The sequence below is a fragment of the Microbacterium oxydans genome, assembly GCF_000956525.1.
Taxonomy (GTDB): Bacteria; Actinomycetota; Actinomycetes; order Actinomycetales; family Microbacteriaceae; genus Microbacterium; species Microbacterium oxydans_A.
Window position 1 is genome coordinate 734,467 of the sequence record NZ_JYIW01000026.1, and the last position, 57,671, is coordinate 792,137.

51 protein-coding genes and 1 pseudogene (2 of these 52 only partly in view) are annotated in these 57,671 nt (G+C 68.3%); 14 read left to right on the forward strand and 38 right to left on the reverse strand.

The window, feature by feature from the left end; genetic code table 11:
* Positions 1-707, reverse strand: the 5' portion of a protein-coding gene (locus RS83_RS16215) for an aldo/keto reductase (RefSeq protein ID WP_045280495.1). Its footprint begins 322 nt before the window's first position; only the first 707 of its 1,029 coding nucleotides appear in the window; it begins with the start codon at positions 705-707; the stop codon falls past the left edge of the window.
* Positions 708-924: 217 nt separating this feature from the next.
* Entirely contained in the window at positions 925-3,201 is a 2,277-nt protein-coding gene (locus tag RS83_RS16220) for a polyribonucleotide nucleotidyltransferase (RefSeq protein WP_045280496.1), read from the reverse strand.
* Positions 3,202-3,566: 365 nt separating this feature from the next.
* Between RS83_RS16220 and RS83_RS16225 the strand changes: the two are divergent.
* A pseudogene (locus RS83_RS16225) lies at positions 3,567-4,809 on the forward strand (UDP-glucose dehydrogenase family protein).
* A 32-nt stretch (positions 4,810-4,841) separates the two neighbouring features.
* Here the strand turns inward: RS83_RS16225 and RS83_RS16230 are convergent.
* Positions 4,842-5,561 (reverse strand): nucleotidyltransferase domain-containing protein, encoded by a 720-nt coding sequence (locus tag RS83_RS16230; protein WP_045280497.1) that lies wholly within the window; start codon positions 5,559-5,561, stop codon positions 4,842-4,844.
* A 28-nt stretch (positions 5,562-5,589) separates the two neighbouring features.
* Positions 5,590-7,530: a GDSL-type esterase/lipase family protein gene (locus RS83_RS16235; RefSeq protein WP_231587797.1), complete on the reverse strand. Its 1,941-nt coding sequence runs from the start codon at positions 7,528-7,530 to the stop codon at positions 5,590-5,592.
* 154 nt (positions 7,531-7,684) lie between these two features.
* Here RS83_RS16235 and RS83_RS16240 point away from each other — a divergent pair, with 154 nt between their 5' ends.
* Positions 7,685-8,269, forward strand: a complete 585-nt coding sequence (locus RS83_RS16240) for a DedA family protein (protein ID WP_156153232.1) — start codon at positions 7,685-7,687, stop codon at positions 8,267-8,269.
* A gap of 38 nt (positions 8,270-8,307) precedes the next feature.
* Complete coding sequence (locus RS83_RS19020) at positions 8,308-8,484, forward strand: DUF5302 domain-containing protein (RefSeq protein ID WP_197072143.1); 177 nt, start codon at positions 8,308-8,310, stop codon at positions 8,482-8,484.
* Positions 8,485-8,553: 69 nt separating this feature from the next.
* Here the strand turns inward: RS83_RS19020 and RS83_RS16245 are convergent, their stop codons facing one another.
* Positions 8,554-9,996, reverse strand: coding sequence for a cation:dicarboxylate symporter family transporter (locus RS83_RS16245; RefSeq protein WP_045280499.1), 1,443 nt, complete (start codon positions 9,994-9,996; stop codon positions 8,554-8,556).
* Between the two features lie 144 nt (positions 9,997-10,140).
* On the opposite strand from RS83_RS16245, the gene RS83_RS16250 reads away from it, so the two are divergent.
* Together RS83_RS16250 and RS83_RS16255 are read left to right on the forward strand one after the other, a co-directional pair.
* Positions 10,141-11,424 carry a sensor histidine kinase gene (locus RS83_RS16250; RefSeq protein ID WP_045280500.1) on the forward strand — a complete coding sequence of 428 codons (1,284 nt, stop codon included), beginning with the start codon at positions 10,141-10,143 and terminating at the stop codon, positions 11,422-11,424.
* Entirely contained in the window at positions 11,421-12,119 is a 699-nt protein-coding gene (locus tag RS83_RS16255; protein ID WP_045280501.1) for a response regulator, read from the forward strand. The genes RS83_RS16250 and RS83_RS16255 overlap by 4 nt, the downstream gene beginning before the upstream one ends.
* A 17-nt stretch (positions 12,120-12,136) precedes the next feature.
* On the opposite strand, the gene RS83_RS16260 is transcribed toward RS83_RS16255, so the two are convergent.
* The 3 genes from RS83_RS16260 to RS83_RS16270 all read right to left on the reverse strand — a co-directional run bounded on the left by RS83_RS16260 (position 12,137) and on the right by RS83_RS16270 (position 15,438).
* Entirely contained in the window at positions 12,137-13,489 is a 1,353-nt protein-coding gene (locus RS83_RS16260; RefSeq protein ID WP_052679149.1) for an FAD-binding oxidoreductase, read from the reverse strand.
* Between the two features lie 76 nt (positions 13,490-13,565).
* The gene (locus RS83_RS16265) at positions 13,566-14,210 is read right to left on the reverse strand and encodes an FMN reductase (RefSeq protein ID WP_045280502.1); all 645 of its coding nucleotides are present in this window, start codon (positions 14,208-14,210) and stop codon (positions 13,566-13,568) included.
* 1 nt (position 14,211) lies between these two features.
* Positions 14,212-15,438 carry an LLM class flavin-dependent oxidoreductase gene (locus RS83_RS16270; protein ID WP_045280503.1) on the reverse strand — a complete coding sequence of 409 codons (1,227 nt, stop codon included), beginning with the start codon at positions 15,436-15,438 and terminating at the stop codon, positions 14,212-14,214.
* Between the two features lie 110 nt (positions 15,439-15,548).
* On the opposite strand from RS83_RS16270, the gene RS83_RS16275 reads away from it, so the two are divergent.
* Positions 15,549-16,718: an acyltransferase family protein gene (locus RS83_RS16275; protein ID WP_045280504.1), complete on the forward strand. Its 1,170-nt coding sequence runs from the start codon at positions 15,549-15,551 to the stop codon at positions 16,716-16,718.
* Positions 16,719-16,727: 9 nt separating this feature from the next.
* Positions 16,728-17,600, forward strand: coding sequence for a serine hydrolase domain-containing protein (locus RS83_RS16280; protein ID WP_045280505.1), 873 nt, complete (start codon positions 16,728-16,730; stop codon positions 17,598-17,600).
* 13 nt (positions 17,601-17,613) lie between these two features.
* Here the strand turns inward: RS83_RS16280 and efeB are convergent, their stop codons facing one another.
* Genes efeB through efeU form a run of 3 tightly spaced genes read right to left on the reverse strand, consistent with a single transcriptional unit; the run spans position 17,614 to position 21,130 of the window.
* Positions 17,614-18,927 carry an iron uptake transporter deferrochelatase/peroxidase subunit gene (gene efeB / locus RS83_RS16285; RefSeq protein ID WP_082071699.1) on the reverse strand — a complete coding sequence of 438 codons (1,314 nt, stop codon included), beginning with the start codon at positions 18,925-18,927 and terminating at the stop codon, positions 17,614-17,616.
* 26 nt (positions 18,928-18,953) lie between these two features.
* The gene (gene efeO, locus RS83_RS16290) at positions 18,954-20,186 is read right to left on the reverse strand and encodes an iron uptake system protein EfeO (protein WP_156153233.1); all 1,233 of its coding nucleotides are present in this window, start codon (positions 20,184-20,186) and stop codon (positions 18,954-18,956) included.
* Positions 20,183-21,130 (reverse strand): iron uptake transporter permease EfeU, encoded by a 948-nt coding sequence (gene efeU / locus RS83_RS16295; protein WP_045280506.1) that lies wholly within the window; start codon positions 21,128-21,130, stop codon positions 20,183-20,185. The genes efeO and efeU overlap by 4 nt, the downstream gene beginning before the upstream one ends.
* Before the next feature lie 178 nt (positions 21,131-21,308).
* On the opposite strand from efeU, the gene RS83_RS16300 reads away from it, so the two are divergent.
* Positions 21,309-22,316 carry an isopenicillin N synthase family dioxygenase gene (locus RS83_RS16300; RefSeq protein ID WP_045280507.1) on the forward strand — a complete coding sequence of 336 codons (1,008 nt, stop codon included), beginning with the start codon at positions 21,309-21,311 and terminating at the stop codon, positions 22,314-22,316.
* A 24-nt stretch (positions 22,317-22,340) separates the two neighbouring features.
* Here RS83_RS16300 and RS83_RS16305 read toward each other — a convergent pair whose 3' ends face one another.
* The 3 genes from RS83_RS16305 to rpsO form a co-directional block, all read right to left on the reverse strand.
* Entirely contained in the window at positions 22,341-22,670 is a 330-nt protein-coding gene (locus tag RS83_RS16305) for a transcriptional regulator (protein ID WP_231587798.1), read from the reverse strand.
* Positions 22,663-23,535, reverse strand: coding sequence for a hypothetical protein (locus tag RS83_RS16310; RefSeq protein ID WP_045280508.1), 873 nt, complete (start codon positions 23,533-23,535; stop codon positions 22,663-22,665). The genes RS83_RS16305 and RS83_RS16310 overlap by 8 nt, the downstream gene beginning before the upstream one ends.
* Before the next feature lie 150 nt (positions 23,536-23,685).
* Complete coding sequence (gene rpsO / locus RS83_RS16315) at positions 23,686-23,955, reverse strand: 30S ribosomal protein S15 (RefSeq protein WP_045280509.1); 270 nt, start codon at positions 23,953-23,955, stop codon at positions 23,686-23,688.
* Positions 23,956-24,153: 198 nt separating this feature from the next.
* Between rpsO and RS83_RS16320 the strand changes: the two genes are divergently transcribed.
* Positions 24,154-25,446 carry an MFS transporter gene (locus RS83_RS16320; protein ID WP_045280510.1) on the forward strand — a complete coding sequence of 431 codons (1,293 nt, stop codon included), beginning with the start codon at positions 24,154-24,156 and terminating at the stop codon, positions 25,444-25,446.
* A gap of 52 nt (positions 25,447-25,498) precedes the next feature.
* Here RS83_RS16320 and RS83_RS16325 read toward each other — a convergent pair whose 3' ends face one another.
* The 3 genes from RS83_RS16325 to RS83_RS16335 form a co-directional block, all read right to left on the reverse strand.
* Entirely contained in the window at positions 25,499-26,053 is a 555-nt protein-coding gene (locus RS83_RS16325; protein WP_045280511.1) for a YceI family protein, read from the reverse strand.
* 177 nt (positions 26,054-26,230) lie between these two features.
* Positions 26,231-26,599, reverse strand: coding sequence for an FKBP-type peptidyl-prolyl cis-trans isomerase (locus RS83_RS16330; RefSeq protein ID WP_045280512.1), 369 nt, complete (start codon positions 26,597-26,599; stop codon positions 26,231-26,233).
* A 231-nt stretch (positions 26,600-26,830) separates the two neighbouring features.
* Positions 26,831-28,159: a PrsW family intramembrane metalloprotease gene (locus tag RS83_RS16335; RefSeq protein WP_082071700.1), complete on the reverse strand. Its 1,329-nt coding sequence runs from the start codon at positions 28,157-28,159 to the stop codon at positions 26,831-26,833.
* Positions 28,160-28,251: 92 nt separating this feature from the next.
* Between RS83_RS16335 and RS83_RS16340 the strand changes: the two genes are divergently transcribed.
* Entirely contained in the window at positions 28,252-29,121 is an 870-nt protein-coding gene (locus tag RS83_RS16340) for a fumarylacetoacetate hydrolase family protein (protein WP_045280513.1), read from the forward strand.
* Positions 29,122-29,202: 81 nt separating this feature from the next.
* On the opposite strand, the gene RS83_RS16345 is transcribed toward RS83_RS16340, so the two are convergent.
* Together RS83_RS16345 and RS83_RS16350 are read right to left on the reverse strand one after the other, a co-directional pair.
* Positions 29,203-30,663, reverse strand: a complete 1,461-nt coding sequence (locus RS83_RS16345) for an aspartate ammonia-lyase (protein ID WP_045280514.1) — start codon at positions 30,661-30,663, stop codon at positions 29,203-29,205.
* Between the two features lie 126 nt (positions 30,664-30,789).
* Positions 30,790-31,362, reverse strand: a complete 573-nt coding sequence (locus tag RS83_RS16350) for a dihydrofolate reductase family protein (RefSeq protein ID WP_045280515.1) — start codon at positions 31,360-31,362, stop codon at positions 30,790-30,792.
* Positions 31,363-31,434: 72 nt separating this feature from the next.
* On the opposite strand from RS83_RS16350, the gene RS83_RS16355 reads away from it, so the two are divergent.
* Positions 31,435-32,001 carry a TetR/AcrR family transcriptional regulator gene (locus tag RS83_RS16355; protein WP_045280516.1) on the forward strand — a complete coding sequence of 189 codons (567 nt, stop codon included), beginning with the start codon at positions 31,435-31,437 and terminating at the stop codon, positions 31,999-32,001.
* A gap of 20 nt (positions 32,002-32,021) precedes the next feature.
* On the opposite strand, the gene RS83_RS16360 is transcribed toward RS83_RS16355, so the two are convergent.
* From RS83_RS16360 to RS83_RS16370, 3 genes are all read right to left on the reverse strand, one after another.
* Positions 32,022-32,942 (reverse strand): phosphodiesterase, encoded by a 921-nt coding sequence (locus RS83_RS16360; protein ID WP_045280517.1) that lies wholly within the window; start codon positions 32,940-32,942, stop codon positions 32,022-32,024.
* A gap of 70 nt (positions 32,943-33,012) precedes the next feature.
* Positions 33,013-33,348 (reverse strand): hypothetical protein, encoded by a 336-nt coding sequence (locus RS83_RS16365; protein ID WP_045280518.1) that lies wholly within the window; start codon positions 33,346-33,348, stop codon positions 33,013-33,015.
* Positions 33,345-34,607 carry an inorganic phosphate transporter gene (locus RS83_RS16370; protein ID WP_045280519.1) on the reverse strand — a complete coding sequence of 421 codons (1,263 nt, stop codon included), beginning with the start codon at positions 34,605-34,607 and terminating at the stop codon, positions 33,345-33,347. Before RS83_RS16370 ends, RS83_RS16365 begins: the two co-directional genes overlap by 4 nt.
* 155 nt (positions 34,608-34,762) lie before the next feature.
* Here RS83_RS16370 and RS83_RS16375 point away from each other — a divergent pair, with 155 nt between their 5' ends.
* Positions 34,763-36,862 (forward strand): S9 family peptidase, encoded by a 2,100-nt coding sequence (locus RS83_RS16375; RefSeq protein ID WP_045280520.1) that lies wholly within the window; start codon positions 34,763-34,765, stop codon positions 36,860-36,862.
* A 56-nt stretch (positions 36,863-36,918) separates the two neighbouring features.
* On the opposite strand, the gene RS83_RS16380 is transcribed toward RS83_RS16375, so the two are convergent.
* The 6 genes from RS83_RS16380 to truB form a co-directional block, all read right to left on the reverse strand.
* Positions 36,919-37,947, reverse strand: a complete 1,029-nt coding sequence (locus RS83_RS16380) for an ATP-dependent 6-phosphofructokinase (protein WP_045280521.1) — start codon at positions 37,945-37,947, stop codon at positions 36,919-36,921.
* A gap of 208 nt (positions 37,948-38,155) precedes the next feature.
* Entirely contained in the window at positions 38,156-40,300 is a 2,145-nt protein-coding gene (locus RS83_RS16385) for a DEAD/DEAH box helicase (protein ID WP_045280522.1), read from the reverse strand.
* A 201-nt stretch (positions 40,301-40,501) separates the two neighbouring features.
* The gene (locus RS83_RS16390; protein ID WP_045280523.1) at positions 40,502-41,467 is read right to left on the reverse strand and encodes a bifunctional riboflavin kinase/FAD synthetase; all 966 of its coding nucleotides are present in this window, start codon (positions 41,465-41,467) and stop codon (positions 40,502-40,504) included.
* On the reverse strand, positions 41,464-41,877 hold the full coding sequence (locus tag RS83_RS16395) for a hypothetical protein (protein WP_197072160.1): 414 nt from the start codon (positions 41,875-41,877) through the stop codon (positions 41,464-41,466). Before RS83_RS16395 ends, RS83_RS16390 begins: the two co-directional genes overlap by 4 nt.
* Before the next feature lie 102 nt (positions 41,878-41,979).
* Positions 41,980-42,348: a hypothetical protein gene (locus tag RS83_RS16400; RefSeq protein WP_045280525.1), complete on the reverse strand. Its 369-nt coding sequence runs from the start codon at positions 42,346-42,348 to the stop codon at positions 41,980-41,982.
* On the reverse strand, positions 42,345-43,238 hold the full coding sequence (gene truB, locus RS83_RS16405; protein ID WP_045280526.1) for a tRNA pseudouridine(55) synthase TruB: 894 nt from the start codon (positions 43,236-43,238) through the stop codon (positions 42,345-42,347). The genes RS83_RS16400 and truB overlap by 4 nt, the downstream gene beginning before the upstream one ends.
* Positions 43,239-43,328: 90 nt before the next feature.
* Between truB and RS83_RS16410 the strand changes: the two genes are divergently transcribed.
* A complete protein-coding gene (locus RS83_RS16410; RefSeq protein ID WP_045280527.1) occupies positions 43,329-44,231 on the forward strand; it encodes an A/G-specific adenine glycosylase in 903 nt (300 codons plus the stop codon).
* A gap of 22 nt (positions 44,232-44,253) precedes the next feature.
* Here the strand turns inward: RS83_RS16410 and RS83_RS18405 are convergent, their stop codons facing one another.
* From RS83_RS18405 to RS83_RS16445, 8 genes are all read right to left on the reverse strand, one after another.
* Positions 44,254-46,401, reverse strand: a complete 2,148-nt coding sequence (locus RS83_RS18405; RefSeq protein WP_197072144.1) for a response regulator transcription factor — start codon at positions 46,399-46,401, stop codon at positions 44,254-44,256.
* Between the two features lie 97 nt (positions 46,402-46,498).
* On the reverse strand, positions 46,499-46,930 hold the full coding sequence (gene rbfA, locus RS83_RS16420; protein ID WP_045280528.1) for a 30S ribosome-binding factor RbfA: 432 nt from the start codon (positions 46,928-46,930) through the stop codon (positions 46,499-46,501).
* Between the two features lie 96 nt (positions 46,931-47,026).
* Positions 47,027-49,801, reverse strand: a complete 2,775-nt coding sequence (gene infB / locus RS83_RS16425) for a translation initiation factor IF-2 (RefSeq protein WP_045280529.1) — start codon at positions 49,799-49,801, stop codon at positions 47,027-47,029.
* Between the two features lie 94 nt (positions 49,802-49,895).
* The gene (locus RS83_RS18625; RefSeq protein ID WP_082071702.1) at positions 49,896-50,150 is read right to left on the reverse strand and encodes a YlxR family protein; all 255 of its coding nucleotides are present in this window, start codon (positions 50,148-50,150) and stop codon (positions 49,896-49,898) included.
* A gap of 64 nt (positions 50,151-50,214) precedes the next feature.
* A complete protein-coding gene (gene nusA, locus RS83_RS16430; protein ID WP_045280530.1) occupies positions 50,215-51,198 on the reverse strand; it encodes a transcription termination factor NusA in 984 nt (327 codons plus the stop codon).
* A 114-nt stretch (positions 51,199-51,312) separates the two neighbouring features.
* Positions 51,313-52,353, reverse strand: coding sequence for a TIGR00730 family Rossman fold protein (locus tag RS83_RS16435; RefSeq protein WP_045280531.1), 1,041 nt, complete (start codon positions 52,351-52,353; stop codon positions 51,313-51,315).
* 4 nt (positions 52,354-52,357) lie between these two features.
* Positions 52,358-54,115 carry a proline--tRNA ligase gene (locus tag RS83_RS16440; protein ID WP_045280532.1) on the reverse strand — a complete coding sequence of 586 codons (1,758 nt, stop codon included), beginning with the start codon at positions 54,113-54,115 and terminating at the stop codon, positions 52,358-52,360.
* A 46-nt stretch (positions 54,116-54,161) separates the two neighbouring features.
* Positions 54,162-54,935 carry an isocitrate lyase/PEP mutase family protein gene (locus RS83_RS16445; protein WP_045280533.1) on the reverse strand — a complete coding sequence of 258 codons (774 nt, stop codon included), beginning with the start codon at positions 54,933-54,935 and terminating at the stop codon, positions 54,162-54,164.
* Between the two features lie 190 nt (positions 54,936-55,125).
* Between RS83_RS16445 and RS83_RS16450 the strand changes: the two genes are divergently transcribed.
* On the forward strand, positions 55,126-56,541 hold the full coding sequence (locus tag RS83_RS16450; RefSeq protein WP_045280534.1) for an RNB domain-containing ribonuclease: 1,416 nt from the start codon (positions 55,126-55,128) through the stop codon (positions 56,539-56,541).
* Positions 56,542-56,581: 40 nt separating this feature from the next.
* On the opposite strand, the gene RS83_RS16455 is transcribed toward RS83_RS16450, so the two are convergent.
* Together RS83_RS16455 and ispG are read right to left on the reverse strand one after the other, a co-directional pair.
* Positions 56,582-57,445 (reverse strand): hypothetical protein, encoded by an 864-nt coding sequence (locus RS83_RS16455; protein ID WP_045280535.1) that lies wholly within the window; start codon positions 57,443-57,445, stop codon positions 56,582-56,584.
* Positions 57,446-57,518: 73 nt separating this feature from the next.
* Positions 57,519-57,671: the end of a flavodoxin-dependent (E)-4-hydroxy-3-methylbut-2-enyl-diphosphate synthase gene (gene ispG, locus RS83_RS16460; RefSeq protein WP_197072145.1), read on the reverse strand. It continues 999 nt past the right edge of the window; only the last 153 of its 1,152 coding nucleotides appear in the window; the start codon falls outside the window, past its right edge; the stop codon is at positions 57,519-57,521.

The following is a 57,671-nucleotide window of genomic DNA, read 5'->3' on the forward strand; positions in this document are numbered from 1 at the left end:
GTGACCGCGAGGTTCTGCGCGCCGGCGACGAGCCGAAGATCACCCTCGAAGGGCTGACGACGGAGCAGGTTGTACGGGGCGTCGATCACCTGGATGCGCGGGTAGCCCGCCGAGGCGAGGATCCGTGCCTCGACGAGGCGTTCCGGTGCGAAGCCGAATGCGCCGAGCGCACCGATCTTGCCGGCATCCGTCAGCCACTCCACGGTCGCAAGCGTGTCCTCGAGGTTCGTGGTGCGGTCGAGCGTCGCGTCGAGGTGGAGCACGTCGATGCGCTCCACGCCGAGCCTGGTGAGAGAGCCCTCCACCGCACGGACGAGGTTCACGGAGCCGAGTCCCGGGTTGTCGGCGTGCGAGCCGATGCGCACGCTCAGCAGCGACCGGTCGCGGAGCCCGCGGGATCGCAGCCACTGGCCGATGATGTGCTCGCTGCGACCGCCGGAGAAGCCGTCAGCCGTGTGCACGGCATTGCCGCCGAACTCGACGTAACGGTCGAGGATGCCGTGGCTGGTCTCGAGGTCGACGTTCCAGCCGAACTCCGCAGCACCCAGCATGAGCGGGAAGGTCTCGAGTCCGGTCTCGCCCAGCGGGACGCGGATCGATTCTCCTATCCCCGGACCGACGATCGGGATGGGCGCGGAAGGGTGCTCGGCCGCCTCCGTCTGGGCGCCGTCCTGCGGCGCTCCTGCGCCTACGCCGAACAACCGCATACTCTCACCCCCGCGTCGATCGGTGTGATCCGATCTGCGTACCTGCTCTTGATGCACCCCCCGGTGCGTACTTCGAGGGTAAGCGAGATCAGCGAACGCGCTGACCAATCCGGGGAACGGCGCGAAAACTTCCGATAACGGTTTGATCACACAGGGCACGACAGAGCCCGGGCGCCTCCAGACGGAGACACCCGGGCTCTGATCGAGCGCTGTCCGATTACTCGGCTGCGGACTCCTCAGCCGGCGCAGCGTCTGCTGCAGGAGCCTCGTCGATGACGGGCTCGAGCGACAGCTTGCCGCGGTCGTCGATCTTCGTGATCTTCACGAGGATCTTCTGGCCGACCGAGAGGACGTCATCGACGTTCTCGACGCGCTTGCCACCGGCGAGCTTGCGCACCTCGGTGACGTGCAGCAGGCCGTCCTTGCCGGGCAGCAGCGAGACGAACGCACCGAAGGTGGCGATCTTCACGACGGTGCCGAGGAACTGCTCGCCGACCTCGGGGTTGGTCGGGTTGGCGATCGCGTTGACCTGGGCACGGGCGGCCTCGGCCGAAGGACCGTCGGTCGCGCCGATGTAGACGGTGCCGTCCTCCTCGATGGAGATCTGCGCGCCGGTCTCGTCCTGGATCGCGTTGATCGTCTTGCCCTTCGGGCCGATCAGCTCGCCGATCTTGTCGACCGGGATCTGCACGCTGATGACGCGAGGCGCGGTCGGCGCCATCTCGTCAGGAGCGTCGATCGCGGAGTTCAGGACGTTGAGGATCGTCAGACGAGCGTCGCGGGCCTGCGTCAGCGCACCGGCGAGCACCGACGACGGGATGCCGTCGAGCTTCGTGTCGAGCTGGATCGCCGTGACGAACTCGCTGGTACCGGCGACCTTGAAGTCCATGTCGCCGAGTGCGTCCTCTGCACCCAGGATGTCGGTGAGCGCGGCGTACCGGGTCTCACCGTCGACCTGGTCGGAGACCAGACCCATGGCGATACCGGCGACGGCTGCGCGCAGCGGCACACCCGCGTTCAGCAGCGACAGGGTCGAGGCGCAGACGGAACCCATCGAGGTCGAGCCGTTGGAGCTCAGCGCCTCGGAGACCTGACGGATCGCGTAGGGGAACTCCTCGCGGCTCGGCAGCACCGGCACGAGTGCGCGCTCGGCGAGGAAGCCGTGCCCGATCTCGCGACGCTTCGGCGAACCGACACGGCCGGTCTCACCGGTCGAGTAGGGCGGGAAGTTGTAGTGGTGCATGTAGCGCTTGCTGGTCGTGGGCGACAGCGAGTCGATCTGCTGCTCCATCTTCAGCATGTTCAGCGTGGTGATACCCATGATCTGGGTCTCGCCGCGCTGGAAGATCGCGGAGCCGTGCACGCGCGGGATGACCTGCACCTCTGCGTCGAGCGGACGGATGTCAGCCAGCCCACGGCCGTCCATGCGCACGCTCTCCGTGAGGATGCGACCGCGGACGATCGTCTTCGTGACGGACTTGTACGCCGCGGAGAACTCGAGCGGGGCGCCAGCGGGCAGGTTGCCTGCCTCGACCGCTTCGATGAGCTGCGCCTTGACGCGGTCCTTGACCTCGTCGTCCTTACCCTGACGCTCCTGCTTGTCGGCGATCTGGTAGACGTTCACCAGGTCGTCGTAGGAGCGCTCGGCCACGAAGTCGTAGACCTCGCTGGAGTACGGCGGGAAGACCGGGTAGACACCCGGCTCCTTCGATGCCGTCGCTGCGAGCTCGGCCTGAGCCTTCACGAGCTGCGCGATGAACGGCTTCGAGGCCTCGAGGCCCTGTGCGACGACGGCCTCATCGGGCTTGGTCGCGCCGGCCTTGATCAGGTTCCAGCTGTGCTCGGTGGCCTCAGCCTCGACCATCATGATCGCGACGTCTTCGGTGCCATCGGACTTCGTGACGACACGACCGGCGACGATCAGGTCGAACACGGCCTCGGAGACCTGCTCCGCGGTCGGGAACGCGACCCACTGGTCGGCGTGCTCGCCCTGGCCTGCGATGAACGCGAGGCGCACACCGGCGACGGGACCCGAGAACGGCAGACCCGAGATCTGGGTCGACGCGGATGCCGCGTTGATCGCGAGCGCGTCGTAGAACTCGCCAGGAGCGATCGAGAGGACCGTGATGACGATCTGGACCTCGTTGCGCAGACCGTCGACGAACGACGGACGCAGCGGGCGGTCGATCAGACGGCAGACGAGGATCGCCTCGGTCGAGGGACGACCCTCACGACGGAAGAACGAGCCCGGGATCTTGCCTGCAGCGTAGGAGCGCTCCTCGACGTCGACCGTCAGCGGGAAGAAGTCGAAGCCCTCGCGCGGGTGCTTGCCTGCGCTGGTGGCCGAGAGGAGCATGGTCTCGCCGTCGAGGTACGCGGCGACTGCGCCCTGAGCCTGCTGCGCGAGGCGGCCGGTCTCGAAGCGGATGGTGCGGGTGCCGAAGCGGCCGTTGTCGAGAACGGCCTCGGTGGCGGTGATTTCAGGACCTTCCAAGAGGTCTCTCCTTCTTTGTTTAGACTCGCGAATCCGTGTGACGCGCGAGCGCATTCATGAAGGAACGGATACGGCCGGATACGGGCGCGCGGGCATTCCCGCGAATCTCACCTGCGCTGGCCACCAGTAGAAAGCCACCCGACGTCGCTCGCCGAGGAACCCACCACAGGGGACCAGCTCTCCGCCGATCGCTCCATGAGTCGATATGAAATTGGTTCGGTTGACAGAACGCAACCTCGTCCACACTACCAGCGTGGGCCGGAATTCCGGTGTTCCCGATGCCCGCGCGATTCCGTCACCACCCGGTCATCCGCTGTTCACGCGGACGTCGACGGCACGTGGGGAGCATCCGGTGTGCTGTGGCGATGCGCATGTCAGTGATCGGATGCGGGTACCTCGGTGCCGTGCACGCCGCAGCCATGGCCTCGATCGGACACGACGTGATCGGGATCGACGTCGATGAGCGGAAGGTCGCCGCGCTCTCGAACGGCACAGCGCCGTTCTTCGAGCCGCAGCTCGCGGAGCTCCTGCAACAGGGGCTCGCCTCAGGTCGCCTGAGGTTCAGCAGCAGCATGGCGGATGCCCGTGGCGCTCGTGTGCACTTCGTGGCGGTCGGAACGCCGCAGGTCGCCGACGGCCACGCCGCCGACCTCCGCTTCGTCGATGCGGCGATCCAGGAGCTGCTCCCCCACCTCGGTGACGGCGACGTCGTCGCCGGGAAGTCGACCGTGCCCGTGGGAACGGCTAGGCTGGGCGGTGCACGACACGCTCACACCCGATCGCCTCGTCGTCGGTGTTCCCGCGGGGCCGGACGGGGACAGCGCCGCCGACGTGCTGGCAGAGGTGTACGCACCCGCGATCGCCGGCGGGACCCCGTATCTGGTGACCGACCTCGCGACGGCTGAGCTGGTGAAGGGCGCCGCGAACGCGTTCCTCGCCACGAAGATCTCGTTCATCAACGCGATGGCGGAGATCGCCGAGGCGTCTGGCGCCGACGTCGCACTCCTCGCCGACGCGCTCGGCCACGACACCCGGATCGGCCGCCGATACCTCGGCTCCGGCATCGGCTTCGGCGGCGGATGCCTGCCGAAGGACATCAGGGCGTTCGCGGCTCGGGCCGAGGAACTCGGCAGAGGCGAGGCGGTCGGGTTCCTCCGCGAGGTCGACAAGATCAACCTCCGCCGCAGGGATCGTGCGGTGCAGCTGGTCATCGACGCACTCGGCGGGATGGTGTTCGGACGCCGGATCGCGGTGCTCGGCGCCGCGTTCAAGCCGTTCAGCGACGACATCCGCGACTCCCCCGCACTCGAGGTCGCTGTTCGGCTGCGCGGACTCGGCGCCGATGTCGTCGTGACGGACCCCGCCGCGATCGACAACGCCCGTGCGATGCATCCGCAGCTCGGCTACGCGCAGGACCGTGACGAGGCGCTGCAGGATGCGGATGCCGTGGTCGTGGTGACCGAGTGGGACGAGTACCGACGAGAGATGTCGCCGGTGCACGCCGCGGGTCTGGTGCGGCGGCAGATCATCATCGACGGGCGCAACTGCCTCGACGCGGTGGCATGGCGCGCTGCCGGGTGGGACTACCGCGGCATGGGGCGCCGCTGAGCGTCGCCTGACGCGGGCACGTGCTCCGAGGCTCAGCGCACGAAGCCTGACTGCACCCGTCCGCCCGCGCGGTCGAGCTCCTGTTCGACCCGCGTCGCGAACGCCTCGAAGTCGCGGTCGAGCAAGGGCTGCGCCAGCGCCTCAGCGCGGTCCACGCTCAGCTCGCGCAGTCTGCGCGGAAGGTACTTGCCGGCGCCGATCCACCGACGCTCGGTGAGCAGCATCAGTTCGGCGATCCGCTCGAAGAGCAGTCCTGCCACGACCTGCCGCTCCAGCGGGTCCCGTGAGTCGCGCAGGTCGTCGAGCTGGTCCGTGATGACGTAGCGGCGCAGATCCAGCTCGTGCGGATCGACGGCCGGTCCAGCGGAGAGCGCGCGAGCCCACTGCATCCGAAGCGCTGCGAGGGCGTCTCCTCCCCTGACCTCGACACCTTCCACGAGCATGTGCACGATCACCGGCCGGAACTGCGCGAGGCCCCGACCGGCCCACTCCTCGTATCCCTGCGGCGTGTACGCGAACACCTCGAAGAACTCGTCCTCGAACTCGAACCCGCCGGCGAGTGCCTGGCGATCCTCACCGAGTGGGCCCTCGCCGAACCGGCTGCCCGTGAACACGTCGGCGCCGATGAGGAGCAGGTCGATGTCGCTCGTGCGCGTGCGATTGCCTCGAGCCGTGCTTCCGGCCACGACCGCGATGGCCGCAGCCGGGAAGTGCGCTTCGATGAACCGTTCGACGACCTGCCTGTACTGCATGCCTCACAGCATAGGAAGCCAGCCCGGCTCAGCTCACCGCCACACCCTTCGCTGCCGACGAGCGGCCGAGGTACACGTAGTCGCGGTGCTTCGCCGATCTGCCGTCACCCGCCGCACGACCGTGCATCCGTCGCCAGACCCACGGCAACGCGTGTCGGCGCCACCACACGCCTGTGCTGATCGCCTCGTGCTCATGCATCGCCGCATCCAACGCACCGAGCGCGTCGGCGTGGGGTACACCGAGCACCTCACCCACCCGGTACGCCAGGAACCGGTGTCCGCGGCTGCTGAGATGCACCAGGTCCTCACCCCAGTTCGGCCGATCGCGCAGCGTGGGGTGCAGGTCGGTATCGATCAGGATCGCGCCCGTCCGCGCAGCCACTCCGGCGAGCGCGGTCGCGAATGCCGCGAATCGTGCGGTGTAGATGCCGGCTGCGCGCCGTCCGGGGAGGAACGGGGTCAGCAGCACGACGTCGGCGCCGATGGCACGCAGTCGCGCAACTGCATGCTCCACCTGCAGCGCGAGCGCGGGGATGTCTGCGCGGTGCTTCACCAGATCGTTCGCGCCGATCAGGATCGAGACGAGGTCGGGCCGGAGCTCGATCGCTCGCTCGAGCTGCGTGCCGCACACGTCCGATACCCGCTTCGAACGGATCGCGAGGTTCGCGTAGTGCAGTCCGCCCCGCGCCGCGAGGAGCATCGCCAGGCGGTCGGCCCACCCGCGGAGCGCGCCGTCCGGTGCCGGGTCGCACAGTCCCTCGGTAAGCGAATCGCCCAGGGCGACGTATCGGTGCCACCGATTCACCACCGGCGGCTGAGGAGGCTCCGGTCGCACACTGCGGCGAGCGCGGAGAGCCCCGTCGACCTCGTGCAGACTGCGCGCCTCCTCGTAGTGGCCGAGGAGCTGATCGCACACGCTCGCCCACGATCGGTGCTGCACAGCGGCATGCCCGGCCTCACCGAATGCGCGGCGCTTGCGTGCGTCTCCGGCGAGATCTGCCACTCGCATGCGCAGGTCGTCCAGGTCTCCCGGTCGGTACAGCCAGCCGTCGATGCCCATGCGCACCAGGTCCAGCGGGCCTCCACGTCCAGTGGCGACGACAGGGACACCGCTGGCGTGCGCCTCCTGCAGCGTCTGCCCGAAGGTCTCGCTCTCACCGGGGTGCACGAACACGTCGAAGGAAGCCATGGCCGCGGCGAGCGCGTCTCCGCCCAGCTGGCCGAGGAACACCGCCTGCGGCAGCAGCGACTCAAGGCGCCCCCTGCTCGGCCCGTCCCCGACGATGACCAGTCGGACCCCGGGGATCGACTGCAACGCCGCGAGGTCTTCGACCTGCTTCTCGGGTGCGAGACGGCCGACATAGCCGATCACGACGTCGCCACCCGGCTGACCTGCTCGCCATTCGGTGCGGAGCGCATCATCACGACGCATCGGCTGGAAGCGTTCGGCATCCACACCTCTCCCCCAGCGGCGCAGGCGGTCGACGCCGAGGCGTTCGAGCTGCTGCGCGGACTCCGTCGACGGTGCGAGGGTCAGCGTCGCCCGTCGGTGCAGGCGGGCGATATGCGTCTGGGCGATGCCGGTGGTCACGGCGACGCGGTAGCGTTCGGCGTACGCCGCGACATCGGTCTGGTACGCCGCCACCGACGGCACCGCGAGCCGCTCGGCGGCCAGCACCCCGCGCCAGCCGAGCGCGAAGGGCGATGCGAGGTGCACGACATCCGGTCGGAAGCGGTGCAGCGATGCCGCGACCCGGTACGCGGGCGAGGTCCCGACCCGCACGTTGCGGTATCCGGGGAGCGCGAGGCTCGGGATCGGCTCGATCCTTGCACCCGTCACCTCACTCGGCATGCCGACGGCGGCAGGCGCGATGACGTGCGCCTGATGCCCGGTGCGTTCGAGGTGACGCAGGATCTGCAGCACTGATCCGGTGACACCGTTCATGTGGGGAAGGAAGGACTCCGTCACGATGGCGACTCTCACATCCCCAGGATGGCGGCGGTCGCCGTGCGGGACGGGCGATTCCAGGCGCCTGCACCAGATGTTCACCGGATGCTGGATCGCCCGTCACCGGTTATCCGCCGGTTGGTTCCCGTTCACCCGGCGGAGGCACTGTGTGCGTGTGCCTGTCGAACTCCTCGCCGCGACCCCGACCGGCCCTTGGAGTCTCGCGCTGATGGCGCTCCTCGTGCTGGGTGACGCGTTCTTCGTCGTGATCCCAGGGGAGATCGCCGTCACCGCTCTCGGCGCACTCGCTGTGAGCAGCGGCACCCCTCCGCTGTGGGCCGTCATCCTCTGCGCCGCCGCAGCTGCCATGCTCGGCGACACGGCCTGCTACCTGATCGGACGCTTCGTCGGCATCGAACGCTGGCGCTGGATGCGCGCACCGCGGGTCCGGCAGGCACTGTCCTGGGCACAGCGGCGTCTCGACACCGGCACGGCGACCGTGCTGTTCACGGCACGGTTCGTGCCCTTCGCGCGGCTGGCGATCAACCTGGTCGCCGGGGCATCCCGCATCCATCCACCGCGCTATTTCGCAGTGGTGGCCCTCGCCGCGACCGGCTGGGCCGCGTACCAGGCGGCGGTCGGGGCGGCGATCGCCGCGATCCTTCCCGGTGGCCCGCTCGTGGCGATCCCGGTGTCGATCGTGGTCGCGATCGGCATCGGGCTGTTGATCGATCTGGGCACCCGCCGTCCCCGCAGGTGAAGCCCCTCTCACAACCGCCGTGCTCTAGGCTGGCGGACATGAGCACCGAAGAAGGCGCCACCTCCTCAGAGGAGATGAAGCGCAAGTTCAAGGAAGCGCTCGAGAAGAAGAACGCGCACCACCGGCAGGGCGAGTCCCACCTCGACGGCGACTCCGCCGTGCACGGTGCCGCAGCTCCGCAGACGCGGCGCGAGTTCCGACGCAAGAGCGGTTGACCACACGGATGCGGGAGCCGAATCGCTTCGGCTCCCGCATCCCTCATCAGCCCCTTCTCGGAGGAGCGGTCACTGCTGTGCGGCGCGAGCGCGAGCCCTCGCCTCCTTGGCCTCCATCTCGGTCAGCGCGGAGTCCTTGAGTTCCTGCACATCCGCAGCGTCCTGTCCCGTGCTCATGCCGTGATCGTCGACGCCGTCGAGCTGCGACTCGTCGAACGGCAGCGCACCGCTGAGCACCTGACGCACCCGATCACGATCGATCTGCTTCGTCCAGGTGCCGATCAGCAGGGTCGCGACCGCGTTGCCGGTGAAGTTGGTGAGCGCTCGGCCCTCGGACATGAAGCGGTCGATGCCGACGATCACGCCGACGCCGTCGACCAGGTCGGGACGGTACGCCTGCAGACCACCGGCGAGGGTGGCGAGTCCGGCACCGGTGACCCCGGCAGCACCCTTGCTCGCGATGATCATGAACACGAGCAGACCGATCTGCTCGCCGATCGACATCGGCTGGCCCATCCCCGTGGCGATGAACAGCGACGCCATGGTGAGGTAGATCGCCGTGCCATCGAGGTTGAACGAGTAGCCGGTCGGGACCGTGATGCCGACGACGGGCTTGGAGACGCCGACGTGCTCCATCTTCGCGATCAGCCTCGGCAGTGCCGACTCCGACGACGAGGTGCCGACGATCAGCAGGTATTCGCGACCGAGGTACTTGATCAGGCTGAAGATGTTCACCCTGGTCACAGCCCACAGCAGCGTGCCGAGGACGGCGACGATGAAGAGGATGCAGGTGATGTAGAACGCGATCATCAGGGTGCCGAGGCTCCAGATCGCGGCGATGCCCGTCTTGCCGACGACCGCGGCGATGGCACCGAATGCGCCGATCGGGGCAAGCCAGAGGATCATGCCCAGGATGCGGAACACGAGCTTCTGCAGGTGCTTGACCGCGTCCATGATCGGGGCTCCTCGGCCGCCGAGTCCCTGCAGCGCGAAGCCGACGAGCAGTGCGATGAACAGCACCTGCAGCACGCTCTCACCCGTGAAGGCGCCGAAGAACGTGGCGGGGATGATCCCGAGGATGAACTCCGTCGTGGTCTTCGCCTCGGTCGTGCCGGTGGGGTCGTACTCCGACGACGCCATGTCGAGCCCAGCACCCGGGTGGATGATGTTGCCGACCACCAGACCGATCGCGAGCGCGAAGGTCGACATCAGCATGAAGTACAGCAGCGCGAGGCCGCCGATCTTGCCGACGGTCGCGGCCTTGGCGATGGATCCGACCCCCACCACGATCGTGCAGAAGATGATCGGGGCGATCATCATCTTGATCAGGGCCACGAAGCCCTTGCCGAGCGGTTCCATCGCCTGCCCCACCTGGGGCCAGATGAGCCCGACCAGGGCACCGAGCACGACGGCGATGATCACCGACACGTACAGCCAGGTGTGGCGATCCCAGGACTGCTTGTTCCGCCGCCAGTGGAACCCGGGAAGTGTGAACCCCGTCGTGATGGCCATGTCTCCTCCTTGAATCATGAACGTCTTCGTCTCATGCCCGTCAGCGTCAGCGCTGCCCGGTGCACCCACCGTCGCCGACTTCACATGACGGCACCATTTGTGGTCGTATTGGTCACGACCGCGACCAATACGATCGGAGCTGCGATGGGGTCTGCCACGACGACCCGCAGTGCCGCGTCCCGGGTGTTCCTGGTGCTGCTGCTCGTGTCGCTCCTCATCGGTGCGCTCGTCGCGGTGTTCCTCGTCGTCGAGGCGCAGCGGGCGACGCATGCGGAGGCCGAGCGGGTGACCGCCACCACCGCCGTCACCATCGCGGCATCACCGGCGGTCGCCGCTGCGCTCGGGGATGCGGACACGGATGCCGCGACCCGGGTGCTGGAACCGTACGCGCTCGACGTGATCGACGCAGCTGACCTCGATTTCGTCACGATCATGACCGCGGACGGCATCCGCGTCACGCATCCCGACGTCGACCAGATCGGCGAGCGGTACCTCGGTACGATCCCGAACAGCCCGAGGATGCTCACCGAGGTCTTCACCGGGACGCTCGGCCCATCCGTCCGCACCATCGTTCCCGTGACAGACGACCGCGGCGAACTGCTCGGTTGGGTCGCGGCCGGGGTGACCACGGAGACCATCTCGGAGACGCTGGCGCGCCGACTGCCGCTCTCGCTCGGCATCACGGTCGGACTCGTCACGGTCGGCGCGCTCGGTGCCTGGGTGGCGAGACGGGTGACCCGACGCATCGCGGGCGATCTGCCGCCGGGACAGGTGCGCGACGCGGTCTCGTCGTACGAGTCGATCCGCACGCTCGGCGAGGCGCTACGTGCTCAGACGCACGAGCACGGCAACAGGATGCACACCGCAGTCGCGCTGCTGGAGCTTGGTCGAACCGGCGAGGCGATCGAGATCCTCACCGAGACGTCACGGCAGAGCCAGTCGTTGGTCGATCAGGTGACCGCACGGCGGCACGGCGACCCGGTCGTCGGGGCACTCCTGCTCGGCAAGGCATCGCAGGCGAAGGAGCGCGGCATCGATTGGCGGGTGCACATCGAACCGGAGACCCCGCGATCCCCGCTCTCGACGGTCGACAGCGTGTCGGTGCTCGGGAACCTGATCGACAACGCGATGGATGCTGCGGCGGAGTCGTCCGAACGATGGGTCTCGGTGGCTTTGCGTCCTGCCGATGACGGAGGCGTCGTGCTCGAGGTCGCCGACAGCGGCGCCGGCGTGCCGGAGCACCTGCGCGAGCAGATCTTCGCGTCGGGGTTCTCGACGAAGCCCGCCGGCGGGGATGGACGCGGCGTCGGGCTCGCTCTCGTGCGTTCAGTCGTCACCGGCGCCGGCGGGTCGGTCACGCTCATGTCAGAGCCCACCATGTTCCGGGTCGTCCTCCCGGCGGCGACCGACCAACGGAGGAAGCCGTGATCAGAGTGCTGCTGGTCGATGACGACGCGCTCACGCTCGAGCTGCACCGCGACTACATCGCACGCCTCGACGGCTTCGAGGTGGCCGGCGAGTGCACCGGTGCACGGGCCGCCTTGACCGCAGTGCTCGAGAGGCCCGGCGCCGGCGCCTTCGATCTCATGCTGCTCGACATGACGATGCCGGACGGTTCGGGACTCGACGTGCTCCGTGCCGTGCGCGGACACGCGGCGGCCGTGGATGTGATCGCCATCACCGGGGTGCGCGATGCCGAGACCGTGCGGCAGATGGCGGCCCTCGGCGTGTTCCAGTATCTCGTCAAGCCGTTCGCGTACGCGGTGTTCCGAGAGCGCATGGAGCAATACCGTGCGTACCGGAGCCAGGCGAGCTCGACCGACGGTGACGCGACCCAGGCCGAGATCGATGCCCTGCTCGGACGGAGCACTGGTTCGATCCTGCTGCCCAAAGGGCTCTCCGCCGCATCGCTGGAGCGAGTGACGGCCGAGATCCGCGCGGCGGGTCCGCTCTCCGCGAGCGAGGCCGCCGTGCGACTCGGCATGTCGCGCGTCTCGGTGCGCCGCTACCTCGAGCACCTCACAGCGGAAGGGCTCCTCATCCGGACCGCCCGCTACGGGGCGCGTGGCCGCCCCGAGACCGAGTACGACTGGAAACGCGGCGCGGCACCGGGTGTCGGCTGAGACACGAGCTGATCCCGTCAGCGCGGCAGACGCCCCTCATGCAGCAGCCGCTCCGGATCGACCAGCGCACGCAGCGCGCGGAGTCGTTCGACATCGCCGGGCGATGCGCAGAGCTCGAGCGTCTGGTGCGGCGCGAGGAACGTGGGCAGCGTCGTGCTCGCAGCGAACGGCGAGAGCAGGTCACGGAACGCGGCGAGGCTCGTGTCGCCCGATTTGACCGGCGCTCCGGGGAAGAGCGGTGCCAGTGCGTGCAGCATCCACGCGGCTGACCGCAACGAGGCGAATCCCGGTCTGCGCGGCGCGTCGAGCGCACCGCCGAGCATGCGGATGTCGATGCCGATGATCGGCCACTGCTCCGGCCCGGCGTGGAACCGGGTGAGCGAGTCGATGGTCGCGTCGTCGAAGGACGCGAGCGCGACTGCGGCACCGCGGCTCGGCGATGGATCGGTCGGTTCGTTCGACTGCTCGCCCACGGCCAGCGGCGAAGTCGACCCGGCCTGCGCACGGCGCAGCGCGGCGGCCCGCCGCACCGGCTCGAGCAGCGCCTCCGCAGCCCCGTCGACCGAGGGCGCCTGTACGGAGAGGAAGCTCTGTCCGCGGATCTCCGTCGGCAGCTGCGGGGCGTCTGGCAGCCGCATGGAGTTCACGAACACGTTGAGCGTCGCAGGGGCATCGACCGCGAGGTCGCGCACCGCGCGGAGCACCGCGGCGGAGTCGGCGGCATCGAACACGAGCGACGCTCCCCACAGGTCAGGCGTGCGCACGAGCTCGATCTCGAGAGCGGTCACGATGCCGACCAGTCCGCCAGCGCCGCGCAGCGCCCACAGCAGATCGGGATCGGAGTCGTCGTCGACGCGGTCGTGCGTGCCATCGGCTCTCAGCACCCACGCTGCCCGGAGATTGTCGGAGCCGAGTCCGGCGGTGCGGCTGAACCAGGAGTGCCCGCCGCCGAGCGTGTATCCGGTCGCGGACACCACCGGGCTCGTGCCGGCCGGCGCTGCCCACCCGGTGCCTTCGAGCGCCTCGACGACTCGACCCCACGCGACACCGGCGCCGACCACTGCGACGCCGTCAGTCAGGTCGATGTCGAGCTGGTCGAAGGCCGCCATGCGCACGATGATCGCGCCGGCGAGGTCACCCGATGCGCCATGTCCGCTCGGCTGCACCGCGATCGGGGCACCGCTGTCACGCGCGGCCTGCAGCAGCAGACGGAGATCAGCGATGTCGGCTGGCGTCGCCACCGCCGCCGGTCGCTGGTCGATCGCCCGGTTCCAGGGCAGCCGGGCCTGGTCGAACGCGTCATCGGAGGAGCGCAGCAGGGATCCGGTCAGAGAGCTCCGGAGTGCATCGAGAACGGTGTGCTCAGACATGACGACACCCTACGACTCGCCTCGGACATCGCGCAGGATGCCCAGGGAATTGCAGGGTGTCGTCAGGGTCTCGCGCTCACTCCCCCGCGAGGCCGCCGAGCATGTGGCCGAACGATCGGCCTTCGCCGAGATACGTCGAGGGATCGTAGGGGTCGGCGACCTCGACCGTGTCGCGCCGTGCGACCGCTTCAGCGAGCTCCTTGGCGCCCTTCTCGACGCGCTTCGCGAGCGGTGCCACGTCGTCGCCGTTGCCACCCCAGTCGCTGGAGGCCGCGAAGACCCCCGTCGAGACGGCCTCGGCATGCAGGTAGGCGAACAGCGGTCGGATCGCGTAGTCGATCGCGAGCGAGTGCCGAGCCGTGCCGGCGTTCGCTCCGATCAGCACGGGCTTCCCGGTGAGCGCATCGGGGTCGAGCACGTCGATGAACGACTTGAACAGTCCCGAGTAGCTCGTGGAGAAGATCGGCGTCACGGCGATCAGCGCATCGGCGGAGACCACGGTGTTGATCGCGGTCTCGAGCGCCGGGGGCGCGAATCCGGTGAGCAGATTGTTCGTGATGTCATGCGCGTAGTCGCGCAGCTCGATCACGTCGACGCTCGCCTGGATGTCTCGGGCGGCGAGCGCCTTCACGGTCTCCGCTGCCAACCGGTCGGCGAGCATGCGCGTGGACGAGGGGTTCGACAGACCTGCGGAGACGACCGCGATGCGACGAGTGGTCATCTCACGCCTCCTTCCGGCTGAGTCCGAACGCGGCACCGGCGGGAGCCGGCGTGTCCTGGTAGGGCGAGTCGCCGGTCAGGTTGTCACCGCGGTTCGCACCGGGCCGAGCCTGACGGGTGGGTCCGTCGCCGAACTCGGCCTGCACGCGGGCGGCGTGGGTCGGAGCATCCGGCACGTTCGACGGGCGGTTCTGCGCGAGTTCCTTGCGGAGCACCGGCACGACCTCGGAGCCCAGGATGTCGAGCTGTTCGAGCACGGTCTTCAGCGGGAGTCCCGCGTGATCGATCAGGAACAGCTGACGCTGGTAGTCGCCGTAGTAGTCGCGCATCGCGGCGTAGCGATCGATGACCTGCTGCGGCGAGCCGACGGTCAGCGGCGTCATCTCCGTGAAGTCCTCCATGCTCGGACCGTGGCCGTACACCGGCGCATTGTCGAAGTACGGACGGAACCGGTTCACGGCGTCCTGCGACTTCGCGGCCATGAACACCTGCCCGCCGAGCCCGACGATCGCCTGCTCCGGCGTGCCGTGCCCGTAGTGCGCGTAGCGCTGACGGTACAGCTCGATCAGACGCTGGTAGTGCTCCTTCGGCCAGAAGATGTTGTTCGCGAAGAAGCCGTCGCCGTAGTAGGCGGCCTGCTCCGCGATCTCGGGAGTGCGGATGGAGCCGTGCCAGACGAAGGGCGCGATGCCGTCGAGCGGACGAGGTGTGGAGGTGAAGCCCTGCAGCGGCGTGCGGAACTTGCCCTCCCAGTCGACCACGTCCTCACGCCACAGCTTGTGCAGCAGCGCGTAGTTCTCGATCGCGAGGGGCAGACCCTGACGGATGTCCTGGCCGAACCAGGGGTACACCGGTCCGGTGTTGCCGCGGCCGAGCATCAGGTCCATGCGTCCGTCCGAGACGTGCTGCAGCATCGCGTACTCCTCCGCGATGCGCACCGGGTCGTTGGTGGTGATGAGCGTGGTCGAGGTCGAGACGATCAGTCGCTCGGTCTGCGCCGCGAGGGCGGCGAGGAAGGTCGTGGGGCTCGAGGACCAGAACGGCGGGTTGTGGTGCTCGCCGATCGCGAAGACGTCGAGGCCGACCTCCTCCGCGTGCGTGGCGATCGCGAGGGTCGCCTTGATCCGCTCCTGCTCGCTCGGCGTCACGCCGGTGGTCGGATCGCGCGTGATGTCGCTGACCGACATGATGCCGAACTGCATCGCCGGGGTGCCGGACTGCTCGCTCATGATTCCTCCGTCTATTCGAATCGGATGACTCCGCATCCGTTTCTATTCATTTGAATGTATATGAGTCAACGCGATCGCAGCAACTTTATTCCCCGCGGTAGCCTCACAGTATGAGCAGCGCCGGCGCGGACACCGCAGACCCCCCGACCGGCGCCGCCACGAAGCCTCGGCGCAGAGTTCCGTTCTGGGACAACGCCCGCTACGCGTGCATCGTGCTCGTCGTCCTGGGGCACGCCATCCAGCGCCTCATCTACGACTCCGACATCGCGTTCGCCTTCTACCTCACGCTGTACGCGTTCCACATGCCGGCGTTCGCGATCATCTCCGGCTACTTCTCGAAGTCCGGCTCACCGACGAAGACCCAGATGGCGCGGATCATCACCGACATCCTGGTTCCCTACGTGATCTTCGAGCTGCTCTGGACCCTGACGAAGTGGCTGGTCGAAGGTCAGGCGAACCCGAACATCACCCAGCCGTCCTGGACGCTCTGGTTCCTGCTCGCACTCGGCATCTTCCGGCTCGTGCTGCCGTACCTGGCACTGCTGCGCTGGCCGCTGCTGTGGACCGTCGTGATCTCGATCGGCGCCGGCTACCTCCCGAACGTCGACAGCACGTTCTCCCTCTCCCGGACCCTCGGCCTGCTCCCCTTCTTCGCGCTCGGCTGGTGGCTCCGCGAGCACGACATCGTCGCGCGCCTCCGGCTGCTCGACTTCCGTCCGTGGTGGATCCGCGTCACTGCCGTCGCCATCATCGCCGCGACCGGTTGGGCGGCCTGGAACTGGTTGCCGATCTGGCAGGCGACCGACCTGCGCAGCTGGCTGTTCTACGAGGATTCCTACGCCGACCTCGGTGGCGAGCAGTGGTGGGCCGGCGGCGTGCGCCTCGCCCTGATGGCCCTCGCCGTGGTCCTCAGCGCGAGCTTCTTCGTGCTCATCCCCCGCGGCACGTACTGGTGGACCACGTTCGGCCAGTACACGATGTACGTGTATCTGCTGCACTCCTTCGTGCTGTACCCGTTCCGCGAGACCGGCGTGCTCCGCGACCTGGAGCCGACCTGGATCTGGCTCCCGCTCGTCACGATCCTCTCGGTCGTCGTCGCGCTGCTGCTCGCGACCAGGCCGATCCGCCGCGTGTTCCGGCCACTGGTCGAGCCGCGACCCACCTGGCTCTTCGACGATCCGACCCTCGCTTCCCGCGAGCGCCGTCGGAACGACCCGACCGGCTCCCGCCGCCCACGGGATGCCGAGCACCCGCGCTCACGCCCCGACAGTGCCCGATAGCCTGGACGGGTGAATCGCGCGCAGCTCATCCGTGACCGCATCGTGCGACAGGTGGACGACACCGGCTTCACCGCCCATGGACTCCACGTGCTCATCGGGGACGATGTGGCCGAGCACCGGTGGACTCCCGACATCAGGGAAGACGTGCACTCCGCAGCGAAGGGTGTCTGCGTGCTCGCCGCGGCGCTCGCGTCCGACGACGGAGTGATCTCTCTCGACGAGCCGATCGCCACCCTGGTGCCGCAGATGCATCTCGGCGCCGGCGTCGAGCAGGTCACACTCCGCCACCTGCTGACCATGTCCAGCGGCATCGACCTGCCCTGGTCCGAGACCATGATGACCGACTGGCCCGATCTCGCGAGCGAGTTCCTCGGGCGCCCCTCTCGCGGGCGCGTGTTCCAGTACTCGAACGCGAGCACCTACACGGCGATGCGTGTGCTGGCGGAGCGGGTCGGCGACGTGCAGGACTACCTCGCGACACGCCTCTTCGCCCCGCTCGGCATCGACGAGGTCGTCTGGGAACGGAGTCCGAACGGCCGCATCATCGCCGGCGGAGGCCTGTTCCTGCGCACCGAGGAGCTGTCGCGCCTCGGCCGACTCATCCGCGACCGCGGCGCCTGGAAGGATCAGCAGCTCATCTCCCCCGGGTGGATCGACGCGATGCACTCGGAATGGGTCGTCGCCGGTGAGAACCCCGGCTACGACCGGTACGCGCTGGCAGGCTGGCGCGGTCCCGGGAGCGGCTGGCGCCTGCACGGCGCCCACGGCCAGCTGCTGATCTTCGTGGACGATGCCGTCGTGACGATCACGGCATCAGACCATTTCGGGGCGGATGCCGTCGCTGCCTTCGTCGTCGAGAGCCTGGAGAACGGTCGGTCCTGAGCGGCGGGAATCGTCAGGCGAACAGCTCGGCGCCGATGTAGGACCCAGCGGTCACCCCGGCCGGGACCGCCCAGATACCGGACCCGACGTGCCGGATGTACTCGTTCATGCGATCGGTCGCGAGCCGTCGCTGCAGCGTGATGAACTGCGCTGGATCGCGCTGGTACGACAGGAAGAACAGGCCAGCGTCGAGGCGCCCGAGATCGTTGTTGCCGTCGACGTAGTTGTAGCCGCGGCGCAGGATGCGGATGCCCTCGTTCTGCTCAGGGTGGGCGAGCCGCACGTGGCTGTTCGCGTCGATCGCGGCGCCGTGGAAGTTCGGCTCCGTGAACTCGGTCCCACCTGAGAGCGGCGCGCCCTCGCCCTTGTCGCGGCCGATGATCGTGTCCTGCTCACCCAGCCGTACGCGATCCCAGGTCTCGATCAGCATCGCGATCTTGCGGGCGACGAGATAGGACCCGCCGGAGAGCCAGGCCGGTTCGTCGTCGGACGCCACCCAGACGTGCTCGTCGAGCGCCCGATGATCATCGGCGAGGATGTTCGCGGTGCCGTCTTTGAACCCGAACAGGTTGCGCGGCGTCGCCTGCGCAGCGGTCGTGCGCGAGGTCTTCCCGAATCCCAGCTGCGACCAGCGCAGTCGGGCGCGCCCGAAGGCGATCCGGCTGAGGTTGCGGATCGCGTGCACCGCGACCTGCGGGTCATCCGCACAGGCCTGGATGCAGAGATCGCCGTGCGAGTTCTGCGGGTCGAGATCATCGCCGAGGAATGCCGGGAGGCGCTCGAGTCCTTTCGGGCGGAGCGCCGCGATGCCGTAGCGATCGCCGTCCTCGTTCTCGAACAGTCCCGGTCCGAAGCCGAAGGTGATCGTGAGGCCGGCGGCAGGAAGGCCCAGCGCCTCTCCGGTGTCGTCCGGCGGAGCCTCGGTCGCGCCGCCGACCGCGCCGGTCGCGCTGACCTCGAGGCCCTGACTCATCCGCGATGCCGCGTACGACCAGTCCTGCAGCAGAGAGATCAGATCCTCTCGGTCGGTGCGCGGCATCATGTCGAACGACGCGAAATGCAGGTGATCCTGCACGGCGGTCGTGATGCCCGCCTGGTGCTCGCCGAAGTAAGCGTAGGGATTCTGCGCATCCTCGGCGGCTCGCGCTCGTCCGATCGCCACGCCGCCGGTGAGTCCTGCGCCTGCTCCGACGGCGAGACCGGCGACGCTGCCGCCGATCGCCAGCCCGAGGAGTCCTCGCCGGCTCAGGCCGGTCGGAGCGGATGCCGCGGCGTGTTCTGCGGTCGACGCGTCGTCGGCCGCGGCATCCGTTCCTTGTTCATTCACGTCGTGAATCGTACTCGTTCAGGTGATCAGTCCAGCACCGTGCCGGTCAGCTGCGAGAGCGGCTCGGCGAGGGCGTTGATCAGATCGGTGAACTCGCGCTTGTCGTCCTCCGTGAGCTCGGAGTAGCCGACGAAGCCGTCGGTCAGCGAACCGTGGGCCGCGAGCGACTCCTCGAGCGCCGTGTAGCCGGCCTCGATCTCGGAGACGAGTGCAGCCCCGTCGTCGCCCTGGGCCGTGGCGAAGTCCTGCACGAGCGAGAAGGCCATCTTCGACCCCTCGACGTTCGCTGCGAAGTCGGAGAGGTCGGTACCGGACCACCAGTCCTCCTCGCCGGAGATCTTGCCGGTCGCGACCTCGTCGAGCAGCGCGATCGCGCCGTTCGAGATGCCGCCGATGCCCTGGTCTTCGAGCGCCGTGGTGAAGTCGTCGGAGTGCACGTAGTCGTACAGCTCCTGCACGTCGGCGAGCAGCAGATCACCGTAGTCGGCACGCTGCTCCGGCGTCGACGGGGCCCAGTCCTGCCAGGCCGGTGTCTCGCCGTCGGCGTTCAGCGCGTCCTGCGCCGGCACCCAGAGGTCCTTCTCGATGCGGTGGAACCCGGTCCAGTCGAGCCCCTCGGCGACGGCGTCGACCTCGCGGTAGTCGATGCGCGGGTCGAGGTCTCCCAGCGCCTCGGCGACCGGCTCGATGCGCTCGTAGTAGGCGCGGGTCTGCGGGAAGAGCGAACGTGCGGTCTCGTCGTCGCCCGACTCGTAGGCCGTGACGAAGTCCTCGACGGCGGGGACGAGCTGACCGACCTGATCCTTGACGAATGCAGCGTAGAGATCGACGGCCTGCTTCTTCTGGTCGGAATCGGGGCCGTCGACCGTGACGCGGTCGCCCGTGACGGTGAACGCGGTCTTGCCGACGCCCTCGCCGATCATGCCGGGCTTGCAGAGCGTGAAGTACTCGCCGGGCTGCGCGACCACTGTGAGGGTCCGCGACGCGGCCGGGGCGATGTTCTCGACCTCGCCGACGATCCGCAGACCGTCCTCGGCGAGCAGATAGAACTCGGACACCTGGTCGGTGTCGTTCTTGACCGCGAACGTGAGGGTGCCGCTGGTGGCGGTGGATTTCGAGACGGCGCAGTCGCTGTCGGTCGACGAGACGTCGAACGCGGCCGCTGCGTCGACGTCGCTCTTCGCGACGCATCCGCTGAGGATCAGGACTGCAGTTCCGGTGGCAGCGAGTGCCCCGAGGATGCGACGAGAGGTGGTCATGCTGCTCCTTGTGATGAGAGGGAGGCCGTCGTGTCGCCCTCGACCGCCGCGGATGTCCGCGACATGGAGGGACGGCGCGAGCGGAGTCCACGGATGTACAACGATCCGACGATGAGGATGTAGAGGGTCCACGCGACCACCTGCAGCCAGGTCATCGCGGGCATGAAGCCGACGGTCGCCTGCAGGATCGAGGCGAGCGCCTCGCCAGGTGCGATGGTGGCGGAGACGTCGAACGCCCAGCCGAACGGGAAGGCGGCCCAGCCGACGGCGACACCGCCGGTCACCGCGTCGATGGGCGCTGCGGCGGTGAACGGCCCTGGCAGGGCGCCGGCCTCCTGCAGATCCATGAGGGCGTATGCCAGCACGCCGGCTGCCACGATCACCAGGAACCCACCGGTCCAGGCGAAGAAGCGGCGCAGATCGAGCTTCACCGCTCCCCGCGCGATCAGCCAGCCGATGAGGGCGGCCACGACGAGGCCGAGCAGCGCGCCGAGCAATGCGGACGGCGCATCGCCGAAGGACTGCACCATCGACCAGAGCAGCAGCGTGGTCTCGATGCCCTCGCGTGCCACGGAGACGAACCCGATCGCGACCAGCGCCCAGACGCCGCCGCTGGTGAGTGCTCGATCGATCCCGCCTTCCAGCGTGGCCTTCATGGTGCGACCGGCGCGCTGCATCCAGAAGATCATCCAGGTGACCATCGCGACCGCGAGCAGCGAGAGTCCGCCGCCGATGAGCTCCTGGGCGGCGAACGTGAGCTCGTAGGCGCCGAAGGTCAGGATCGCGCCGATGCCGAGGGCGAGCAGGATCGCGAGACCGACGCCGGCCCACATCCGCGGAAGCACATCGCTGCGGCCGAGCCTGCGGAGGTAGGCGACCAGGATGCCGACGACGAGAGCGGCTTCGAGGCCTTCACGAAGGCCGATCAGGAAGGTGGCGAGCACGGAGAGACTCTCTGAGAAAGAGGAAGAGGAAGGTAAGGCAGCCCTTACCAAGGAGAGACTCTAACACCGTGCAGGCGCTCCCGTGAAAACGATCCGCCGAGTCGTGTGCGACCGAGGCGCTGCGGTAACGCGACGCAACACTCAGCCGCACCGGATCGAGCGGATCTACGCTCGGGACATGGCCGCTGAACTCTCGCTCCCCATCCTCGACCTCTCGAAGCTCGACGACGGCCCCGAGGCCGCCGCGCAGTTCCGCGACGACCTCCGGGCCGCGACGCACGACGTCGGGTTCTTCTACCTGACGGGCACCGGGATCTCCCCCGAGCTCGAGGCCCGCCTGCATCAGGCGGCGCTCGACTTCTTCGCGCTGCCGGAGGAGGACAAGCTCGCGATCGAGAATGTGAACAGCCCCCACTTCCGCGGCTACACGCGCATCGGCGGCGAGCGGACGCAGGGCCAGGTCGACTGGCGCGAGCAGATCGACATCGGCCCGGAGCGGGAGGCCGTCGAAGGCGGACCCGCGTTCAACCGGCTCATCGGCCCGAACCTCTGGCCGGAGGCGCAGCCCGAGCTGCGCGACGTGGTCGCCGAGTGGCACGCCACGCTGTCCGAGGTCGCGCGCAAGCTGCTCCGCGCATGGGCACAGACGCTCGGCGCGCAGGAGACCTACTTCGACGAGCACTTCGGCGACCCGTCGACGTTGATCAAGATCGTCCGCTACCCCGGCACGCACGAACCGGAGCCGCAGCAGGGCGTCGGCGCGCACAAGGACTCCGGCGTGCTGACGCTGCTCTGGGTCGAACCGGGCAAGGGCGGGCTGCAGGTCGAACGCGACGGCGCCTGGGTCGACGCTCCCCCGGTCTCCGGCGCCTTCGTCGTGAACATCGGCGAGCTCCTGGAGTACGCGACCGGCGGCTACCTCAAGGCGACCAACCACCGCGTCGTGTCACCGCAGGCTCCGAACGAGCGCATCTCGATCCCGTTCTTCTTCAACCCCGCACTCGACAAGCGCCTGCCGCTGATCGATCTGCCGGCGGAGCTCGCGGCCGAGGCCAAGGGAGTCACGGATGACCCTGGCAACCCGATCCACGCACTGTACGGCGAGAACGCGCTGAAGTCCCGCTTGCGCGCGCACCCCGACGTCGCCGCGATCCATCACGCCGACCTCGTCGGCGCCTCCGCCTGACGTCGCCCGCGGTGGGGCCGCGCCTCAGAGCGCCTGCGTGCCGCTGAGCGAGACGATCTCGCGCAGCGCCTGGAGGTGTCCGGCGAACGCATCGAGCCCTGCCCGTGTCGAACGCACCCAGGTGCGCTGACGGCTCCCGAACCGCTCCTTGCGCGCGATCGCGTATCCCGCCGCCTCCAGGTGGCTGATCGCCTTGCTCAAGGGCGAGTCCCCGCACTGCAGGATCTCGCGGAGCGTTGTGAAGTCGAGTTCGATCCCGTCAGTGAGCGACGCCATCAGCGAGAACCGGATCGGTGATGCGAAATGATCGTCGAGCCGCGTGCGCGGGTGCGGGTTCGGGCTCGCTTCAGTCACGAGGATCACGCCCGTGCACGAAGGAGACCGCGGAGAACATGCCGACCACCGCAGCACCGATCGACGCGGTCACCGGCATGCCCGCATCCGTCCCGGTCGTGCGCACGACCAGCAGCGCGAGCAGCGCGGTCGCCGCGAGCGCGAACGTCAGGACGTGCGGCCAACGCCACGCAGCACCGATCACAGGAAGCCCGATCTGCGATCGAGCGGCCAGGATCCAGACGAGCAGGAGCAGCATCATCAGCAGCAGTAAGGTGCTCGTGACCACGCCCTCCGGTGCGCCGGCGAGCAGGATCAACGCTCCGAGTGCGATGCCGACCACGATCGTCCCCCAGCGGATGCCGCGTGAGAGCGGCGACCGGCCGGGGCGAGACGGGCGCGGGTCGTGGGAGGCCCGGACGAGCTGGAACACGCCGTAACCGCCCAGACCGACCAGCATGAGGGTGCCGGGGATCAGCATCGTGATCGGCGGAAGCCGCTCATCCCAGATCGCAAGCCAGAAGAACACCAGAGCGACGCCGAGGAGCACGGCACCCGACACGATGATCGGCCACCGGGCGCTCGACATCCGCCACTGCATCCCGTTCCGCTGCGCCATGCCGCTCGCGAGCTGGCTCCAGACCAGGAAGGCGAAGAGGACCACCTGCGGCATGAAGGGTGCAGCGTCCCGGAGGATCCAGGCGAAGGCTGTGATGAACACCGCTCCGATCACGGCGTTGGCGATCTGCAACCAGGCCAGCGCCCGCCGATCGACGGCTCGGTCTCGACGTTCGGTGACGGCCTGCGCCTCGTCGAGGTATCGACGTGCGATATCGGCGTCCGGCGGCACAAGTGCCTCGTGTCCTGGGACCGGGTGCTGCTCCATGACTCGACCTCCCCTGCTTTCCAGATGGAAAGCTCACTACTTTCCTACTGGAAAGCGATGCGGAGATCAACCCCCAACGCAAAACGAAGGCCGCCCCACACCAGGGACGGCCTTCCAAGAATGTTTTGCGCGATAGTACGCAGGTTCGCTTTATCGGCGAAGACCCAGGCGTTCGATCAGCGAGCGGTAGCGCGCGATATCGATGTCCTGGAGGTAGCCGAGCAGACGACGGCGCTGACCCACCATGAGGAACAGACCACGACGCGAGTGGTGGTCGTGCTTGTGCTCCTTGAGGTGTTCGGTGAGGTCCTTGATGCGCTGCGTCAGCATTGCGACCTGCACCTCGGGGGATCCGGTGTCACCGGGGTGCGTCGCGTACTCTTCCATGATCGCCTTCTTGGCGTCAGACTCGAGTGGCATAGATGGGATCCCCTTTCAGTTCGTTGCGCGGCGCCCGACGCCTGATGCGAGGGCTCTCTTTATCCGCGGCCGATCAAACGGCAACCTGAAGAGTCTATCAGTCATCCCTCCCCTTCGACGACCGCCGCTGTCGCCGCTCGAGCCGCGAGTCCCTGTGCTCCGATACGCTCGAGACGTGCAGGACATCGGAATCGACGAGTGAGCGGGACGCGCGGACATCTCATCGATCTCCGGCCGCTGACGCAGAGCCCCGCGTTCGCCCGGATGTGGATCGGTTCAACCCTCTCCGGCATCGGCGGCCAACTCACCCTCGTGACCGTGATGCTGCACGTCTTCGCCCTCACCGGCAGCACCTTCGCAGTGTCGATGATCGCCGTCGCCGGCCTCGTGCCGATGATCCTCGCCGGCCTCTACGGCGGCATGCTCGCCGACGCCTTCGACCGCCGTCGCGTCGCCCTGATCGCTGCAACCATCACGTTCCTGTCGACCGCGCTGCTGGCAGCCCTCACCTGGACCGGCGGCGAGACCATCTGGTGGTTGTACGTGCTGAGCATGGTGACAGCTGCCGCGAACTCGGTCGGCATGGCCACCCGCACCGCGATCGTGCCGCGCCTGATCCCGCGCGAGCTCCTCGCCCCGGCATCCGCCTTGAACGGCATCGCCTTCGGCCTCACCGTGATGGCGGGTCCTGCGCTCGCGGGGCTCCTCGTCGCGCTCACCGGCTACGGGTGGACCTACACGATCGATGTGATCCTCATGCTGTCCATGTTCCTCGGGCTCTGGACGCTGCCTGCGCTGCGCCCGGAGGGTGAGATCGTGCGCCCTGGGCTCGCGTCGCTCGTCGACGGCTGGCGCTTCCTGCGACGCGCCGGCAACATCCGCACGCAGTACGTGATCGACATCATCGCCATGACGTTCGGGCAGCCGCTCGTGCTCTTCCCCGCGCTCGGGACCGTGCTGCTCGGCGGCGGTGCGGTCACCACCGGCATCCTCACGGCGGCCGTCGCGGTCGGTACATTCGCCTCGAGCCTGCTCTCCGGTCGCATCGTGCAGTACCGCTGGCACGGCCGAGGCATCGAACGCGCCGTCGAGGCGTACGGCGCCGCGATCCTGGTCTTCGGACTCGTGCTCCTTCTCGGCACCTGGGCGGCCCCTGCCACCGAGACCTCGGCGAACGTCGGGCTCATCGTCGCGGCGTGCATCGCGCTGGCGCTCTCCGGCGCAGCCGACAATGTCAGCTCGATCTACCGCAACACGATGATGCAGTCCGCCGTCCCCGACTCCATGCGGGGGCGGCTGCAGGGCGTCTTCGTCGTCGTGGTCGCCGGTGGCCCTCGCATCGGCGCGCTCTACGCCGGTGCGCTCGCGACCGTCACCTCGCTCTGGTTCCCGCCGATCCTGGGTGGATTCCTGGTGATCGCGCTGGTCGCGATCGTGGCGCGGCGCACCCCGCGCTTCCGCGTCTACGACGCAGAGAACCCCGAGCCCTGAGGACTCGGGGTTCCGCGCAGCCCTGAAGGATCGGGGTCTGCAAGCGCTGCGATCAGTCCTGCTGCAGTGCGCCCTGCAGGTCGAGGCTGATCGTGACGTCCTTGCCGACCAGCACGCCGCCGGTCTCGAGCGCAGCGTTCCAGGTGAGGCCGAAGTCCTCGCGATTGATGACCGTCTTGGCGGAGGCACCGGCCTTGTAGTTGCCCCACGGGTCGCTGCCGAAGCCACCGAAGTCAAGCTCGAAGCTGACCGGCTTCGTGATACCGCGGATCGTCAGGTCGCCGTCCACGAACAGCTCGCCGCCCTCAGCGCGGGCGCCGGTGGAAACGAACTCCATCGTGGGGAAGTTCTCGGTGTCGAAGAAGTCGCCGGAGCGGAGGTGCGTGTCGCGGCCCTCGTCCTTCGTGTCGATCGAGGTGACGTCGACGCTCGCCTCGACCCGGGCCTCGAGGGGGTTCTCCGGAGCGATCAGGGTGGCGCTCTTGACGCCGAAGGTGCCGCGCACCTTCGAGATCATCATGTGGCGGACGCTGAACGTGACCTCGCTGTGCGACGGGTCAAGCACCCAGGTACCTGCACGGTAACCGGGGATGTCGATGGTGGTCATGGGATCTCCTCACGGGACGGGGGGCCGCAGCTGCGGCATACGAGAGAACAACTCGCATTCAGGAGAATACATTCCCGCGAATGCGAGATTGCTGGATCGAGTTCTGAGCAGCTCGGTCCGACAACGCAGGACGCGCCCCTCTCCGTGCAGGAGAGAGGCGCGTCCGGTGTGGTTCGTTCAGCCGACGGCGACCAGATCGATGATGAAGATCAGGCTCTTGCCGGAGAGGAAGTGCCCACCGCCCGCGGGGCCGTAGGCCAGGTGCGGCGGGATGACGAGTTCACGGCGTCCGCCGACCTTCATGCCTGGGATGCCGTCCTGCCAGCCCTGGATCAGGCCGCGCAGCGGGAACTGGATGGTCTCGCCACGGCCCCACGAGGAGTCGAACTCCTCGCCGGAGTCGTACTCGACACCGGCGTAGTGCACGGTCACGGTGTCGCCGGGCTTCGCCTCGGTGCCGTCGCCCTCGATGAGGTCGCGGATGACGAGCTCCGAAGGAGCGGGGCCGGCTGGTGCGTCGAACTCAGGCTTTGTGCGATCAGTCATGGTTCCATCCAACCGGAGCCGCGCTGGCTGGTCAACGCGAGCGCACCCGCTGACAGCGAACAGTCCAGAGGAAGACCCTCTTGACACCTCGCGCGAGCAGGAGCACCCTGAATACAGATCAGCTCAGCGCCCGGGTGACATGCAGGCATCGCCGCAGCACCGGGCGCTGAGTCTGTCTCCGGCAGTCGTGCAGGCGGCGACCGCCGCGTCGACGTCGAGGTCGGCGGGACGTCAGTACGCCAGCAGCGCCGCCCTGGTCGCACGCGTGCGGATCAGCAGTGCCCGCTCGTCGTCCGCGGCGAGCGGGTCGCGGCCGGTGACCGCGCGCTGGCGCACCGAAGCGAGCGCGGTCGCATCCTTGATGAACTCGCGCATGAGCGGTCGTCTGTCTCCGCGCAGCTGCGCGGCCCATGCGAGACCGACCTTGCGTCCAGCGGGTGTCGCCAGCATCGTGACCTCCTCCGGCGTGAACCAGCCGGCGGCGGCATACTCCCCCAGACGGGTCCGCGTGAGACGAGCCTCCTCGCGCTTGAGCGCGATGATCCCGAGGATGAATCCGATGAACAGGGGCACCTGCAGCGTCACGTACAGCACGAAGAAGTCGGCGAAGGTCGCGGAGCCGTTCCACAGCGCGTGCAGCAGGATCGCGCCGAGCAGACCGAGCAGTCCGACGCCCACTGCCGAGCCCGCCGACGCGTGACGCCGGGCCGCGAGGCCGATCGCGAACCCGGTGAGCGCGGTGAACATGGCGTGTGCGAACGGCGAGAGCAGGGCACGGACCACGAAGGTGACGGTGAGCTGCGCTCCGCCGCCCTCGATCAGGCTGATCGCGAAGTACTGGATGTTCTCCGTGAATGCGAAGCCCGCACCCACCAGCGCGCCGTAGACGACGCCGTCGACGGGCCCGTCGAACGCCCGCCGCGCGACGAGGAAGACGAGGAAGACCCCGAATCCCTTCCAGAACTCCTCCACGATGGGCGCTTGGACGACCGCAGTCAGCGCGTCGTCGCGGATGCCCACCAGCAGCGTGATCGCGAGATCCGTCAGGAGCGTGAGCCCGACCGCGGCGACAGCACCCCAGGCGATCGCGAAGATGACGAGCCGCTTCGGCTCCGGCTCCCAGCGGTCGACCATGCGGATGCCGAGGAAGACGATCGTGAGCGGGATGAGCGCGAGCACGAGGCCGATCACCGACGCGAGCGGACCGAGCGCCCACACGAAGTATCCGATCAGGGCCAGCAGCAGGAAACCGAGGAATCCGAACAGCCAGAGCGAGACCGAGCGGCCCTTCCTGGTCGGGACGGGCAGGGCCGGCAGCGCTTCGGCCGGTGATGGGGCGACCGGCGCAGGCGGTGTGTATGCGGTCGGCTGCGCGAGCGGCGAGGCGTAGGCCGGTTGCTGCGTGAACTGCGGCGGTGTGTACCGGGACTGGGAGTACTGCTGGGCGGAGTACTCCGGCGCCGGCTGCCCCGACTGCTGCCCCTGCTGCGGAGCGGGCTGTGCGGGCGGCGGCGTGTACGGCGACGGCTGCTGCGGCTGAGGCGGTCCTCCGAAGGTCATGGAGACAGCCTATGGGTCCGCAGTGCTGCTGATCCGGCGATCCGACGATCACTCCCAAGCGCTCTCCGCCCCGCACCCGGTAGCGTAGAGGCATGCGGTTCGCTCATCTGCGCCGTGCCGACTCCCCCCGCGCGGTCCTCGCCGTGGTGGAGGACGCCGATGCCATCCTCGTCTCAGACCTCCTGCCCGACGCTCCTGCCACCCTGCAGCAGCTCATCGAGGGAGGAGACGAGACCCTCGACGCACTGCGCGCGGCTCTGTCGCTCGGCACTGCGCCGCGGCATCCGCTCGATGGCTGGACGTACGACTCAGCGGTGCTCGCTCCCCCTGCCGTGCTCGCGGTGGGCCTCAACTACGCCGCGCACTCCAGCGAGCTGGGGCTCAAGACCGACACGGCACCGACCGTGTTCACCCTGTGGCCGAACTCGCTCACCGGTCACGAGCAGACCACCTCGTGGCCGCGTGCGCTCAGCGAGGCAGTGGACTACGAGGCTGAGCTCGGCGTGCTGATCGGCACCCCGGCGAAGAACGTGTCGGAGGGCGACGCCCTCTCACACGTGTGGGGCTACACGGTGGTCAACGACATCACGGCTCGGAACATCCAGTTCGCGGAGGCGCAGTGGTCGCGCTGCAAGTCCTTCGACGGCTTCACACCGACCGGCCCCTACGCGGTCACGGCCGACGAGGTCGCCGACCCGCAGGACCTCCACATCTGGACCATCGTCGACGGCAACACCGTGCAGGATGCCTCGACGGACCAGATGGTGCGCTCGGTCGCGAAGCTCATCGCGCACCTGTCGCAGTCGCTGACCCTGCTGCCAGGCACGCTGATCTCGACCGGCAGCCCCGGCGGCGCCGGCTATTCGCGCGACCCGCAGATCTTCCTGCGTGACCGCTCGACGGTCACCGTGGGGATCGACGGCCTGGGCGCGCTGACGACGCACTGCCGCATCCTCGACTGACGCCGTCGACCAGCGGACATCCCGTTCGACAACACGAGAGGCCCCGGTGGAATTCCACCGGGGCCTCTCGTGCATGTGGGATCAGATCTCGATGAGATCCTCCGGCGAGATGATCGGGATTGCTGCCGTCACTGCCTCGAGGCCGGAGAGCCGTGCGGGCGAGAGCTGCTTCATGACCTCGTCACGCGACATGAGTCCGGCCTCGACGACCAGGTCGGCGACGTTGCGGTTCGTGAGCAACGCGGTCTTCGCGAGCGCTGCAGCGGCGGCGTAGCCGATGAACGGGGTGAGCGCGGTGATGACACCGACCGATGCACCCACCATCGCGCCGAGACGGTCGCGGTTGGCCGTGATGCCGTCGATGCAGTTGACGCGAAGCGTCCACATCGCCTGACGCATCCACGTGATCGACTGGAAGATCGAGTGCGCGATCACCGGCTCGAAGGCGTTGAGCTGCAACTGGCCGCCCTCGACCGCCATGGTGACGGTCATGTCGGCGCCGACGACCGCGAACGCGACCTGGTTCACGACCTCGGGGATCACCGGGTTGACCTTGCCTGGCATGATGCTCGAACCCGCCTGCATCGCCGGCAGGTTGATCTCGCCGAAACCGGCCTGCGGTCCGGATGCGAGCAGTCGGAGGTCGTTGCAGATCTTCGAGAGCTTGATGGCGTTGCGCTTGAGCGTCGAGGAGAACGACATGAACGCACCGGTGTCGCTGGTGGACTCCACGAGGTCGGTCGCGGTCTCGAGATCCAGCGACGTGATCTCGCGGAGGTGCTTGAGCACAGCCGGCGCGTAATCGACGTGGGTCGTGATGCCGGTGCCGATCGCGGTCGCGCCCATGTTGATCTCGAACATGAGCGACGCGTTCTCGCTGATCCGGCTGTGATCCTCGCCGAGCGTCGTCGCGAAGCCGTGGAACTCCTGGCCGAGGGTCATCGGCACGGCATCCTGCAGCTGCGTTCGTCCGACCTTGAGGATGTCGTGGAACTCGACCGCCTTGCCCAGGAACGACCGACGAAGCAGATCCAGCTCCTCGAGCAGCGAGCGAAGGGTCAGCGAGAGGCCGATCTTGACCGCGGTCGGGTACACGTCGTTCGTGGACTGGCTGCGGTTGGTGTGGTCGATCGGCGACAGGAACGCGTAGTCGCCCTTCTCCCTGCCGGCCATCTCGAGCGCGATGTTGGTGATGACCTCGTTCGCGTTCATGTTCGTCGAGGTACCGGCGCCGCCCTGGATCACGCCGACCGTGAACTGGTCGTGGAACTCGCCGTCGATGACGCGCTGCGCCGCCCGGTCGATCAGGTCGGCCCGCTCCGGGTCCAGCACGCCGATCTCGCGGTTCGCGCGGGCGCTGGCCTGCTTGACCATCGCGAGTGCTCGAACGAGATCCGGGTAGACCGAGATGGGTCGTTTCGTGATCGGGAAGTTCGCGTCGGCGCGGGCGGTGTGGATCCCCCAGTACGCGTCGGCAGGAATCTCCATGCTTCCGAGCGAATCGGTCTCGGTACGGGTCAGGGTAGGCGCGGCAGAAGCCATGTCACATCCTCGTGGGTCGTGGCGGGTGAGAAGGGTGGGGGATGCGACCATCCTACGCGGGTGAGACCCTGCGCCCCCTGAGTCCCACAGCGATTCAAGGATGCGGCCGGCGCCGAGCGGGAGCGCTCAGCTTGCGCGGACGTACTCGCTCAGCACGACACCCGAGCCGAACGCGGTGGTGGCGACCTCATCGAAGCGCTCCGGCGCGTACGCTCGCGGCGCGAAGAGCGGAATGCCTGCGCCGAACACGATGGGACTGCGCTTCAGGACGAGGCGATCGATCTCGCCGAGGAGACTCGATGCGAGTGCGCCACCGCCGCAGAGCCAGATCGCGTCGCCCGGTTCGCGCTTCAACCGTCGCACGAGCGCGACCGGATCCTCATCGGTCGTCTGCACGTCGTCCGCCTCGGCGCGCTTCGACCGCGAGAACACGATCTGGCGGAGGTGGCGGTACGGGCTCGACACGCCCATCGGCAGCCCGACCGCATAGGTGTTCCAGCCCATCAGCACGGCGTCGAACATCGGGGTGGTGCGTTCGATGCCGAGCGCGAGCGCGAGATCGGTCGGAATCGTGTCGGCGTAGCGCTCGTTGATCGCATCCATGTGGTCGCCCTCGATCGGGAAGGCGTCGAACTCACCGGCAGGACCGGCGATGAAGCCGTCCAGGCTCACTGCGACGTAGTAGACGAGTTCTCGCATGATGACTCCAATCACAACACTTGTCGTGGTTCGAGAGTACAACAGCTGTAGTGCTCGCGCTAGAGTCGACGCATGGCCAAGAACGACATCAGGCGGCGCGCGATCGCGGACGCTGGGCTGCGCGTCCTCGCCCAGGACGGATCCCGAGGTCTCACGCACCGCGCCGTCGACGAGGCTGCAGCTGTGCCGACCGGCACCACATCGAACTACTTCCGCTCCCGCGATGCGCTCATCGCCGGGCTCGTCGATCGGATCGGAGAGCGGCTCTCCCCCACTCCTGAGGATCTGGAAGCCCGCACGAACGGCTCGACGGGCCGGGAGCTCTTCGCCGACTACATCCGCGACATCGTGCGGCGTCTCACGGATGACCGCGAAGTCACGCTGGCACTCTTCGAGCTTCGACTCGAGAGCAGCCGGCGCCCCGAGCTGGCCGCGATCCTCGGCGCGTGGCAACGCGCCGGATTCGAGGGCGATGTGGCGTTCAACGCCGCAGCCGGACTCCCCGGCGGGCCGCGGGAGATCGCACTGTTCCACTACGCGATCGACGGCCTCCTGCTCGACCGACTCACCACCTCGATCGACCCCGACACGTCGACCGATGCGGTGATCGACGACCTCGTCGCCGGACTCCTGCGCTGACGCCGACCGGTCACCCCGTCTCAGCGGGCAGGCTTGCGGGAGAACGCCTCGAGCCGCTGCTCCGGCGTCAACGCTGCCATCCGCTCCAGCCACGCCTCTGAGAAGAACTCGCCGGTGGGAGCCTCCGTCACCGGAACGACCGTGTGCGTGATCGTGTCCGGATGCACGTGGACGAGCTGGAATGCCTGCGCGGCATCCATCCCGTTGACCTCCGCGGCAGGGAGAGACACGTTCATCGTGTAACAGGTGGCGGACGACACGCTCACCGGCACCCCGGCGAAGGTGCCGTGCGCCGAGTAGTGCAGATGGCCGGCCAGGATGCCTCGAACGTCACTGCCGCGGATGACCTCGGCGAGTTCGTCCTGGTGGCGCAGCTCGAGGATGTCGAACAGCGGCAGGTGGCTCGGCAACGGAGGGTGATGCATCGCGAGCAGCGTGCCGTGGGGCGCGGGCTCGGCGAGCACGTCGCGCAGCCAGGCCAGCTGGGCGTCATCGAGATCGCCGTGGTGCCAGCCCGGCACGCTCGTGTCGAGTGCGATCAGCCGGAGTCCGTCGAGATCCCAGACCCCGGTCACCGGCTCCTCTGTCGGCGCGAGGTCGAGCAGCGCCTCCCGGAGCGCCGGGCGCTCGTCGTGATTTCCCGCGACCCAGACGACGACCGTGCCGAGCTCGGCAGCCACAGGTTCGAGTGCAGCACGCAGACGTCGGTAGGCGTCCGGCTCCCCCAGGTCGGTCAGGTCGCCCGTCACGACGATCGCGGCAGGATGCGGATGCACCTGCCGGATGGCCTCGAGCGTCCTCGCGAAGTTCGACTCCACGTCGTAGCGTCCGCCCAGACGGGCGCCGCCGGCGAGGAAGTGCGGGTCGCTGACGTGGATCAGCACATGCGAGGCCGGCTGGTGACGACCGAACACGTACTCAGTGCTGACGGGGGCTGTCATGCCACCAGCCTAGAGCGGGTCTCCGACTCGGGTCCGCTGCCTCCCGGCGCTCCCGCTGCGCAGTTCCGGCTCAGTGCCCGACGACGATGATCAGGATGCCGGCGATGACCGCGCAGGCGCACAGCGCGAAGCAGGCGTAGGCGCCGACGAGGGAGAGCCGTTTCTGGCCCTCGGTGAGCGGACTCTTGCGCGCCTGCTTGGCGGCCTGCTTCGCCGCCCGCTTGAGTTCCTTCTCGGAGATCACGGTGATGGCGTCGGTGAACTCGGCCGGGCTGACCACCGGCGCGCGACCGCTGCGGACCAGCAGGCGCAGGCCCACCGCGTAGAACGTGACGATCGCCGATGCACCGATCAGTGCGGCGGCGAACACCAGGAGGAAGGCGTTCCAGTCGATCACGACGTTCACTTCGGCTCCTCATTCGACTCGGCAGGCGCCGTCGGGGCTGCGTTCCGCTTGGCTTTCGCCAAGGCGACGCGCTGCTGGCGACGCGTCGGCGGCGGCGAGTCGGGCAGCTCGATCGCCAGACCGGACTCGGCGACGTCGCTCATGGCGTTGGCTGGGGTCACCGCGTCGCGGCGCGACCGCAGGAACAGTCCGATGATCACGAGCAGCGCCAGGACCGCGTCGATCGCGATGCCCCAGGTGCCGAGCCAGTTGATCATGAGGGCGGCGACAGCACCCACAGCGCCGGCGGCCGGCAGGGTGAGCAGCCATCCGATCGCGATGCGTCCGGCAGTCCGCCAGCGCACCGTGGAGCCGCGGCGACCGAGGCCGGAGCCGATCACCGAGCCTGATGCGACCTGCGTCGTCGAGAGCGCGAAGCCGAAGGCGCTCGAGGCGAGGATCGTGGCGGCGGTCGAGCTCTCAGCCGCGAAGCCCTGGGCGGGCTTGACCTCGGTCAGGCCCTTGCCGAGCGTGCGGATGATGCGCCACCCGCCGAGGTAGGTGCCGAGCGCGATCGTGACCGCGCAGGCGATGATGACCCACAGGTGCGGCTCCGCCTGGTCCTGACTCTGCCAGCCGACCGTGATCAGTGCGAGCGTGATGACACCCATCGTCTTCTGCGCGTCATTCGTGCCGTGCGCGAGCGCGACCAGCGACGAGGTGAAGATCTGGCCCCATCGGAAGCCGTCTCGCCCGTCGGGCTTGCCGTCGTACCGTCGCGTGATCGAGTACGCGATCTTCGTGGCGATGAAGGCGATCACCAGCGCCGTCACCGGAGCGATCAGCGCCGGAAGGATGATCTTCGAGAGCACCATGCCGAAGTCGATGCCACCGACGCCCACGCCGACGAGCGTCGCGCCGATCAGGCCTCCGAAGAGCGCGTGCGAGGAACTCGACGGCAGGCCGAGCAGCCAGGTGAGCATGTTCCAGGTGATCGCGCCGATCAAGCCGGCGAAGATCATCGGCAGGAAGAGATCCGCCTGTTGCTGGATGCTCTCCTCACGGATGATGCCGTGCGAGACGGTCTGCGAGACCTCGGTCGACAGGAAGGCGCCGACCAGATTGAGGACGGCCGCGAGGAGCACGGCGGTCTTGGGCTTCAGCGCACCGGTGGCGATGGGCGTCGCCATCGCGTTCGCGGTGTCGTGAAACCCGTTCGTGAAGTCGAAGAAGAGTGCCAGCAGGATCACCAGCACGACGATGAGGGCTGCGGTTTCCACCGTTCGCTTTCGGTCGTTGAGGAAGAGGGAGGTGTCGACGTGATCGACGTGATGAACGAAGAGTTCACCGTGGGTTTGACTTCCGTTAACCGGCCCCGTTGAATCCTCCCACCCTGCTCGGTGCCGGTCAACTTGACCTGGGATAGCGTGGAGCGGTGACTCACGCACCGACCGCCGATCGCCGTCCGACCGCCCGCACTCATCACGGTGACACCGTCGAAGACCCCTACGAATGGCTGCGAGCCAAAGATGCCGCCGATGTGATCGGCCATCTCGAGGCCGAGAACGCCCACACCGAAGCGTCGACCGCCCACCTCGCCGAGCTCCGCGAGCGCCTGTTCCAGGAGATCAAGGGCCGCGTGCAGGAGACGGATCTCTCCGTGCCGACCCGTCGTGGCGACTGGTGGTACTACAGCCGCACCGAGGAGGGCGCGCAGTACGGCATCCACTGCCGCGCGGCTGCCGCACCGGATGACTGGACTCCCCCTGTGCTGGAGCCCGGCGTGCCGGTTCCGGGCGAGGTCGTGCTGCTCGACGGCAACGCCGAAGCCGAGGGTCATGAGTTCTTCTCGCTCGGAGCCTTCGACACGACCGACGACTCGACGAAGCTGCTCTGGTCGACGGACTTCGAGGGCGACGAGGTCTACACCGTGCACGTGCGCGACCTCGCGACCGGCGAGACGCTCGACGACGAGATCCCCGACACCGGCAGCGCCTTCTTCACCCCCGACGGCACCTCGATCATCTACACGACGCGCGACGAGGCCTGGCGTCCGGACACTCTCTGGCTGCACCGGCTCGGTACGCCACTCAGCGACGACGTGCAGCTGTTCCACGAGCCGGATGAGAAGTACTGGTTGGGCGCCGGCATCACGCGCAGCCGCCGGTACCTCGTGATCGGCGTCGGCTCCAGCATCACCAGCGAGGAGTACCTGGTCGACCTGACCGACGATCTGACCGCGACGCCGCAGATCGTGTGGCCGCGCGTCGAAGGCGTCGAGTACTCGGTCGACCACGCGGTCGTCGACGGCGAAGACCGCCTGTTGATCCTGCACAACGACGGCGCGCTCGACTTCGAGCTCGTGTCGGTCTCGGCATCCGATCCGAACGGCGAGCGTCACGTGGTCGTGCCGCACGTCGCAGGACGGCGGCTGCTCGGGATGGACGCGTTCCGCGACTTCGCGACACTCGAGTACCGCAGCGAGGGACTCGAACGCGTCGGGCTGCTCGACTACTCGACGGATGCCGTCGACGAGCTCGCATTCGACGAGCCGCTGTACTCGGCCGGCGTGAGCGGGAACCCGGAGTGGCACTCCCCCTATCTGCGGCTCGGCTACACGTCATTCGTGACGCCTGGGACCGTGTACGACCTCGATCTCACGACCAGGGAACTGCTGCTTCGCAAGCGCGCCACCGTGCTCGGTGGATACGACCCGAGCGACTACGGGCAGCAGCGCGCGTGGGCGACTGCGGATGACGGCACCCGCGTGCCGATCTCGCTGGTCTGGAAGCGCTCGTTCGGGACGCCCGGCGACGAGCCGCGCCCGCTGCACCTGTACGGTTACGGTTCGTACGAGCACTCCATCGACCCTGGCTTCTCGGTCGCCCGACTCTCGGAGCTCGATCGCGGCGTCGTCTTCGCGGTCGCCCACGTGCGCGGGGGCGGCGAGATGGGACGCCAGTGGTACGAAGACGGCAAGCTGCTCCAGAAGAAGAACACCTTCACCGACTTCGTGGCGTGCGCGCGGCACCTCGTCGACAGCGGCGTCACCGCACCGGATCGCCTCGTCGCGGAGGGCGGCAGCGCCGGCGGCCTGCTGATGGGCGCCGTCGCGAACCTCGCCCCCGAGCTGTTCGCCGGAATCCTCGCGGCGGTGCCGTTCGTCGACGCGCTCACCACCATCCTCGATCCCTCACTGCCGCTCACGGTGATCGAGTGGGACGAGTGGGGCGACCCGCTGCACGACGCCGACGTCTACGCGTACATGAAGTCGTACTCGCCGTACGAGAACGTGCGCGATGGGGTCAGGTACCCGAGGATCCTCGCTGTCACGTCCCTCAATGACACGCGCGTGCTCTACGTCGAGCCCGCGAAGTGGGTCGCCCGCCTGCGTGAGGCCGGGGCCGAGGACGTACTGCTGAAGTGCGAGATGGTCGCAGGGCACGGCGGCGTCAGCGGGCGGTACAACTCCTGGCGCGAGCGTGCGTTCGAGCTCGCCTGGCTGCTCGACACCCTGGGTCTCGCAGCCGCCTGATACACGACACCGCTGCGCGCCTCAGGGCTCGCAGCGGTGTCGTCGAAGCAGAGTACTCAGCCGAACAGTGCGGCTGCCTCGTCGTAGCGACTGCGCGGCACGGTGTTCAGCTCGCCCAGCGCCTCGGCGAAGGGGACCCGGACGATGTCGGTGCCGCGGAGCGAGACCATCTTGCCCCAGGCCTCTTCGACGAGCGCATCGGCCGCGTGGAGCCCGAGCCGGGTCGCGAGGACGCGGTCGAAGCCAGAGGGCGATCCGCCGCGCTGGATATGGCCGAGGACGGTCGAGCGGGTCTCGATGCCCGTGATGCGCTCGATCTCCGGTGCGAGCACCTCGCTGATGCCGCCGAGCCGGGGGCGGTTGAAGGCGTCGAGGCCCTTGTCGCTGTAGGCCTCGTCCATGCCGGTGAGCGTGAAGCCCTCGGAGACGACGACGAGCGGCGCACGACCGCGATCGTGCGCGCTGCTGACGAGGGCGGTGACCTCGTCGATCGACATCGGCACCTCAGGGATGCAGATCACATGAGCGCCGGCCGCCATACCGGCGTGCAGAGCGATCCAGCCGACGTGGCGGCCCATGACCTCTGCGACCATGCATCGCTGGTGCGAGTCGCCGGTGGTGCGCAGACGGTCCATCGCGTCGGTCGCGATGTTGACCGCGGTGTCGAAGCCGAAGGAGTAGTCGGTCGCGCGGAGATCGTTGTCGATCGTCTTGGGGACGCCGATCACGTTGATGCCGTCCTTCGCAAGACGGTCGGCCGCAGCGAGCGTGCCCTCGCCGCCGATCGCGACGATGCCGTCGATGTGGTGCCCGTAGAGCGTCTTCGCGATGTTCTCCGCGCCACCGCGCGGGCCCTCGTAGGGGTTCGTCCGGCTGGTGCCGAGGATCGTCCCGCCGACCTTCGACAGGCCCTTCACCTCGTGACGCGTCAGGGGGAAGAAGTCGCCGTCGACCACGCCGCGCCATCCGTCACGGATGCCGACGAACTCGATGTCGTAGGTCGTGGTGCCCTTCAGGACGATGCCGCGGATGACCGCGTTCAGACCGGGGCAGTCGCCGCCGCTCGTGAGGATGCCGATCTTCATGCTGCCGCCTTCAGACGTTCGGGAGTGTGGGGGAAAGAGGCGACGTTGCCTCGATCGACCCTAGCGCCCCGACGCCGCCGAGCGCCATTCGAGGGACGCGAAAACCCGCGATCTTGACGTCGGGATCCGCGCGAAACCTCGAACTTGGCAGCACCCGACGATCAGGCCCCGAGAACGGGTGCAAGAACCGCAGTTCTTAACACCCTCCTCAGGCCTCGCCGAGAGCCTGTCGCAACAGGTGCATGAGCGCCGCGAGCTGGATCGGCTCCGCAGCCGCCTCGTCCGCAGCCTCACCGTCGAGCGCCCGAGCCGCGAGACCCTGCTTCTGGTCGATCAGCTCGGCGATCTTCGTGTCGATCGTGTGCGCCGCGATGATACGCCACGCCGTGACCGGCTCGCCCTGTCCGATGCGGTGCACACGGTCGATCGCCTGCGTCTGCTCTGCGGCCGTCCACGACAGCTCAGCGAGCACCACGTTGGATGCCGCCTGCAGGTTCAGACCGACGCCGGCAGCCGTGAGCGAGCAGACCGCGATGCCGACATCGGGGTCACCGTTGAAGTCGTCGATCGCCTGCTGGCGGGCCGTCGTGCTCTGGTCTCCTCGGATGGACACCGAACGGATGCCGACCGAAGCGAAGTGCGCCTCCGCCCGATCCATGACATCGATGTGCTTCGCGAAGAAGACGACCTTGCCAACCGAGCGCTGCAGCTGGGCCGCGTAGTCCGCAGCGAGCTGCGCCTTCGCCTGACCGATGCGACGCACCATCGTGAAGACGTTGTCGCCTCCAGTGCCTGATGCCTTGGACTCCTCGAGCTCATTGTGCGCGACCATGCGGACGATGTCCTCGTCGATCTCGCCCGGCGCGAGACCGCGGTCTCCACGTGCCTCGATGATGCGGCGGTACTTCGCAGCCAGCCGCTCCCCCAGCTCGCGTTCGGCCTGACGGATGCTGCGGCCGAACTCGTCGTCCAGCTGCACCGGCAGATCTGCGACGAGCTTGTCCGGCAGGTCCGCGGCGACGTCCTTCTTCTTGCGACGGACGATGCCCATCGAGATCACGGCGTCGCGAGCCTCCGGGTAGAAGGCCTTGTCCGCTGGCGTGTAGCCGGTGGCGTCGAGCTTCTCCATGAGCTCGGGCCCAGGCTTCTCGCCCGTCGTCCAGCCGAGGAATCGCCAGATGGCATCGAAGTCCTCGACGTCGTTGATCAACGGGGTGCCGGTGAGGGCGAGCATGAGCGGGTTGCCGCCCGGGGTGCGCTCGCGCACACGCGAGGCGAGCGACAGCACATTCTGCGACCGCTGCGAGGAGAGGTTCTTGATGAAGTGCGCCTCATCGACGACCATGCCGCCCAGACCGATCGACGACAGCCAGGAGAGGTGCCGGTCGAGGATCTCGTAGTTCACGATGAAGATGTCGGCGAAGGCGTCGATGTCGGCGCCATCACCCTGGATGACGGTCGCTCGGCGCTGCGGCGTCCACCGCTCGACCTCGCGCGCCCAGTTCATCTTCACGACGTTGGGGACGACGACCAGCAGCGGATAGGCGCCGGCGACGGATGCCGCGAGCAGCGACTGGGCCGTCTTGCCGAGGCCGGGCTCATCGGCCAGCAGGAAGCTGCGGTGCCCCGCGCGCACAGCCTCGAGGAAGCGTGACTGATGCACCATCACCTCGAGGCCCTTGGGCGACAGGTGGTCGTATTCGGGAGCCGGCGGCAGCTCCATGCTGGCCGCCGCTCCGCCCGCTCCGGTCTCGAAGGACTTGTAGAGCGGTCCCATCAGCTCCCAGCCGTCGAGACGCCGACGCGGAGTCGTGGTCGCGCGGGGCGTGAGGTCCGGTGCGAGGAACGGGTTCGCGAGCTGGCGTGACTCCACCGACGGCGGGGTGACCTGACGCTCGGCGATCGCGGCCGAGACGACCGGCATCTGCACCGGCGCGATGTCGGCGATGATCAGCTCTTCCGGCGCGAGCTCGGCACCTGACTCGAGCAGCCAGTCGCGACGCATGCGCTTCGCGACGGGTGAGGTCGCCTGGTCGGCTTCGAGGAGCTGGATCAGGGAGGTGTCGCGGGCTGCCGTCTTGGCGAGGATCGTCGCGACGCCGTCGAGCCGCTTGAGCAGCTCGGCGCGGGCAGGGTCACCGATCTCGGCATCCGCCTTCACCCGTGCGCGTTCCTCGCGCACCAGGAACGCGATCACCTGGAACTTGACCCTGTTCGTCGGGCCGAGCTTGCCGCGCTGCGACTTCGCCTCGATCTCGCGCACCTTGCGCGCGAGGATCGGGATCAGCGGTGCCTCGTCGTCGCGACGGGACGTCTTCTTTCGCCGCGTGGCGGCGGTTGCCGTGGTCGGCATGCTCCTCCTGAGCGTGAAGGCTTTCGCATCCTCAGACGCGGGAGCCGTTCTCGATGTCCGCGTGTGGCGTGGGCCATGACCGTACGAACAGTAGATCCGTTCCCTCCGATGCACGCATCATGCGTGAGGATCGGTCGGAACGATGCCCAGTCTACGCCATCAGGGCCTCGGGGCGAAGAATCGACCCCAGAAGCACCTGTGTCAGGACGCGACGCCGAGGACGCGGGCCGCGTCTGTGACGTCGTCGCCCATCTGCGCCGCGAGCTTCTCCATGCCCTCGAACGCCACCATGCCGCGCAGGCGCTCCACGAACTCGACCGTGACGTCGTGACCGTAGAGGTCGAGTCCGTCGAGGTCGAGTCCGATCCTGCCGATCACGTGCGCCTCGACCTGGCGCACCAGCACGTCGTCGAAGGTCGGGTTGGTCCCGACGGAGATCGCCGAGGGATGCCGGAGCCCGGTGTCATGATCGACGAGCCACCCCGCGTACACCCCGTCCGCCGGGACGAACGCGTCGGTGATGGTCGAGAGGTTGGCGGTCGGGAACCCGAGCTCGCGTCCGCGCTTGAGGCCGTGGACGACCTCACCGCGCACATCCGGATAGCGACCGAGCACGCGAGCCGCCGCGGTCACGTCGCCCTGGATCAGGAGTTCGCGGATCCACGTCGACGACACCCTGCGCGAGTACTCGGGCAGGTACACGTCATCGACGACCTCGACCGTGAAACCGTTGGCTGGACCGAGTGCGCGTAGCAGTTCCGGAGTGCCGGCCCCGCCGTGCCCGAAGCGGAAGTCCTCGCCGACGAGCACGGTCGACACCTTCAGCGCCCGCACCAGGATCTCGATGACGAAGTCCTCCGCGCTGCGCGACGCCATCTCGTGGTCGAAGGTGAGCAGCAGGGTGGCATCCAGGCCGAGCTCTCCGAGGAGCTCGAGCTTGCGGTCGACCGACACCACGTTCTCGGGGCAGCGATCAGGGCGCAGCACGGCAAGCGGGTTGCGGTCGAAGGTCACGGCCACGGCGCGGGCGCCGGTCTCGGCAGCACGCTCGTTCAGGCGCGCGATGACGGCGCGGTGTCCTGCGTGCACACCGTCGAACTTGCCGATCGCCACGACGCTGGGGCCGAAGTCACTCGGCACCGCTGCGATGTCGCGGAAGACGATCACGCGGAGACCTCGGCGCGCGAACGCTCGAGAGCCGCCGGGTTGTGCGTCCGCAACCACCAGATGCCGAAGATCGGGAGCACGAGCGGGATGAAGAGATAGCCGCGTCCGAACAGCGACCAGACTGTCTCGTGCTGGAAGAGTTCAGGCAGCAGGATGCTCAGCAGACCGACCACCAGAACGCCGGTGAGCTCGAACACGATCGCCGCCCAGGCAACGGTGTACCACCCTCGGCGCCTGGCCAGCACGAGCGCGAGCGTCGCGAGGATGTAGACCACCGCTGCCAGTGCCGACAGCGAGTACGCCAGGGGCGCCTCGTCGAATCGACGGACGATCTGGACGAAGCTGCGGCCGGTCGCGGCGAGGGCCATGACGGCATAGACGATCACCAGGACGCGACCGATTCCGGTCATCCGAGTGGAGGGGGCGGTGGAGCTCATAGCGCATACCAGTCTAGAGCCGCCGGCTGAGGCGGGAGCCCGCTGGTCGCCGTGTGACGCGATGGACGCTGCGGCTCACGCGATCTGGATGGTCCAGATCACCTGCATCCGCCACAGCATGACGGCGACCGCGAATGCCGCGACGCCGAGGATCACGGTGCTCCATCGGCTGCGCTCCATCAATGCCCACAGCACGCCGCCGATCGGCAGGAGGGCGGCGGACACCAGGTACACCCAGTACTCGAGCAGATCGCCGGTCGGGGGGTTGCCGGCGAGCGGCGCGACGATCGCCACGACTACCTGGGCGATGAGCAGCACCTCGACGAGCGCCAGCGATCCGACACTGATGTCGCTCGGTCTGCGCCCAGCGAGTCCGGCGACGAGACAGAAGAGCCCTGCCCCGACGGCCACCGCGATCTGCGCGATCGTGAACCAGAGGATCATCCGGCTGCCTCCGGCATGTTCATCGCGCTCTTGAGATCGGCTCCGCGCTTCTCGACGATCCCGACCAGGTCGCCGTGCTCGTCGATCGCGGCGGCGATGGCTCCGTCGAGACGATCCGCCTGGCCCGCGAGGCGCTTGCCGTGCCGCAGGTCACGCGCCTCCTCGGCCGAGACAGGCAGGGCTTGCAGGATCCGTGCGGCTGCAGCGCCGGCGGTGAGCGTCTCAGCGCCATCGAGGGCGTCGATCGAGACGGCATCCGTCACCTCGAAGGGACCGACGCGCGTGCGACGGAGGGCAGTCAGGTGTCCCCCGACGCCCAGCCCGGCTCCGAGGTCGCGGGCGAGTGAGCGGATGTAGGTCCCGGACGAGCAGTCCACGATCACGTCGAGGTCGATGTATCCCTCGCCTGAGCGCTCGGCCAGCAGGTCGAATCGCGAGACCACGACATCGCGCGCGGCGAGCACGACCTCCTCGCCGGCACGCACGCGGTCGTAGGCTCGGCGGCCGTCGACCTTGATGGCCGACACCGAGCTCGGCACCTGCGAGATCGGGCCGCTCAGGGCGGTGATCCCGGCGGCGATGCGCTCAGGCGACACGTGCTTCCAGGCATCCGAGGGTGCGGTCGTGACGATGTCGCCTTCGGCGTCATCCGTGCTCGTGCTCTGTCCGAGCCGGATCGTCGCCGCATAGGTCTTGTCAGCACCGACGACATAGGTGAGCAGTCGGGTCGCTCCTTCGATGCCGATCACCAGCAGGCCGGTCGCCATCGGGTCGAGCGTCCCGGCATGGCCGACCTTCCTGGTGCCGAACGCGCGGCGGGTACGAGCCACCACGTCATGGCTGGTGAGCCCAGCGGGTTTGTCGACGAGGAGGATGCCGGGCGAGACCATCCATCCAGCCTACCCACGCGTCGACCCTCGCTCAGCCGCGCAGGGCCGGGCGCTGAGAGCTCGCACGGCGAGCTCGAATAGGCTGTCAGGATGCTCCCGACCGCGTCCCCGGTACCTCAGGGCAGAACGCTGCCACTCGCCGACTGGTACCGCGCGAACGCACGAGACCTGCCATGGCGGCGAGCCGCATTCCATGAGCAGTTCGGAGCATGGGGTGTGCTCGTGAGCGAGTTCATGCTGCAGCAGACCCAGGTCTCCCGGGTGATCCCCCGGCTGGACGCCTGGCTCGAACGCTGGCCGACCCCGACCGCGATGGCCGCAGCGACCCCGGCCGAGGTCGTGCAGCAGTGGGCGAACCTCGGCTACCCGCGTCGCGCGTTGTGGCTGCACCGCGCTGCGGTCGAGGTGGTCGAACGGCACGGCGGAGTGGTGCCGCGAGATGTCGAAGCGCTGCTCGCGCTCTCCGGCATCGGCGACTACACCGCGCGCGCCGTCTCGGTGTTCGCCTACGGCGACCGGCATCCGGTCGTCGACACCAACACCCGCCGGGTGCTCGCCAGGGCTGTCGAAGGGCGATCCCATCCGGCATCGCCGTCACGACGGGATCTGCTGCTGATGGAGTCGCTGCTGCCGTCGAGCGACGCCGAGTCAGCAGTCTTCAACGCCGCGGCGATGGAGCTGGGAGCGACGGTCTGCACCGCGCGCTCACCGCAGTGCGAGATCTGCCCGCTGCTCGGCGAGTGCGCCTGGGTCGCCGATGGCCGACCGGACACGGGCGATGCGCGACGGCGTCAGGCAGCGTTCGAAGGCTCCGATCGGCAAGCTCGCGGCGCTGTGCTCCGGGTGCTCCGCGGCGCCGGCGAAGACGGTGTCGCCCTGGAGACCGTGCTCCCGGACTGGCCTGACCCGGTGCAGCGCGACCGCGCGATCGACTCGCTGATCGCCGACGGACTGGCGGAAGCGGCGGAGGGCTCGCTCTCGCTCCCCCGCTGACTCCGGTGCAGGCGACGCGGCCTCAGCTGTGCCGATTCGTCCGGTGCGCCAGCACGGTGAGTTCCACCCGACTGCGGACGTCCAGCTTGGCGAACACGCGTCCGAGGTGCACCTCCACCGTGCGCACCGACACCCGGAACGTCTCCGATATCTCACGGTTGGTCGCCCCGCCGACCGCCAGCATCGCCACCTCGAGCTCGCGGGTCGTGAGCAGCTCAGACCACGCTCTGCGACATGCCGACATGTCGTCGGACGGCTGCGCATCCGGGTCACCCAGACGGTCCCAGCTCTCCAAGCGATCCCGGACGGACCTCACCCAGGCGCTCGCGCCCGATATCTCGAACAGACCGATGGCCGCGCGCAGATGACTTCTCCCTGCCTCGTGATCGTCCCTGATCGCACACTGGACACCGAGGGTCGTCTCCACCGTCGCGCGCTCGAACGCGGACTGCACCCCACGCAGCCCCTCACGGATCTCCTGACGCTGGACCCGCCAGCCTGATTCCGTCATCGAGGCAGCGCGCCGCCGCAGGTCAGCCGCGAGCACCATCCCGGGTGGACGCAGCACGCGCCTGCGTCTCCCATCGATCCGTGTCGATGGTCCTTCATCGATCCCCGGCACTGCGAACCCCGATTGCGGCGCCCCCAGGTCGAGCCAGAGTCGCCGCGCGGATTCAGCGTCGTCGAAGGCTCCGGCCAGCGACGAGCGGATGCTCCGGTCGACAAGGAGATCGATCCTGACCTGCGTGGGAAGCGCAGCCGAGAGCGCGCGTGACACCGGACCGAGTTCACCCAGGACCGCCATATCGAGTCGGCGTGCGAGGACGACCCCGAGCCCGGCGAACGGGATCGCGACGGGCAGGTGGAATGATGCCGCGATCATCCGGTCACGGGCGAGGTCGACGTCACCGCGCCAGAACAGCAGCAACACCTCGGTGACCGCAAGATAGGCACGGACCACCGGGCTGTGCTCGAATCCGGCGAGGAGAGGGTCGGGAGCCGCTGGCGCACCTGGCCCGTCTGCTGCGAGCACCCGCAGCGCACCGTCGATGTCATCCTCCAGCGCGGCTCTGAGGGCGCGGACGATCCGGTCACTCGGCGGCTCGGCGCCGCGGGCTTCGTCGGGATCGGCCTGCGGATCGCCGATGAGCAGCCAGCTGAGCTCGACCGCCGAGTCGCGCAGCGCACCTCCGGCGCCGACACGGGCGCACCCCTCGTGCAGGGCATCGAGCCAGAGTCGCATCCTTCGCCGGTCGCCGCGCTCGGCACTCAAGATCGCAGCGAACGCCGCCGCACGGGACCAGGCGAACCAGCCGTCGCCGTCGTCGGTCCGAGGCGCGAACGCAGCTGGAGCCGGATCAGGCACGGTTCCCTGCTGGAGCGCCTGCGCGCAGATGAGGGCGGAGAGCGCCTGCACCCGGAACCGTTCTGCGCCGGCGGGGAACAGTCCGCCGAGGCGCGCTGACGCGTCCTCCGACAGTCCGGCGGCAGCAGCAGCGACACCCGCCGTCAACTCGGCCATGTCCAGTTCAGCCCCCGTCGCGTGCACAGCCGCTTCGCCCGCAAGCCGCAGTGCTCGGAGCGGACGCCCGGCCCCAGTGAGCTCCCGCGCGCTCCTGATGAGTGCCGGCGCGCTTTCGGGTCCTCGCTGGAGCGAGGCCCTCGCCCGATGCCAATCCCGATGCATCCGATCGCCGTACGCGTCGAAGACCGCGCTGAGCCGCCGGTGCGCCGCAGCCTGCTGGCCTGCGGTCGTGGTCGATTGCACCCAGATCGCCAGCCGGGGGTCGGCGAACCGGATGCTGCCGGCACGAATCACGGTATGAACGCCGAGTGGGCCAGCGGCGACCTCTGCTGCAGAGCGGCCGTCGAACTCGAGGATCGGCGCCAGTCGATCATCCAGGCTCAACGCCAGGGCCAGCAGCAACTCACGATCCTTCGGAGCGAGCTTCAGCGTTCGGAACGCATCCGAGATCGCGGGAACGCCGGGAAGCGGCACGGGGAGGGCGCCGATCCCATGGCGCTGTGCCGCAGTGAGCGTTCCCGCGACCTGCACGATCGCACTGCAGTCATCGTTCAGCTGCCGCGCGAGTGCGCTCAGCACGTGCGGTGCGCAGCTCAACCTCGCAGTGAGGAGCTCGTCGAGCAACGGCTCCATGGCCGGACGCACGACGAATCGTTCTGGGTGGGTACGCGAAGCGTCGATGCTGATCCCCTTCAGCTCCGCGAGCCACCATCTCGCACCGCCGAGGCTATCAGGATCTGCGTCAGTCCTCTTCGGAGTCCTCGGCGCGTCGGTAAGGATCCGCATCGCCGGCATGGGACGACGAGGATGCGAGCCTCGCGACCTCCGAGTCACGCTCCCGCGCCTCGCGCAGGAGCGCCGAGATGTGGTCCGCGTTCTCCGGGAGCGCATCGGGAATGAACTCCAGGGTCGGCACGAGACGCGTGCTGAGCTGACGTCCGACCTCGCTGCGCAGCATCCCCGTCGCCGATGCGAGAGCAGCGCCGCTGGCGATGCGCTCCTCCTCGGTGCCGAGGACGGTGTAGAACACCGAAGCGTGCTGGAGGTCGCCGCTGACGCGGCAGTCGGTCAGCGTCACGAAACCGAGCCGCGGGTCGCGCAGGCCCTTCTCGAGGCGTTCAGCGAGGATCACACGGATGCGATCCGCGAGACGTGCCTGTCGTTCACCAGCCATTGTTCTCTCCTTCTCCACGAAGCCTTCGGGCGCCCTTCCTCGCTGTGCTCCCGAAGGAGCCAGCGCGAAGAGCGCCCGAAGATCTCGATCTGACTACTAGCCTCGCGGCTTCTCGATGAGCTCGGTGGTTTCGATCTCATCGCCGATCTGGATGTCGTTGTACTTGCCGAGGCCGATACCGGCCTCGTAGTCCGTGCGGACCTCGGTGACATCGTCCTTGAAGCGACGCAGCGACTCGATGGCGAGGCCATCGGCCAGCACGACGCCGTCGCGGATGACGCGAGCCTTGGCGTTTCGCGTGATCGTTCCCGATCGCACGATGACACCGGCGATGTTGCCGAACTTGGAGGACCGGAAGACCTCGCGGATCTCCGCGACGCCCGACTGGATCTCTTCGTACTCCGGCTTGAGCATGCCCTTGAGCGAGCTCTCGATCTCGTCGATCGCGTTGTAGATGACCGAGTAGAACCGGATGTCGACGCCCTCGCGCTGAGCACGCTCGCGCGCCTTCGTGTCGGGTCGGACGTTGAAGCCGACGATGATCGCGTTGTCGATCGTCGCCAGGTTCACATCGGACTCGGTGATCGCACCGACACCGCGGTGGATGATGCGCAGCTGCACCGAGTCATCGACCTCGATCTTGAGGAGCGACTCCTCCAGCGCCTCGACGGCACCGGAGACGTCACCCTTGATGATGAGGTTGAGCGACTCGACCTTGCCGTCCTCGAGAGCACGGGTGAAGTCCTCGAGCGAGATGCGCTTGCGGGCCTTGGCCAGCTGGGCGTTGCGCTCGACCGCTTCACGCTTCTCAGCGATCTGACGGGCCATGCGGTCCTCTTCGGTGACGATGAAGACGTCACCGGCACGAGGCACCGAGTTCAGACCCTGCACCTGCACCGGACGCGACGGGTAGGCCTCGAGGACCTGCTCGCCGTTCTCGTCGGCCATGGCACGCACGCGGCCATAGGCGGTGCCCGCCACGATCGCGTCACCGATCCGGAGCGTTCCGGACTGGATCAGCACGGTGGCGACAGAACCGCGACCCTTGTCGAGCTTCGCCTCGATCGCGACACCGCGGGCACCCTTGTTCGGGTTGGCGGTGAGGTCGAGACCAGCGTCGGCCGTGAGCAGCACAGCGTCCAGGAGGTCCTGGATGCCGGTGTTGGCACGAGCGGAGACGTCGACGAACATGACGTCGCCACCGAACTCCTCAGCGACCAGGCCGTACTCGGTGAGCTGCTGACGAACCTTCGACGGGTTGGCGTCGGGCTTGTCGACCTTGTTCACCGCGACCACGATCGGCACGTTCGCCGCCTGGGCGTGGTTCAGCGCCTCGACCGTCTGCGGCATGATGCCGTCGTCGGCTGCGACCACGAGGATCGCGAGGTCGGTGACCTGCGCACCACGAGCACGCATGGCGGTGAACGCCTCGTGACCCGGGGTGTCGATGAACGTGATCGCACGCTCGATGCCCTCGTGCTCGGTCCAGACCTGGTAGGCACCGATGTGCTGGGTGATGCCACCGGCTTCACCCTCGATGACGTTGGTCTGACGGATGGCGTCGAGGAGTCGGGTCTTACCGTGGTCGACGTGACCCATGACGGTGACGACCGGCGGACGGATCTCGAGGTCGTCCTCGCTCTCCTCCTCCAGCTCCTGCTCGAGGTTGAGACCGAAGCCCTCGAGGAGCTCCTTGTCCTCGTCCTCGGGCGAGACCATCTGGATCTTGTAGCCGAGCTCGGCGCCGAGAACCTCGAACGTCGCCTCATCCAGCGACTCGGTGGCCGTGGCCATCTCGCCGAGGTTGAAGAGGATCGTCACGAGCGTTCCGGGCTGCACCGTGTAACCGGTCAGCGTCTCGATCTTGTCCGCGAAGTCCGCGATGGACGCGCCGCGGCGCATGCGGATGATCTCCCCGTTACCGCGGGTGACGTTGACGCCACCGACGACCGGGGCGCTCCGCATCTCGAATTCCTGCCGCTTCGCCCGCCGCGACTTGCGCTGCTTGCTCTTGCCGCCGCCCTTGCCGAAGGCACCAGCGGTACCTCCACCCGGGCCACGGCCACGACCGCCGCCGCCACCGGGACGGCCTGCGAAGCCTCCACCGGGACGTGCGCCGGGGCCGCCTGCACCACCACCGGGTCCACCGGCACCGCCGGGACGGCCGGGGCCGCCTGGACGCTGCTGGAACGGTGCACCACCGGGACGACCACCCTGACCGCCGCGCGGAGCGCCGGGACGGGGAGAGCCGGGACGGGGTGCGCCCGGGCGCGGGGCGCCGGGACGAGGCGCCTGCGGGCGCGGGATGTTGCCGGGCGTCGGGCTCGGGCGCTGGCCCATGCCCTGCGCCGAGGCGAAGGGGTTGTTCCCCGGACGCGGGCCGGCGGGACGCTGTCCCATGCCCTGCGCGGAGGAGAACGGGTTGTTCCCCGGACGCGGTGCGCCGGGCTTCGGAGCGCCGCCGTCAGCGGGCTTCGACTCGGCGGGGGCCACTGCGGCCTCTGCTACGGGAGCTGCAGGTGCAGCGGGCGCCGCAGGAGCGGGTGCAGCCTCGGCCGGAGCCGGTTCTGCCGGTGCCGGGGCAGGCTTCGGACCCGGCTTGGGACCGGGGGTCGGTGCCGAGGAGGCACCGGGCTTGGGTGAAGAGGCACTCGACTTCGACGCCGGCTTCGCAGCGGGCGTCGCTTCGGGGGCGGCCTTCAGTGAGCCGTCGGCCTCGATCGCCGCGCGCAGCTTGCGCGCCACCGGCGGTTCGATGGTCGATGAGGGGCTCTTCACGAACTCGCCGAGCTCCTTGAGCTTCGCGAGTGCGATCTTGCTGTCGACGCCGAGTTCGGCGGCGATCTCGTGTACGCGTGGTTTACCAGCCACAATTCTCCTGTCTGAGTTGGTCCACCCAGACAGGGCAGACCACTAGTCGCGGACGGGTCTCATTTCGAGCCGTTCACTTTGTTTCCATAGCTGTTCAGCCTTTGTTTCTCGGTGGGTGCTGTTCGAAGGTCCGTGTGTCCAACTGAGTGGACGCACGCAGTGCTCGTCCGAATGCCCGACGCCGCAGTGCGGCATCCATGCATTCAGCCGTCGGATGCACCCACGCGCCGCGCCCCGGCAGAACCGCATGCTCGTCGACGACGAGGATGTTGTTCTGGTTCACCACCCTGAGCAGAGTGGAGCGGGAAGCACGCGTGCGGCAACCGACGCACGTTCGTACGGGTTCCATCTTACACCTGCGTTTCGTCTCGCTCTGTGCGAGCTGCCACCGAGTCGGCGGAAATGACCGCGGATCAGTCGAGCACGCTGTCCGGCTGGATGTCGATCTTGGCACCGGTGAGCTTGGCCGCCAGGCGGGCGTTCTGGCCCTCCTTGCCGATCGCCAACGACAGCTGGTAGTCGGGGACGAGAGCTCGGACGGCCTTGGTGCTGGCGTCGAGGATGAAGGCGCTCGTGACCTTGGCCGGCGAGAGCGCATTCGCGACGAACGGCGCGAGCTCCGGGTCGTAGTCGACGATGTCGATCTTCTCGCCGGAAAGCTCCTCGGTGACCGCGCGGACGCGGCGTCCCATCTCGCCGATGCAGGCACCCTTGGCGTTGATCGCCGGGTCCTTCGCGACGACGGCGATCTTGGTGCGGTGGCCAGCCTCACGGGCGAGCGCGACGATCTCGACGAGACCGGCCGCGATCTCCGGCACCTCGAGCGCGAAGAGCTTGCGGACCAGGCCGGGGTGGGTCCGCGACACGGTGATCTGCGGCCCCTTCATGCCCTTGGAGACGCTCGTGACGTAGACGCGCAGGCGCGACCCATGCGTGTACTGCTCGCTGGGCACCTGCTCCTCAGGAGGCAGGATCGCCTCGACCGAACCGAGGTCGACGTGGATCATCCGGGGGTTGGGGCCCTGCTGGATCACGCCGGCGACGATGTCGCCTTCCTTGTCCTTGAAGTCGCCGAGCACGACGTCATCCGCGATGTCGCGCAGACGCTGGCTGATGACCTGCTTGGCCGCGAAGGCGGCGATGCGACCGAAGTCGTCAGGAGTCGCGTCCTCTTCACCGATGATCGCGTCCTCTTCATCGCGCACGACCTGGAGCACGGCGACATGGCCGGTCTTGCGGTCGAGATGCACGCGCACGCCCTCGACGGGAGCGCCGTCGAACGAGACGTGCTTGGAGTACGCCGTCAGGATGGCCTGTTCGATGATCGAGACGAGTTCATCGAAGGGAATCGCCTTCTCCTTCTCGATCCCTCGCAGCAGACTCAGTTCGATGTCCATGACGGCCTCCTCTATTCAGCTCTCGTCGCGTCTGTGTGCACACGCGACATCCGTACAACGATACCGTGTGCGCGGCACTGCTGCCACGACGCGACCGTGGATGCCGCTGTTCGGTCAGGCCGCGGGCGCCGACGGCAGCGTGTTGATCGCGCCGATCAGCCGGAACAGATTGCCCACCTGACGCTGATCGAGATGCAGGGCGAGCCGAGGCAGATGCAGCAGATCGTCGTCGGCGACCTCGACGCGGTTCGGCTCGACGCGCTCGATCGCACCGCCGGCGAGCATGGCGGCGAACTCCTGGTTCAGCCCCGCGATCTCCGCATCCGTCGGCTCGGCACGCAATCGCAGCACCAGCGTGTCGCCGATCCAGCGGAGCGAGTCGTAGTTGCGCCAGAACCCGGCGATCTGCCGTCGAGCCTCCTCGACGGAGTCGGTGATCACGACCCGGTCGAAGTCTCCTTCGGAGATCACGCCGGTCGGCGCGAGATCCTCGTCGATGAACCGGCGGAGCCCTTGCCAGAAGGTTCCACCCTTCTCGTCGAGCAGCACGATCGGGGTCGGCTCGGCCTTCCCGGTCTGCTGCAGCGTGAGCAGCTCGAACATCTCGTCGAGCGTGCCGAAGCCGCCGGGCAGGCAGATGAAGCCCTGGGACTCCTTGATGAGCATGAGCTTGCGCGTGAAGAAGTACTTCATCGCGACGACGTGATCCCGGCCTGCGACCAGACTGTTCGGCTTCTCCTCGAACGGCAGACGGATCGACACGCCGAGCGAGAGCTCTGGCCCTGCTCCCTCGGCTGCCGCCTGCATGATGCCGGGGCCTGCGCCGGTGACGACCATCCAGCCGTCGTTCGCGAGTGCGGCTGCCACGTCGCGCGCCTGCAGATAGAGCGGATCATCCTGCAGGGTGCGCGCCGAGCCGAAGACGGTGACCTTCGGGATCCCCCGGTACGGCGCGAACAGACGGAACGCGTCGCGCATCTCCGCCAGCGCTGCCGAGGCGATCTTCAGGTCGAGCCGCTCTGTGTCGTCCTCGCCGAGCAGGATCGATGTGCGCATCAGCCGCATCACCAAGCGGCGATCAGCGGTCACGCCTGCCGCATCAAGCACGGCGTTGACCTCGGCGCTCAACGCCTCCGGCAGAGCCTCGTCGGTCATGACATCAACCGGCGACGAGTCGCGCGACCGCCTCTGCGACGGTCACGGCGTCACGATCACCGCTGCGACGGTCCCACAACTCGACCTGCCCGTCGGCCGCACCGCGTCCGACGATCACGATCTTCGGCACGCCGACGAGTTCGGCATCACCGAACTTCACGCCGGGCGAGACCTTGGGGCGGTTGTCGTAGAGCACGTCCAGGCCTGCGGATTCGAGCTGCGCCGAGATGTCCTCAGCCACGTCGAATGCGATCTGGTCACGACCGGCCGCGACCACCTGCACATCGAACGGCGCGACGGATGCCGGCCAGATCAGACCCTTGTCGTCGTTGTTCAGCTCAGCGATGATCGCGAGGATGCGGGTGACGCCGATGCCGTACGAGCCCATCGTGACCGTGACGAGCTTGCCGTTCTCGTTGAGCACCTTGAGGCCGAGCGCTTCCGCATACTTGCGACCGAGCTGGAACACGTGACCGATCTCCATGCCGCGGGCGAGCTCGACCGGGCCGGATCCGTCGGGGGCGGGGTCTCCCGCTCGCACATTCGCGATCTCGACGATGCCGTCTGCCGTGAAGTCACGGCCGGCGACCACCGAGTGCGCGTGCTTCTCGTCGATGTTGGCGCCGGTGATCCAGCTCGTGCCCTCGCTGACGCGGGGGTCGACGAGGTAGCGGATGTCCGTGGCCGACTCCTCGCCGAGGATCGCGCCGGTCGCGGACCAGGGGCCGATGTATCCCTTCACCAGCAGCGGATGCTTCGCGAAGTCCTCGGGCGTCGCGGTCTCGACCTCTGCCGGAGCGAAGGCCACCTCGGCGCGCTTCTGGTCGACCTCGCGGTCACCGGGGATTCCGACCACGACGAGCTCGCGCGAGCCGTCGAGGTGGGTCAACGCGAGCACGACGTTCTTGAGCGTGTCGGCAGCGGTGTACTCGCCGTCGAGCACTGCGTTCGCGTGCGCGACGAGGGTCTCGATGGTCGGAGTGTCGGGCGAGTCGAAGACGACGGGCTCCGCGTCGGCGTCGAAGGGGATCGCGTCGGGAACCGCGGTGGTGAATGCTTCGACGTTCGCCGCGTATCCACCCGCGCTGCGCACGAACGTGTCCTCGCCGACCGGGGTCGGGTGCAGGAACTCCTCGCTGCGCGAGCCGCCCATCGCACCGGCATCCGCCTGCACGATGACGTATTCGAGACCGAGGCGCTGGAAGATGCGCTCGTACGCATCCCGCTGCGCCTGATAGCTCGCGTCGAGTCCCTCGTCGGACGCGTCGAAGGAGTACGCGTCCTTCATCGTGAACTCGCGGCCGCGGAGCAGACCTGCGCGAGGGCGTGCCTCGTCGCGGTACTTGTCCTGGATCTGATAGATCGTGAGGGGCAGGTCCTTGTACGAGGAGTACAGGTCCTTCACGAGCAGCGTGAAGGCCTCTTCGTGCGTCGGCGCGAGCAGATAGTCGCCGCCCTTGCGGTCCTGCAGGCGGAACAGCAGATCGCCGTACTCCTCCCAGCGGCCGGTGGCCTCATAGGCCTCGCGCGGCATCAGCGCCGGGAAATGGACCTCCTGAGCGCCCGCCGAGGCCATCTCCTCGCGGACGACCGTCTCGATCTTCGACTTCACGCGAAGCCCGAGCGGCAACCAGGCGAAGATGCCCGCGGCCTGCGGTCGGATGTACCCGGCGCGGATCAGCAGCCGGTGGCTGGCGACCTCGGCACCTGCGGGGTCTTCACGGAGCGTACGGAGGAAGAAATTCGAAAGACGAGTGACCACGGAGCAAGTCTACTGATCCGCGGTCACTCGTCTCGGTCGACGCTCGTCAGTTGAGCGCGGGAAGCCCTGACGGCACCACGCCACCCTTGTACAGGCTCGCCGCGAGCTCCTGGAGTGCGGTCAGCGCAACGCGCTGCGGGAGCGGGCCGTAGGAGATGCGGGCGACGCCGATCTTCTCGTACTCGGATGCCGCGAGCGCACCGGGAACACCGATCACGCTCACCTTGCGCTCGCCGATGCCCTCGACGAGCTGACGCGTGATGCTCGCGTCGAGAAGCCCCGGCACGAAGACCGCGGTCGCGCCCGCGTCGATGTAGGCACGGCCGCGGTGGATCGCGTCGGCGACGCTCTCCTGGGCCGGGCGACCGCCGGCCCGCACGAACGCGTCGGTGCGTGCGTTGAGGGCGAAGGGCACGCCCTCGGCTTCTGCGGCCTTCACGATCGCCTCGACGGCGGCGACGGATTCGTCGAAGGGCTTGAGGCGGTCCTCGACGTTGGCGCCGACGACGCCGGCGGCGATCGCGAGTCGGGTGGTCTCCCCCGCGTCGCCGTACCCGTCATCCAGGTCGGCCGTCACCGGTACGCTCACGGACGCGGCGATGCGCCCGACCATGTCGAGCATCAGGTCGCGCGGGATCGCGCCGTCGTCGTAGCCGAACGAGGCAGCGATGGCGTGTCCTGCGGTTGCGATTGCATGCGTTTCGGGAAGCGTGGCAACGGCGCGAGCCGACACCACATCCCACACGTTGACGACGCGGAGGATCTCCGGAGCGTCATAGAGTCCGATCAGAGTCTGGGCCTTGGCAGCTGGAGTGGTCATGTCACCACGCTAACGCGGGTGATCGACATCGGGGCCGGCGCGGACGATCTCCCTCAATCTTCAGCTGTCGAGCAATGTACTGGTCTGGGTCGTTGAGCCGCCGCGCTGTGCGGCCGACGCGCTGCTCGCGAGATGCTCCCGCTGCGCCGTGCTGAGTCCCGCTGCTCATGTCTCGACCTAGGGTGGGGACATGCCTCAGCGCCGATCGCACGTCGCCCCGTCAGCCGCGCAGACCGAACTCGCCACGGCGCTCACAGCCCTGCGCGGAGCATTGGATGCCCCGGTGGAGTTCCCCGCCGGGGTGATCGCGGAGGCCGAAGCAGCGAAGGCGAGCGAACCCGACCTCGATCTGCGCGATGTGCCGTTCGCGACGCTCGACCCCGAAGGCTCGCGAGACCTCGATCAGGCCTTCCATCTCGAGCGATCGGGATCGGGCTTCACCGTCCGCTACGCGATCGCCGATGTGCCCGGCTTCGTGACACCGGGCGGTGCCGTCGACGCCGAGGCGCGCCGTCGAGGGCAGACGCTCTACGCCGCCGACGGATCGATCCCGCTGCATCCCCGTGTGCTGAGCGAAGACCGCGCCTCGCTGCTCGCCGCTGTCGATCGGCCAGCGCTGGTCTGGACCTTCGCACTCGACAGCGACGGCACGGTCTCGGACCACCGACTCGAGCGGGCGCTCATCCGCTCGCGCGCCCAGCTCGACTACGTGTCCGCCCAGCAGTCGCTCGAGCGCGGTGAGGACGGGCCCTGGTCGCTGCTGCCGGAGATCGGCGGGCTTCGGATCGCGCTGGAGCAGCAGCGCGGCGGCGCGAGCCTGAACCTGCCAGACGAAGAGGTCGTCCAAACGGCAGACGGAAGCTACGGGATCGAGCGGCGGCATCCGCTCCCGATCGAGGAATGGAACGCGCAGCTGTCGCTGATGACCGGCATGGCCGCCGCCGAGATGATGCTCGACGCACGGATCGGCGTGCTCCGCACCATGCCACAGCCGGACGAACCCTCGTTCGACGCGTTCCGCCACCAGACCGAGGCACTCGGACGACCATGGACCGCGGGACGGTACGGGGACTATCTGCGGGAACTCGATCGCACCGATCCGATGACGCTGCCGATTCTCGAGGCTGCAGCGACGCTGTTCCGCGGCGCCGGGTACGTCGTCTTCGACGGCGCCGCGCCGACGGACGCCGAGCAGGCCGCGATCGGCGCGCCGTACGCACACACGACCGCTCCCCTGCGCCGCCTCGTCGACCGCTGGTCCCTCGCGATCTGTCTCGCCGTGTCGAACGGCGAGGACGCCCCGGCATGGGCGCGCGATTCGCTCGCCGAGCTGCCAGCCCTGATGCAGGAGTCAGGCCAGCGCGCCTCCCGACTCAACTCGGCGACGATCAACGCCGTCGAGGCAGCACTCCTCACGCCGCTGGTCGGTTCGGTCGTGAACGCGACGGTCGTGGAGCTCCGCGGAGAACGTGCGACGATCCAGATCGCGGAGCCGGCGGTCACCGCATCCGCACCGATCCCGTCCGGAGCCACGCCCGGCGACGTCGTCGCGCTGCATGTGGTGCGCGCCGACATCGCGCGTGGCGAGGTCGAGTTCGCACTCTGATCGCGGGGGCACTCACCGGCCCCGGCGAGCACGGGACGCCTCAGGCTGCAGGCACGACCGTGGTCGTCATCACGAGCAGCTGGGGATCGCTCAGGTCGAGATCGACGGTGATCGACGCGAACTCAGCGAGGGATGCCACATGCGTGCCTCCGCACAGGATGAGGGCCTCGCCCTCCGGCAGCTCGCACTGCCAGCGTCGACGATCGACGATCGTCGGCCCCTCCGTCACGATGTGGCTCTGCGCTGCAGATGCCACCCACGCCGAAAGCTGCGCGTTGATGCTGGACACGCGATCGGCGAGCGTCGCGGCGAACGTCTCGGTATCGAAGCCCGCACGACGCAGGCTCTTCCCGAGCCGGTACTCGTCGACGCTGCCGTCTCCATGGATGCGGCTCGACTGATTCGCCCGTCCCTCGAAGTCCGGGTTGCCGAGTGCATCCGCGCCAGGATCCTTGCGCCAGAGATCCGCGACCGCGAGGTCGAGTGCCAGCGACGCGAGGTGGCAGGCGGTGTGGCCGCGACTGAGACCTGCGCGCTGCGCGGCGTCCACGTCGAGACGCACCGGTGCGCCATCGACGAATGCTGCAGGAGCCGCGCCATCGAGCAGATGCCCGACCAGCCACGTCCAACCCTCAGTTCCGCGCTTGACGGGGATGTCGACGCCGACCGCGAACTCGCCCTCGTCGCTGACGGCGGCCATGAGGGCTTCCGCGACGACGACTCGTTCGTCGCCGACCACGAGCGTGCCCGAGTCCCCCGGCTGGTCGGGCCAGGTGTGATCGACCGGGTGGAACGGCGTCGCGTCTGCGACGATCACCGTTCCCCGCGATGACGCTTCAACACGGGTGATGATCCCCTCGCCGGATGTCGAGCCGTCGGCGAAGGAGACGAGGGTGGCAGGCATGGTTCTCCGGAGAACGGGCGCACCGGGTGCGGCCGAAAGGATCAGGGTCAGACCGGGGTGGTCGGACGAAGTGTCAGACGGTGATGACCTGAGCGGTGCCGACGGACGCGTCCGGGCCCATCTCGGCTGCGATGCGGTTCGCCTCTTCGATGAGCGTCGCGACGATCTCCGCCTCGGGCACGGTCTTGATGACCTCGCCCTTGACGAAGATCTGGCCCTTGCCGTT

Coding starts and splice junctions, on each gene's coding strand:
- RS83_RS16330 (WP_045280512.1), bottom strand. CDS start 26,599: ATGACTGATCGCACAAAGCCTGAGTTCGACGCACCAGCCGGCCCCGCT.
- RS83_RS16325 (WP_045280511.1), bottom strand. CDS start 26,053: ATGACCACCATCGACATCCCCGGTTACCGTGCAGGTACCTGGGTGCTT.
- RS83_RS16275 (WP_045280504.1), top strand. CDS start 15,549: ATGAGCAGCGCCGGCGCGGACACCGCAGACCCCCCGACCGGCGCCGCC.
- RS83_RS16380 (WP_045280521.1), bottom strand. CDS start 37,947: ATGAAGATCGGCATCCTCACGAGCGGCGGCGACTGCCCCGGTCTGAAC.
- RS83_RS16260 (WP_052679149.1), bottom strand. CDS start 13,489: ATGTCTGAGCACACCGTTCTCGATGCACTCCGGAGCTCTCTGACCGGA.
- RS83_RS16350 (WP_045280515.1), bottom strand. CDS start 31,362: ATGCGAGAACTCGTCTACTACGTCGCAGTGAGCCTGGACGGCTTCATC.
- RS83_RS16455 (WP_045280535.1), bottom strand. CDS start 57,445: ATGCCTGCCACCCTCGTCTCCTTCGCCGACGGCTCGACATCCGGCGAG.
- rbfA (WP_045280528.1), bottom strand. CDS start 46,930: ATGGCTGGTGAACGACAGGCACGTCTCGCGGATCGCATCCGTGTGATC.
- RS83_RS16355 (WP_045280516.1), top strand. CDS start 31,435: ATGGCCAAGAACGACATCAGGCGGCGCGCGATCGCGGACGCTGGGCTG.
- RS83_RS16265 (WP_045280502.1), bottom strand. CDS start 14,210: ATGACCACTCGTCGCATCGCGGTCGTCTCCGCAGGTCTGTCGAACCCC.
- RS83_RS16400 (WP_045280525.1), bottom strand. CDS start 42,348: ATGATCCTCTGGTTCACGATCGCGCAGATCGCGGTGGCCGTCGGGGCA.
- RS83_RS18625 (WP_082071702.1), bottom strand. CDS start 50,150: ATGGAACCCGTACGAACGTGCGTCGGTTGCCGCACGCGTGCTTCCCGC.
- RS83_RS16335 (WP_082071700.1), bottom strand. CDS start 28,159: ATGACCTTCGGAGGACCGCCTCAGCCGCAGCAGCCGTCGCCGTACACG.
- nusA (WP_045280530.1), bottom strand. CDS start 51,198: ATGGACATCGAACTGAGTCTGCTGCGAGGGATCGAGAAGGAGAAGGCG.
- RS83_RS16410 (WP_045280527.1), top strand. CDS start 43,329: ATGCTCCCGACCGCGTCCCCGGTACCTCAGGGCAGAACGCTGCCACTC.
- truB (WP_045280526.1), bottom strand. CDS start 43,238: ATGGTCTCGCCCGGCATCCTCCTCGTCGACAAACCCGCTGGGCTCACC.
- RS83_RS16300 (WP_045280507.1), top strand. CDS start 21,309: ATGGCCGCTGAACTCTCGCTCCCCATCCTCGACCTCTCGAAGCTCGAC.
- efeO (WP_156153233.1), bottom strand. CDS start 20,186: ATGACCACCTCTCGTCGCATCCTCGGGGCACTCGCTGCCACCGGAACT.
- RS83_RS16250 (WP_045280500.1), top strand. CDS start 10,141: ATGGGGTCTGCCACGACGACCCGCAGTGCCGCGTCCCGGGTGTTCCTG.
- rpsO (WP_045280509.1), bottom strand. CDS start 23,955: ATGCCACTCGAGTCTGACGCCAAGAAGGCGATCATGGAAGAGTACGCG.
- RS83_RS16450 (WP_045280534.1), top strand. CDS start 55,126: ATGCCTCAGCGCCGATCGCACGTCGCCCCGTCAGCCGCGCAGACCGAA.
- RS83_RS16340 (WP_045280513.1), top strand. CDS start 28,252: ATGCGGTTCGCTCATCTGCGCCGTGCCGACTCCCCCCGCGCGGTCCTC.
- RS83_RS16345 (WP_045280514.1), bottom strand. CDS start 30,663: ATGGCTTCTGCCGCGCCTACCCTGACCCGTACCGAGACCGATTCGCTC.
- RS83_RS16230 (WP_045280497.1), bottom strand. CDS start 5,561: ATGCAGTACAGGCAGGTCGTCGAACGGTTCATCGAAGCGCACTTCCCG.
- RS83_RS16445 (WP_045280533.1), bottom strand. CDS start 54,935: ATGACCACTCCAGCTGCCAAGGCCCAGACTCTGATCGGACTCTATGAC.
- RS83_RS16310 (WP_045280508.1), bottom strand. CDS start 23,535: ATGGAGCAGCACCCGGTCCCAGGACACGAGGCACTTGTGCCGCCGGAC.
- RS83_RS16435 (WP_045280531.1), bottom strand. CDS start 52,353: ATGACCGACGAGGCTCTGCCGGAGGCGTTGAGCGCCGAGGTCAACGCC.
- RS83_RS16360 (WP_045280517.1), bottom strand. CDS start 32,942: ATGACAGCCCCCGTCAGCACTGAGTACGTGTTCGGTCGTCACCAGCCG.
- RS83_RS19020 (WP_197072143.1), top strand. CDS start 8,308: ATGAGCACCGAAGAAGGCGCCACCTCCTCAGAGGAGATGAAGCGCAAG.
- RS83_RS16270 (WP_045280503.1), bottom strand. CDS start 15,438: ATGAGCGAGCAGTCCGGCACCCCGGCGATGCAGTTCGGCATCATGTCG.
- RS83_RS16245 (WP_045280499.1), bottom strand. CDS start 9,996: ATGGCCATCACGACGGGGTTCACACTTCCCGGGTTCCACTGGCGGCGG.
- RS83_RS16385 (WP_045280522.1), bottom strand. CDS start 40,300: ATGCCGACCACGGCAACCGCCGCCACGCGGCGAAAGAAGACGTCCCGT.
- RS83_RS16395 (WP_197072160.1), bottom strand. CDS start 41,877: ATGACCGGAATCGGTCGCGTCCTGGTGATCGTCTATGCCGTCATGGCC.